Below are 56,937 nucleotides of genomic sequence, written 5' to 3'. Positions count from 1 at the left end.
ACCGCCTGCAGCGCCGTACCGACCAGCGCCAGCCCGGCGCCGACCAACGCGCCGAGCAGCACCCGTGGCGCGCGCAGTTGCCAGACGATACTGTCCTGACCGGCGCTCGGCGTCGTCTCGGGCACCATGCCGAACAGGTGTTGGCCGAGGATCGCCAGCACGCGTTCGAGCGGCACCTGCGCCGCACCGAAACCCAGCGACCAGGCGCAGGACAGCGCCAGCAGCACGGCCAGCCCAAGCAGCAACAGGCGATAGCGACTCACCGGGCGAAGGCCTCGGGGTGCAGCGCGGCGGCCAGCGTCTCGATGGCGGCGGCGTTGTCCAGGCTCGGGGTGACCGCCAGGTAGGGCAGCACCACGAAGCGCTGCTCGCGGATTGCGGTGACACCCTGCAGCGCCGGATGCTGGAGGAGGAAGTCACGCTTCTGCGCCGCCGTGCGCTCGCCGTAGTCGACGATCAGGATGACCTCGGGATCTTCCTCGACCACCGACTCCCAGCCCACCTTGATCCAGCTGCCGGCCACACCGTCCGTGACGTTGCGCCCGCCGGCCGCCTCGATCAGCGGTTGCGGCATGCCCTGCCGACCGGCACTGAAAGGCAGGTCTTCGCCGCTGTCGTAGACGAACACCCGTGGCCGCGACGGTTGCTCGCCCAGGCGCGCCTGCACCGCCGCGACCCGCGCCTGCATGCCCTGCACCAGCGCGTCGGCGCGATCCTCGACGGCGAAGATGCGGCCCAGGTTGCGCAGATCGGTATAGACATCATCGAGGCTGGCGACGCGGCCCGGCATGACATGCGCGCAGGACTCGCTCAGCTCGTACACAGGAATGCCGAAGCGCTCCAGGCTGGCCGGCGTGATCTCGCCGCCGATGCGCATGCCGTAGTTCCAGCCGGCGAAGACGAAGTCGGTACCGGCGCCCAGCAGGTTCTCCAGCGACGGGTAGCGCGCCGCCAGCTCGGGCAGACCGCCCAGCTGCTCACGCATGCTCGGATCGAGGGTCTTCCAGCCGCTGACGCCGGTGTAGCCGGCCATACGCTCTTTCAGGCCCAGCGCCAGGAGCATGGCGGTCATGTTCACGTCATGGCTGACCGCGCGCTGCGGCGGCTGCTCGACGGTCACCTGGCGGTCGCAACTGGTGACCGTCACCGCCCAGGCGGGGCTGGCCGAAAACAGCGCCGAGAGCAAAAGCATGGGTAGGAGCGGCTTCAGCCGCGAATGGCACAGGCTCATCAAAGGATCCAGGTAATACGCGGATAACCCGCCAGTGGATGGGTGTCGACCAGTGCCTGCACCCCGAACACCTGTTGCAGCAGCTCGGCAGTCAGCACTTCGGCGGGCGTACCGACGGCCACCAGGCGGCCCTGGTCGATCACGCAGAGGCGGTCGCAGAAGGCCGCCGCCAGGTTGAGGTCGTGGAAGCTGGCCAGCGTCGCCAGGCCCAGCGATTTGATCTGCCGCAGCAGTTCGATCTGGTAGCGCGGATCGAGGTGGTTGGTCGGCTCGTCGAGAATCAACAGTTGCGGCTGCTGCACCAGGGCGCGGGCGAGCAAGGCGCGCTGCTTCTCGCCACCGGACAGCTGGGCGAAGGCCTGCTGCGCGCGCTCGCTCAAGCCCACCCGCGCCAGCGCCTCAATGACCAGGCGTTGATCCTCGCCATCGTCGCCATCGAACAGGCCCTTGTGCGGCGTGCGGCCCATGGCCGCCACCTCGTGCACGCGCAGGCCGAAGTCCTGCGGGAATTCCTGCAGCACCACCGCCACGCGCTGCGCGCTCCAGCGCGGCGGGCGCTGCCACAGCGCTTCGCCGCCCAGCTCGACACTGCCACTGCAGGGGCGCTGGAAGCGATAGGCGCAGCGCAGCAGGCTGGTCTTGCCGCTGCCGTTGGGGCCGATCAAACCGAGCAGCTCGCCGTCACCGATCTCCAGGTCGATGGCGTCGAGCAAGACGCGCTGGCCATCCGGCGACCAGCCCAGGTCACGGATGCGCAGGCGCGGCTCAGGCGCCGCGCTACGGTGGCTGGGCGTCGACGACGGACTGGCTGGCCAGCCCGAGGCAAGGCTCACTGACACGGGAACACTCCATTGACCGATTGCCGCGCGCAAGTAACCCACGCGGCGCAGCTCAGATGCTTCAAAAGCGGTAATCCGCGCTGACGAACAGCGAACGCGGCGCGCCCAGGTACCACTGCTCGCCGTCGCTGCTGGCGCTGGTGGCGTACTGGCGGTCGAACAGGTTATTCAACTCCAGGCCCAGGCGCACGTCCGACAGCACCTGCCAGGCGATATTCGCATCGACCACGGTGTAACCCGGCACCTCGGCGGTGTTGGCCGTATTCACATAGCGGGCATCGACATAGCGCGCACCGATGCCAGCCTCCACGCCCCTGCCAAAATCCTTGTTCAGCCACAGGTTGGCGGTGCGTTTGGGCACATTGCTCGGACGATTGCCGCTGCGGTCACCACCGCCTTCGACGAAGTCGTCGTACTCGGCCCGGACGAAGGCGGCGTTGGCCGAGACCTGCCAGCCACGACCCAGCGCCAGCTCCAGACTGGCTTCCAGGCCATCCGAGGATTGCTGGCCGATCTGCTCGGTGGGCGCAGTTGGCGTGGCGCGACTGAGCAGCTTGTTCTTGACGATGTGATAGGCGGCCAGCGTCCACTCGCCCTGCCCGCCCCAGAACAGCTGCTTGAGGCCGATCTCGGTCTGCTTGGCTTCACTCAGGTCGAACTGCTGCTGAGTCGGGTTGAGGGTCAGCAGGTTGCTCACCCCTTCGGTGCTGGTGGCGTACTGGCCATACAGCGACAGCTCCGGGGTGAGGGCGAAGACCAGGCCGGCGCGCCAGTTGTCGCCCGTAAGGCTGCGGTCGACGCGGCTGTCATCGACCAGGTTGCTGCGGTCGATGTGCACCTGATCGCGGCGCACGCCGGTGACCAGCGACAGACGCTCGGTCAGTTGCGTGCGGTTCTCGGCGAACAGCGAGAATTGCCGGGCCAGGTTGCGTTCACGCGGACCGTAGCCGAGCGGGTCGGTACTCTGGTACTGACCGCCGCCGGAACCGGCCAGCGGCACGCTGTCGCTGAAACTGCTGGCGAAATCGTGCTGACGGGCGAAGTGGATGCGGTTGTAATCCACGCCCACCACCGTGCGGCTATCGAGACCGAACAGCGGATGCTCCAGGGTGAAGGTCTGACGGTCGCCGACCTGCTCCTGGGTGTGTTTGATCCGGTAGAACTCGCTGCGCTCGACCGTATCGCCCGGCTGCCAGCGATAGGCCTCGCTGTTGCGCCAGTAGCGCTGGGTCTTGATGTAGTAGAGCTGGTTGCTGGCGCTCAGCGCGTCGCTAATGCGCCAGTCGGTCACCAGGCGGGTGATCTGGTCGTTGTAGTGGATGTCGGCGTTGGCGACGTTGTAGTTGCGATCCCGAATGCCTTCGCGGAACTTGCCATCGACCAGCGGCGTACCGAGGTAGCGCTCCGGGCTCTGCTCGCCCTGATCATGGGACAGGGTGAAGCTCAGGTCATCGCTGGCATCCCAGCGCAGCGCGGCACTCAGCGCCAGGCTGTCGGAATCGCCACGATCGACCCAGCCGTTGCTGGCCTGCTGGTTGAGGGTGAAGCGATAGCTCAATGCGTCGCTCAGCGAACCGCCGCTGTCCAGCGCAGCCTGGCGGCGGTCGTCGCTGCCATAGCCCAGGCGCAGGTGATTCTGGATCTCGCCGGCAAACGGCTTCTTCGGCACCACGTTGATCACCGCACCGGTGGCGCCTTCGCCGTAGAGCACCGAGGCAGGACCGCGCAGCACGTCGATGCGCGCCACCGACCAGGTGTCCACCGGAAAGGTCACGGTGCCGGCACCCACGTACTGGCGAGTGCCGTCATACAGCTGCATGGTCGCCGAGTGGCCGGTGAAGCCGCGCGCCGACAATGCGGTGCCGCCGTTACCCGGCGTGCCGATGGTGCTGATGCCTGGGGTGCGGGTCACCGCGTCCTGCACGCTGCGGTTGTTGCGCTCACGCACTGTGGTGCCGCTCAGGCTGGTGCTGCTGGCCGGAGTTTGCAGGGCCGACAGATCGAGGCGCGAGCCTGCCGTGGTCGGCGTGTGCAAGGTCGTCTCGCCCTCCTCCGAGGCTTGCGCCTGGACGGTGACAGCAGGGAGATCGACAGCGGAGTCATCGGCCATGGCGGTACCGCCAGCCAACAATGCCAAAGGCAGAGAACAGAAACGCATGAGGTGCTGCACGTGAAGAATTCCGGGGCTTTGACGGGGCTCATCGAGTCGCTGCGAGGCTTTGCAATCGGGCTTTGCAGCGGTCAGTAGCGACCGTTCAGGGCCTGGGCCTGGTGCGATAATGTTATAGTTATAACATAACATTATTCTGTTTCGCAGATAGCCGGAGTCGGGCTCTGACCCTTCTTTCAGGCATGCAGAAGTGAGGTTCTTGTAGCGGAAATGGCGCGCCATATTGCTTCCATCGCAAAGAGAAAAGGCACGGCAATCCGATGGAAATGCGCAACAGCAGACAGGGGCACGAGGCACCCTACTGGAGTCAACGCCCGCCCACCGCGGGTTGCCAGACAATAACGACTCCAGGCCGGTCTCCGGGCTTGCGAGGGTCATGAACGCATCGCCTTCCCATGCGCGTGGCGCACAGTGGCGTTTCGATGCGGTCGCTCGCGTACCGTTGCGGGGGCAGCGTCGGACTTCAACCGACTTCCCGTTTCACCTCACGCGCGGCGGCGTGAGACACCTGAAGCGGGGCGGATATGACCATCCGACCCCGCTCAAGTCAAGGCGCATGGGCAATTGTGGGAGGCGCTTTAGCGGCGATTGCTCGTAGCCTGGATTTGCCACAGGCGTAATCCGAGTTGCTAACGGTTGCCCTGCTCGTCGATACGCAACTCCGGCAGCGCCTTACCCGCCACCAGGCGCTCGTCGACCAGGCGGATCACCGCCGCTTCATCCTGGATGCCATACCACTCGCCCTGTGGATAAAGGCTCGCGGTCGGCCCCAGATCGCAGGGGAACTGGCACTGGCTGCGGGTGATGTGCACGCCCCCCTCACACTCCAGCTTACCGGCGGCCTTGAGCCGCTGGCGCAGGGTTTTCCACAGGCCCAGCGCACCCTTGCGCGTGCAGCGCGGGCCGTTGCACAGCAGCAGGCGCTGCGCGTGCGGCGGAATCTGCGACCAGGCGTGGTGTTCCGGCACGGGCGGCACGTCACTGCAGGGCAGATGCGCTTTGCGATGCGCCAACAGTGCGCCCAGACCATCGAGCCAGGTGTCCTCCAGCGCCGTGCAAACCACGAACACCTGCGTCCCGTCGCCACGCTCGGCAATGCGCTCGCGCAGCCAATCACGGTGCGCAGCATCGGCACGCGGTTCCAGATCGACCACCAGCAACGGGCGCGGCGCCTCATCGATGGCCTGCCAGACACTCTCCTGCTCACTGTCATGCAGATGCGCCTCGCCCAGCAGCGTCTCGATCCGCTGCTGTAGGCGCTCAGCTGCAGCACCACGACCAAGGCCGGGGCCGATGAACAGGATGCGGGCGTAGGGGGCTTGGCTCATGACGGTCTCCAGAACGGGCCGGCAGTCTAGCCGCTTCGGCGCGATGAGCGCATTCCACGCGTCGACTCCGCTATCCGGTCTGACCGGTCATCGCAACGCTTTCGCAGGGTAACCGCGCCTCGCCATGGCCCAAGCTGCAGCACGGCCAGCGCCGCTTGAAATCCCCTGACCAGCGGTCTTTCAGCTGCACTCACACGCTCTGTTGCGGGCATTTCGCCGGATCTGGCCAACGCCAGGTCGGCGTGACGCGCCAGACGGGGGGCTTGTCGGTTGGAAAATTTGCGCTTAGCCTGAACTGGTCAGACCGGTAAGACCATAAAAACAATCTGGCGTTCGCTTCTGGGCCTCCGTGAGGGCATGGATGACGCGCCGAACGGAGACCTCGACGATGTTCAGCAAACTGCTCCCCCGCTCGCTATTCCTGCAAGTCGTGATAGGCCTGGTGCTCGGCGTGATATGCGGCCTCAGCCTGCCCGAACTATCCACCCAGCTGAAACCCCTTGGCGATGGCTTCATCAAGCTGATCAAGATGCTGATCGCACTGATCGTCTTCTGCGTGGTGGTCAGCGGCATTTCCGGCGCCGGTGACCTGAAGAAGGTGGGCCGCATCGGCCTGAAATCGGTGATCTACTTCGAGGTGCTGACCACCTTCGCCCTGCTTCTCGGCCTGGTGGTGGCCTACGGTTTGGGCCTGGGCTCGGGCGCCAACCTCCACCTCAACGAGTTGTCGACCAGCGATGCCGCGCTCTATGCCAGCCGCACCCAGGAGCTGCACGGCCCCGCGACCTTCATCATGGGGCTGATCCCCTCCTCGGTGCTTGGTGCATTCGCCGAGAACAACATCCTCCAGGTGCTGCTGTTCGCCGTGCTGTTCGGCAGCGCGCTGAACCTGGTGGGCGAGCAGGCCAGCGGCGTGGCCAAGCTGATCAACGAGTTCAGCCATGTGATCTTCCGCATCATGGGCATGATCGTGCGCCTGGCGCCGATCGGCGTGTTCGGCGCCGTGGCCTTCACCACCAGCAAGTACGGCCTCGACTCGCTCAGCCACCTCGGCGCGCTGGTGGCGGTGTTCTACGTGACCTGCATCCTCTTCGTGCTGATCGTCCTGGGCAGCGTGTTGCGCCTATCCGGGGTGCCACTGGTGCCCTTCCTGCGCTACTTCCGCGAGGAGCTGACCATCGTCATGGGCACGGCCTCGTCCGACGCCGTGCTGCCGCAGATCATGCGCAAGCTCGAGCACATGGGCATCCGCAGCTCCACCGTCGGCCTGGTGATCCCCACCGGCTACTCGTTCAACCTAGATGGTTTTTCCATTTACCTGACCCTGGCGGTGGTGTTCATCGCCCATGCCACCGGCACCGACCTGGCAATGAGCGACCTGCTCACCATCCTGCTGGTCTCGCTGATCACCTCCAAAGGCGCCCACGGCATCCCCGGTTCGGCCCTGGTCATCCTCGCCGCAACCCTCACCGCGGTGCCGGCGATCCCAGCGGCAGGCCTGGTGCTGGTGCTGGCGGTCGACTGGTTCATGGGCATCGGCCGGGCGCTGACCAACCTGATCGGCAACTGCACCGCCACCGTGGCCATCGCCCGCTGGGACAACGACATCGACCTGCAGCGCGCCCATGCGGTACTCAAGGGCGAGGCCAGCGCGCCTGGCGCTGCCCGGGACTCCAGCCTGACGCGTGTGGCGATGGCGCAGGAAAGCGAGGCGCGCGGCTGATGACAAGCCGGGGCCGGTCTGCTCTCATCGCCAGGCCACAACGAGTGGCCGGCGGTGAGCATGGCCCTGCCTGGGCGCATGCCTGCACTCATCGTTTCGCGGTTTAGGGAGGCCCCATGTTTTCGTCATCCAAGCTGGTCGATGCGGTTGTTCGCAAGTTGCTCGCGCCCATCGAGCAGGGCCTGTGGCCAGTCGGCGAAATGCTGCCGGGGCAGCGCGAACTGGCCGAGCAGATGGAAGTCAGCCGCCCCAGCCTGCGTGAGGCGATCACCATCCTGGAAACCCTGGGCGTGGTGCGCTCGCTACCCGGCAAGGGTGTCATAGTGCTGGAGCGCCAGGGCACCGCGCTGCCCGAGGTACAGGCGCCGCCCAGCGCGACCATGGCCGACGTGCTGCAACTGCGCTACGCACTGGAGCCGTTCATCGTTGGCCTGGTCGCCCAGTCGCTCGACGGTTCCGAGCTGAGCCAGCTGCGCCTGTTGCTGCTGGACATGCGCGAGTCGGTCGAGGACGGCGACATGCGCGCCCTCGCCAGCGCCTACACCAGCTTCCACCGCAAACTGGTGGCGCTCAGCTCCAACCCGATCTTCCTCAGCGTTGCCAGGCAGATCGGCGGTGCGCTGGAACAGAGCGACCAGTTGATCCGCCACAACCCGGACTATGCCGAGGACATCCTTCAGGAACACGAGGCGATCCTGCGCGCCATTCGCCGCCAGGACAGCGAGCAGGCCAGCCAGGCGATGCGCCAGCACATCCTCAACGAAGGCACCCGCCTCAACATCAACCTCCGCGTGCCCCTGGCCTGAGCCCCACGCCACCAGGCTCGCCTGGCAGCGGCCCGCAGTTCCGACCCCATCGACAGGTGTGATCATGAGTCTTGCCGATCAGCCAACCCGCCGCACGAGCGGCGGCGGTGGCAAACCCACCAGCCATTTCATCTACCAGAGCATCTACGCGGCGATCCTCGACCGACGCCTGACGCCCACCGCCAAACTGGACAAGAACACCCTCGGGCGCATCTTCGGGGTCAGCGGCTGGACGGTGCAACGGGCCCTGACCCGGCTGGCCGAGGAAGGCGCGGTGACGCTGGAGCCGCGACAGATCGCCCAGATCAGCCGGCCCAATGAGCAGCAGGCCCGGCAGGTGCTGGAGGCACGCATTCTGGTCGAGTCCGAAGTCATCCGCCTGCTCGGCACGCGTCCGGCGGACGCACGCCTGCACGAGCTGCACAGCCTGGTGGAGAACCAGCGCGCCTGCCTGGCCAGTGGCGATGGCGCCGGCCTGATCGAGCAGGCCGGCGAGTTTCACCTGAGGCTGGCGGAGCTCGCCGGCAACACGCTGCTACTGGAGTTTCTTCGCGGCTTGCTGTCGCGCGCCGCGCTGAATATCGCCCTGAGCCGCAGCCCGGTGTATTCGGCACGCACCTGCGAGGAACACCTGGCGCTGATCGCCGCTCTGCAAGCGGGTGACAGCGCCCTCGCCGGGCAGGTGCTGGTCAAGCATCTCAACGGCATATTCGACAGGCAGTGCTTCGCCCCCACGCCGACGGTCGACCTGCACGCAGCGTTCAAAGTCGGGCACCTGAGCTGATTTCACCCGGACACGTTCAGCGTCAGCACTGAAGCGCCTGGCACAGCGCCTCCAGCTCGCCAAACTCCTGCGCCACTGTCGGCAAGGCGGGACGGCGCAGCAGCAACACCGGCAATCCAAGCTCACGGGCCACCTGCAGCTTGGGCTCGGTGGAAGCGCTGCCGCTGTTCTTGCTGATCAGCACATCGCAGCGGATGCGCGCGAACAGCGCCCGCTCCTCGTCCAGCGCGAACGGCCCGCGCGCGCCGATCACCTCGGCGCGGGGCGGCGCCGCCTCGGCCTGCAGGCAACGCACCGTCCAGTGCTGGTGCGCGGGAATCTCCTGCAGGTGCGCCAGCGGTTCGCGCCCGGAGGTGAAGAACGGCCTGTTGAACGGCGCCAGCGCGCGGGTCAGTTCATCCCAGCCATCCACCTCACGCCAATCATCACCGGGGCCAGGCTGCCAGCCCGTGCGCCGCAGCGCCCAGCACGGCACGCCAGTGATCTCGGCAGCGCGGGCGGCGTTGTGGCTGATCTGCGCGGCGTAGGGGTGGGTCAGGTCCAGCAGCAACTCGATGCCTTCAGCGGCAATAAACGCCGCCATGCCCTCGGCACCACCGAAGCCACCGACGCGCACGCGGCACGGCAGATCATCCGGCACCCGCCCGAGACCAGCCAGGCTGTACACCGTCTCCGGCCCCAGGCGCCGCGCCAGGCGCAGTGCCTCGGTGGTACCGCCAAGCAGGAGGATGCGCGCCGTCATGCCTTGCGCACCGCCAGCAGGGTGATCGGCAGCGCCGCGCGCCAGGTGTCGAAGCCGCCCAGCGGCTGCGCCTGGGCCACGCTCAGACGCAACAGCTCGCCGCCCTGCTGCTCGCGGAAACTCACCAGCGCCGCCTCGCTCTGCAGGGTCACGGCATTGGCCAGCAGGCGCCCACCGGGTTTGAGCGCAGCCCAACAGGCCTCCAGCACACCCGGCACGGTGACGCCGCCGCCGATGAAGATGGCGTCCGGCGCCGGCAGCCCGGCCAGCGCCTCGGGCGCATGCCCGGCGACCAGTTGCAGGGCGGGCACGCCGAGAGCATCGCGGTTATGGCGAATATGCGCCTGGCGCCCATCGTTGGCCTCGATGGCGATGGCGCGACAAGCCGGGTGTGCGCGCATCCACTCGATGCCGATGGAGCCGCAACCGGCGCCGACATCCCACAGCAGCTCGCCGGGCAGCGGCGCCAGGCGCGCCAGGGTCACCGCGCGTACGTCGCGCTTGGTCAGTTGGCCGTCGTGGCGGTAGGCATCGTCGGGCAGGCCGCAGGTCGGCGGCAGCAGCATTGCTCCGGCGTCGGCCAGGCACTCCACGGCCAGCAGGTTGAGGTCGGCTGCGCGCGGCAGGTCCCAGTTCGCGGCCAGGCCATCGAGGCGACGCTCTTGTGGCCCGCCGAGATGCTCCAGCAGAGTCAGGCGGCTGGCGCCGAAACCACGCGCACGCAAGACTTCAGCCACCTGTGCGGGCGTATCGCCATCGGCACTCAATACCAGCAGGCGCATGCCGGGGAACAGCTTGCCGTTGAGCGTGGCCAACGGCCGACCGACCAAGGACACCACCTCCGCCTCCTGCAGCGGCCAGCCCAGGCGCGCCGCCGCCAGCGACACCGAGGACGGCGCCGGCAATACCAGCAGTTCGTCGGCCGGCACCTGGCGCGCCAGGCTGGCGCCGACGCCATAGAACATCGGGTCGCCACTGGCCAGCACGCACACCGCCTCGCCGCGCTTTGCCAGCAACGGCCCAAGGTCGAAGGGGCTGGGCCAGGTTTCCCGCTCGCCGCTGATGCACGGCGGCAGCAGCGCCAGCTGGCGCGGCGCGCCGACGATGCGCGTGGCCGCCAGCAGGGCGCGGCGCGCCGCCTTGCCCAGGCCGGGGTAACCGTCTTCGCCGATGCCGACCAGGGTCAACCAGGGTTTCATCCAATGTCCTCGCACAGGCCCGACGGAGCGCCTGTCCGCGCTCCGGGCAAAGCGGGCATAATACAGCCTTCGTCGGTGCCCCATGAATCGGGCCTAAGAGGGAATCCGGAGCGATCATCGATCGCCACCGAGCTGCCCCCGCAACTGTAAGCAGCGAGTCCAATGCCATCGGCCACTGGGTAACCGGGAAGGCGCAGCGGATCATGACCTGTCAGCCAGGAGACCTGCCGACGAACGCTGGTCGCGAGTGCCAACATCGGGCGGGGTGTACCGATGCCATGGAGTCTTCCTGCAGGTTGATTCCGCTGGTTCGGTCGCCGCGTCGTTATCCACAGGTGACCCTTTGCCCACGTCCGTTCGCCCATCCGCCTGCCCCGGCCTGCTGCGCATCGTGCCCGCGCTGGACGGCGGCATCTGCCGAGTCAAACTGCCCGGCGGCGTACTGCGTAGCGCGCAGGCGCGGGTGATTGCCGAGGCTGCGCGACGTCATACCGGCGGCGTGCTGGAGCTGACCAACCGCAGCAACCTGCAGATTCGTGGCGTCCTGCCCGGGCAGGAAAGCCCGCTGATCGACGCCCTGCTCGGCGCCGGCCTCGGCCCGCGTGTGGCCGCCGCCGATGACGTACGCAACCTGATGCTCAGCCCCGCCGCCGGCCTCGACCCGCAGGCGCGCATGGACGTGCGTGCGCTGGCCAGCCAGTTGCTCGACCTGCTGCAGGACACTCCGGCGCTGTATGCGCTGTCGCCCAAGTTCGCCCTGCAACTGGACGGCGGCGAAGCCCTGGCGATGCGCGAACACCCCCACGACCTGTGGCTGCTTGCCGAGGACGACCAGCACCTGCTGCTGGGCCTGGCCGGCTGCCCGAATGACGCCCCACTGGCGCGAATCGAGGTGACGCAGGCCGTCGAGCTGGTGCGCCAACTCCTGCTGTTGTTCCTCGAACTGGCCACGCCCGAGCAATCGCGCATGCGCCAACTGCTGGCGCAGATCCCGGCCGCCGAGCTGCTGCAACGCCTGCAGGCGCGCCTGAGCTTTGCGCTGCAAGCGGCCCCGGCCAACTGGCAGCCGGCCGAGAGCACCGCACGTGCGCCGGCGGGGGTTTATCCACAGGCGCAGCAGGGCCTGTGCATGTTGGCGGCCGGCGCTCGACTGGGCCGCCTGCACGCCGAACAGCTGTTGGCGCTGGCCGGGCTCAGCGAACACCACGGCGACGGCGAACTGCGCCTGACGCCCTGGCAAGGCGTGCTGCTGGGCAATGTGCCCGAGGCCAAATCCAGCGAATTACTGAACGCCCTAGAGGATCTAGGGCTGCTGACCCAAACCGACGAACCGCTGCTTGGCCTGGTCGCCTGCACCGGCTCGGCGGCCTGCGCGCGCGGCCTGGCCGACAGCAAACACCACGCCCTGCACCTGGCCGAGCGCCTGCGCGAGAACGGCGCGCGCCCGCAGGTGCACCTCAGCGCCTGCCCGCGCAGTTGCGCCAGCGCGCGCGTGCAGCCCTACACCCTGCTGGCCAGCACACCCGATCACTACCAGCTCTACCAACGCACGCCCGAGGCGCCCGGTTTCGGCCGTCTGCTGGCGCCCGCCATGACCATCGACGAGGCCGGCGCCTGGTTCGCCCGCCAACACCCCGCAGGAACCTCCGATGCTTGATTACATCCGCGACGGCCAGGAAATCTACCGCCGCTCCTTCGCCACCATCCGCGCCGAGGCCAACCTCGACGGCATCCCCGCCGATCTGGAAAAACTCGCCGTGCGGGTGATCCACGCCTGCGGCATGGTCGACGTGGTCGAGGACCTGCGCTTCTCCGCCGGTGCCGGCGCCGTCGGCCGCGCGGCCCTGCTGGCCGGCGCGCCGATCCTCTGCGATGCGCGCATGGTCGCCGAAGGCATCACCCGTCCGCGCCTGCCGGCAGGCAACCAGGTGATCTGCACCCTGCACGATGCCGGCGTGCCGGAGCTGGCCCGTGAGGTCGGCAACACCCGCTCGGCGGTAGCCCTGGAGCACTGGCGCGAACACCTGGAAGGCAGCGTGGTGGTGATCGGCAACGCGCCCACCGCGCTGTTCTACCTGCTGGAAATGCTCGACGCCGGCGCGCCCAAACCGGCGCTGATCATCGGCATGCCGGTGGGCTTTATCGGCGCCGCCGAGTCCAAGGACGCCCTGGCCGCAGACAGCCGTGGCGTGCCCTACGTGATCGTGCGGGGCCGTCGTGGCGGCAGCGCCATGGCGGTGGCCGCGGTCAACGCCCTGGCTTCGGAGGTGGAATGATGGCCGGTCGTCTGCTTGGCCTCGGCGTCGGTCCCGGTGACCCCGAGCTGCTCACCCTCAAGGCCCTGCGCCTGCTCAAAGGCGCCCCGGTGGTGGCCTACTTCGTGGCCAAGGCGAAACACAACGCCGGCCATGGCGGCAATGCCTTCGGCATCATCGAAGCGCACCTGAGCGATGCCCAGCAGCGCCTGCCGCTGGTCTACCCGGTGACCACCGAGAAGCTCGCCCCGCCGCTGTCCTACGAAGATGTGATCGCCGACTTCTACGACACCTGCGCGCAGCAGATCGCCCAGTTGCTCGAGGCCGGCCAGGATGTGGCGGTGATCTGCGAGGGCGACCCATTCTTCTATGGCTCCTACATGTACCTGCACGACCGCCTGGCCGACCGCTACGAAGTGGAGGTGGTGCCCGGCGTGTGCTCCATGCTCGGCTGCGCCTCGGTGCTCGGCACGCCGCTGGTGTATCGCAATCAATCCTTGAGCGTGCTCTCCGGCGTGCTGCCGGAAGACGAGCTGGAACAGCGTCTGCGCGACGCCGAAGCGGCCGTGGTGATGAAGCTCGGGCGCAACTTCGACAAGGTGCGCCGGGTGCTGCGCAAGCTCGGCCTGGACGACCGCGCCCACTACGTCGAACGCGCGACCATGGCCAGCCAGAAGATCGTGGCGCTGGACGAAGTGGAGCCGATGGATTCGCCGTACTTTTCCATGATTCTGGTGCCCGGCCAGAAGTGGCGGGGGTGATTGGTTCCTTGTGGGAGCGGCTTCAGCCGCGAAGCGCTTTCGCGGCTGAAGCGGAATACCGCCCAGCCGCTCCTACAGCTCACCGGGTGAATGAAACCCCGTCACCACGCGCCCTACGCAATCATTGCGGGGGCATCATTGGAGGCGACAGTCGCCGCTGAAGCGCCTCCCACGGATCGCGCCCCATTCCCCGGATTGCATCGGGGCTACAGGATTTACCGCATGAACATCGTCATCCTCGGCGCCAGCGCACTGGCCACTGCACAACGCCTCAAGGCGCTTTATCCACAGGCTGTGATCCACGGCCTGCGCGGGCGCGCCGATGGCGCCGAGCGTCACTACGAGGAGTTCGGCGAGCACCTGCGCGCGCTATACCGCGCAGGCCAACCGCTTGTCGTGCTGTGCGCTGCCGGCATCGTCATCCGCAGCCTCGCCGCACTGCTGGCGGAAAAAGGCGCCGAGCCACCGGTACTGGCCCTGGCCGAAGACGGCAGCGCTGTGGTGCCGCTGCTCGGCGGCCTGGCCGGGGTCAACCGCCTGGCCCGCGAAATCGCTGCACACCTGGGCGTCACACCCGCCATCACCACCAGCGGCGAGTTGCGCTTCGGTACCTGCCTGCTGGAGCCGCCGGCCGGCTACGCCCTGGCCGACCTGCAGCAGGGCAAGCGCTTCGTCAGCGACCTGCTCGGCGGCGAAACGGTACGCATCGAAGGCCAGGCACCCTGGCTGGAGAACGCGCAACTGCCTGTGGATAACGCCGCCAGCCGGGTTATCCACATCACCGCGCAGGCGCGCCCGGCGCAACCCGACGAACTGCTGATCCACCCGCGCTGCGCCGCCGCCCTGATCGAACGCCCCGGCGCCGACCTGCCTGCGCGCCTGCAACAGGCGCTGAGCGCTGCCAATCTTGCACCGCAAGCGCTGGCCTGCCTGCTCGCGGACAAAGCCTGGATGGCCAACGCGGAGTTGCACGCCGCTGCAGTTGAGCTGAAGCTGCCGCTGCGCTTTATCCACAGCAGCGCCGAGCTACCGGCCGAACTGCACAGCGGTGACGGCCTGCGCCTGCTGTTGAGCGAACAGCCTCTGGATATCGAGCGCCTCGGCCAGCGCCGTGGCCGCCTCAGCGTGGTCGGCCTCGGCCCTGGCGCCGCCGAGCACATGACCCCCGCCGTGCGCCGCGCCCTCGACGAGGCCGAGGACCTGCTCGGCTACGACACCTACGTGAAGATGGCCGGCCCGCTACGCGCCGACCAGTGCCTGCACCCCAGCGACAACCGCGAAGAGCTGCAGCGCGCTGCCCACGCCTTCGAACTGGCCGCCAGCGGACGCCGGGTGGTGATGATCTCCTCGGGCGACCCTGGCGTGTTCGCCATGGCCGCGGCGGTGATGGAGGCGCTGGAAAGCCCGCAGAACGAGGCCTGGCACGGCGTCGAGCTGGAAGTACTGCCGGGCGTTTCCGCCGCACTGGCCACAGCCGCCAAGGCTGGCGCACCGCTGGGCCACGACTTCTGCCTGATCTCCCTGTCCGACAACCTCAAGCCCTGGGCGGTGATCGAGAAGCGCCTGGAACATGCCGCCGCAGCGGATCTGGCCATGGCCTTCTACAACCCGATCTCCAAGTCCCGCCCCTGGCAACTTGGCCGCGCGCTCGACTTGCTGCGCCAGCACCGTACGCCCGAGACGCTGGTGGTGCTTGGCCGCGATATTGGCCGCCCTGCCGAAGCGCTGCGCAGCCTCACCCTGGGCGAGCTGACCCCGGAGATGGTCGACATGCGCACCCTGGTGATCATCGGCTCCAGCCAGACCCGCCGCTTCCCGCGTGCCGACGGCAGCGAGTGGGTCTACACGCCGCGTTGGTATCCCGCGCAGGCCGACTAGAGCATCGCTCGCAGCAGGATTGCCAAGCGTTTGCAGGAGCGGATTTATCCGCGAATTTCGCGGCTGAAGCCGCTCCTGCGGATCGGGGCGCTTGGTTTTATCCACAGCCCCAGCCCTCTGCACAAACGTTCTAGGCATACCCGGCAAAGGGGGTAAGCTCAGGCGTTCCACTTTCCACCGCGGGCCAGGCGATGAACGCGCAGTCATGGGTCGACCTCAAGCAGGACGCCGACACCGGCATCGAGGTGATCCGTGCGCATTTCGAGGGCCACGCCTACGATCCGCATTGGCACGACAGTTACCTGATCGGCTTCACCGAACAGGGCGTGCAACAGTTCCATTGCCGTCGCGCGCTGTTCAGCAGCGTGCCGGGGCAGACCTTCTTTCTCGAACCCGGCGACATCCATGACGGCCATGCGCCGACGCCAGGCGGCTTCACCTACTCCACCCTCTATCTCGAACCCGCCTGGCTGCAACGCGCGTTGCCGGCGCTGTTCGAGCAGGCGCCTGGCGACTGCCTGCCGGGCGTACCGCGCACTCAGCCGGACGACCCCGGCCTGCTGCCGTGCATCGCCAACGCCTTGCAGACATTGAGCGATGGCGAGCCGCGCATGGTGCGCGACGCGGCGCTGGACGCGCTGCTGGAGCGCATCTCGCGCAGCCTGCACTGGCGCCAGCAACTGCCGGGCAACCCGCAGATACCCAGCGTGGCCCTGCGTGCCCGTGACTACCTGCATGCACACTTTCACGAGAACATCGGCCTCGACGAGCTGGCGCGGGTGTGCGGCGTCGACCGTTTTCGCCTCAGCCGCGCCTTCAAGGCCGCCTTCGGCATCGCCCCGCACGGCTACCTGATCCAGCTGCGCCTGGTGCGCGCCCGGCGTTTGCTGGCCCTTGGCACGACGCCGGCGGATGTCGCCAGCGACCTCGGTTTTGCCGACCAGAGCCACCTGGGCCGCTGGTTCCGCCGCGCCAATGGCGTCACCCCGGGCGCCTACCGCAACCTCTGCACAAAGCTTCAAGACCGCTGAATCAGCCCGCCGGACAATCGCCCCATGCCCTCGATATGGAGCGATAGCCCATGCCCTTCACTGCCCACCGGGCTTTGCCATGAACCAGTGGCTGCCCTTCATCCTGTTCGCCTCGGCGGCGTCGATCACCCCCGGCCCGACCAACCTGCTGATCCTCGGCAGCGCCGCCCGTTTCGGCCTGTCCATTGCGTTGTCCATCGCCGTCGGTGCCAGCCTCGGCGCCAGTCTGATGCTGCTGGTGGTCGGCCTGGGCCTCGGTGAACTGCTGGCCCGCGCGCCGCTGCTGCAGACGGCGATGGCCTGGGCTGGCGCGGCCTGGATCAGCTGGATGGCCTGCAAGCTGCTGCGCGCCGACAGCGCCAGTGCCGACGAACGCGCCATCGACCGGCGCCAGGGCTTCGTCCAGGGCGCCGGCCTGCAACTGATCAACCCCAAGACCTGGCTGATGAGCGTCTCGGTCACCGCGATCTTCCTCGGCGGCCAGGCTTCGTTCACCGCCGTGGCGAGCTACGCGGCGCTGTTTTTGCTGGTGTCCACGCCCTGCCTGCTGGCCTGGGGCCTGCTCGGTATCGGCAGCGCTCGCCTGTTGCGGCAACCGGCCAGGTTGCGGCTATTCAACCGCTGCATGGCCCTGTTGCTACTGGCCTCGGTGTGGCTGCCGCTGCTGTCCCAGCTTCGCGGCTGAAGCCGCGGCTACGCCGTGGGTTTGGCTTGACGGCGCATCGCCCCAGGCGTGGTACCGAAACGCTGACGGAACAGCTTGCCCAGATGGCTGGTGTCGCCGACCCCGATTTCGTCGGCGATCTGCGCCAGGCTGTGGCTGGAATTGAGCAGGCGCCAACGCACGTGCTGCAGGCGCAGTTCGTTCCAGTATTCGCGTGCGCTCATGCCCTGGCTGGCGTGGAACAGGCGGTCGAGCTGACGCCGGCTGATACCGACGCTGGCCGCCAGTTGCTCGATGCCGGCGGCACTGGCCAGGCCGTGGCGCATCAGGGCGATCGCGCGGTCGACATGCCGCTCACCGCTCGGTGCAGTGTGCAACGAACGCAGCGCGTGCTGGCCGCTGCGTGTCTCGTCCACCAGCATGTCGGCCAGGCCTTTGAGCGCCCGCGCCCGGCCACTGCCTTGAGCCAGCAGCTCCACCGCCAGGTCGATGGCCGCCGTGCCGCCAGCGCAGGAAATCCGCGCACCATCCACACAGTACAGACGCTCGCGGGCCAGGCGCAGGTGCGGGAAGCTGGCGCGAAACTCCGCCTCATGGCGCCAGTGCACCGCCACCCGGTGGCCGTCGAGCAGCCCGCAGGCGGCGAGCAGAAAACTGGCGTTGTCGATCGCCACCAGTTTCACTCCAGCACGGGCGGCGCGGCGCAGCAACGACTGATACGCCGGCGCCAGCGCGGCAGTGGCCTGCGCGTTGCGCCCGCCGAACAGCACCAGGTAATCATGCTCGGCCAGTTCGAGCTGATCGACCGTGGCCTCGATGCGCAACGCCGCACCGCTACTCGACGACACATGCCCCGCCTGCAGGCCGAGGATGGTCCAGGCGCAGTAGCGCTGGCGGCTGTAATCCTCGTCATCGGCGCTGAAGCGCAGCTTGTCGAGAAAACCGCCAAACGGCAGCAAGGCGAACTCCGGCAGCGGCAGCAGCAGAAAACGCAGATCAGGGTTCTCGGTCATGCACTGTCCAGAATCAACCGTTAGATGACCAGAATCTACCTCATTACCGCACCTGCCGCTGACTAGACTGGCCGCGCCCTCTGAAGGAGACCCGCATGGCCCTCGAACTCTGGTTCGTCTACCTGATCGCCACCCTCGGCCTGGCGCTGACACCCGGCCCCAACAGCCTGCTGGCGCTGACCCACGGCGGCCTGTATGGCGCGCGCATGGCGCTGGCCACCATCCTCGGCGGCGTGGTCGGCTTCAGCGCGCTGATCGCCCTGGCCATGTTCGGCCTCGGCGCCCTACTCAAGACCGCACCCAGCGCATTGCTGGCGCTGAAGTGGATTGGCGGTGCCTACCTGATCTGGCTGGGCGTGCAGCTCTGGCACTCGCCGCCGATGAACCTGACGCTGGCCGATAGCGGCGTGCGCCCCGGCGCCGGTCACCTGTTTCGCCAGGGCCTGCTGTCGGCGCTGTCGAACCCCAAGGTGATCCTGTTCTACGGCGCCTTCCTGCCGCAGTTCGTCGACCCGCAGCGCGGCCTGGCCGTACAGTTCGTGGTAATGGCAGCGACCTTCGCCGTGGTCGAATTCCTCGTCGAACTGCTACTGGCGCTGCTGGCCTTCCGCGTGCGGCCCTGGCTGCAACGTGGTGGGCGCACCTTCAACCGCAGTTGCGGCGTGCTCTTCGTGTTGATCGGCGTGGCCTTGCCGCTGGCGCGTTGAGCCCGCGCGAAAGCACTGCCTACTCAGGCCGGTGACAGACCACGCAGAGCTTGTTGCCATCCGGGTCGCGGAAGTAGGCACCGTAGTAATCCGGGTGATACTGCGGGCGCAAGCCCGGAGCGCCTTCGCAACGCCCACCCCGCGCCAGCGCCATCCGGTGAGACTGATCGACCTGTGCCCGGGTCTGCGCCAGCAGCGCCACCATCTGCCCGTTCCCAGGCTGGTGCGCGGCGCCGTCGTAAGGCGTGCTGATAAGCAACAGTGGTCGGGGCTCTGGGCTCGACTGCCAAGCCGCCCAGGGCTTGTCCGCGTCGAGAAAACGCAACTCGACGCCCAGCAGATCCATCAACGGCTGGTAGAACCTCAGGGCGCGAGGAAAGTCGCTCACACCAATGCATATATGAGAAAACATATGGCTCCTTGCTCCGTTGAACGAAAACGCTGACCGCATCCTGGGCCAGCGCCCACCGCTATCGCAAGCACCGCTAGAGTCGCGAACCTGCGCAGTCGCATCGACCAGGCCTCCTTCTGCGACCCGTCGCGTTTACCCTGGCTTGAGGTCGCTTACGGCAACGTCACCGTCGCCTGCGTGGCGCTTGGCCATGCACGCGCTCCGTACCCTGCAGGATGCCGTCTAAATCAGGGATCAGGAGCGTCGAATGAATGCTAACCACACGGGCCATCAGGTCAGCCCGGCCACCTTGCGCAAGGTGATCGCCGCATCGGCCATCGGCAACTTCGTCGAATGGTTCGACTTCGCCGTCTACGGCTTCCTCGCCGTGACCATCGCCTCACTGTTCTTCCCACCGGGCAATCCAACCCTGGCGCTGCTGCAGACCTTCGCCGTGTTCGCCGTATCGTTCGCCCTGCGTCCGCTGGGCGGGATCTTCTTCGGCATCCTCGGCGACCGCATCGGGCGCAAACGTGTGCTGTCGATCACCGTGCTGATGATGGCCGGCGCCACCACGCTGATCGGTCTGCTGCCGACCTACGCCAGCATCGGCTTGCTCGCGCCCCTGCTGCTGGCCGTGGCGCGTTGCCTGCAAGGGTTCTCTGCCGGTGGCGAATACGCCGGCGCCTGCGCCTTCGTCATGGAGCACGCGCCCACCGAGCAGAAGGCCCGTTACGGCAGTTTCGTGCCAGTTTCGACCTTCCTCGCCTTCGCCGCCGCGGCCGGCCTGGTACTCGGCCTCGACCAGTTGATCAGCAGCGAGCAGATGCAGGCTTGGGGCTGGCGCCTGCCCTTTCTGATCGCCGCACCGCTGGGCCTGGTGGGCCTGTATATGCGCCTGCGCCTGGACGAGTCGCCAGCTTTCCAGGCCCTGGCTGCAGAACAGGCCCCCGAGCATTCGCCGCTGCGTGAAACCCTGCGCAGCCATAGCACCACCATCCTCTGCCTGAGCGCGTTCATCTCGGCCACAGCCCTGTCGTTCTACATGTTCAGCACCTACCTGAGCACCTACATGCAGGTAGTCGGCGGCGCCAGCCGTTCCACTGCGCTGCAGGCCAATCTGCTGGCACTGGTCTTCGCTGGGCTGCTGTGTCCGTTCGTGGGGCGTTACTCGGATTGGGTCGGGCGGCGACGCACCATCCTCACAGCCTGCCTGGCGCTGATCTTCGCCGTCTATCCGGCCTTCACTCTGGCCACTTCGGGACAGCTCTTGCCATCGGCGCTGGGCGCCATGCTGCTGGCCGTCGGTGCGGTGATCTGCGGCGTGGTGACGGCAGTGCTGCTGTCCGAGCAGTTTCCCACCCGAGTGCGTTATACCGCCTCGGCCTTTACCTACAACATCGCCTACACCATCTTCGGCGGCACCGCGCCGCTGGTGGCCACCTGGCTGATCGAGCAGACCGGCGACCGCATGGCACCGGCCTATTACCTCATCGTCATGGCCCTGATCGCCCTCGCGGGTGGCCTGGCGCTGCCGGAGTCGTCGAAGCGGCCGCTGAACTATCGCCATGAGTGAGTGAGCACGGCGCTGAGCGAAGTGGACCAGTCATAATCTGGGTAATTGGATCTATGTGACTGGGCCACTGCTGCGTAGATTCGTGTCTACCGGGTCAGGCCGAACATGCCTTCGGCTGTCCCATAACGCGGATACGGATGATCACCATGAGCCAGCGCCTCGACTACTTCGCACTCTCTCCCAAGGCCTCCGGCAAGTACGCCGAGTTCTCCATGCTGCTGACCCGCAGCCCGTTCCTCGCGCCGCTGGCCCACCTGGTCATGCTGCGTGCATCGCAGATCAATGGCTGCGCCTTCTGCGTCGACATGCACGTGAAGGAAGCGAAGATCCATGGTGATCGCGAACTGCGCCTGCACCATGTCGCCGTATGGCGCGAGTCGCCGCTGTTCTCGGAGCAGGAACGCGCCGCGTTGGAGTGGACGGAAGCCCTGACCCAGCTGTCACCACACGGTGTTTCCGATGCCATCTACGCCAGCGTGCGCGAGCAATTCTCCGAACAGGAACTGTCGGAGCTGAGCTTCCTGGTGGTCGCCATCAACGGCTGGAACCGCCTCAACGTGGCCTTCCGCACCGTGCCCGGTTCCGCCGACAAGGCATTCGGCCTGGACAAGGCTGGCCTGGCCTGAGGTTTATCCACAGGCGGCGGTCGGCCTGTTGCGCGACCGCCCTGCCTTGCTCCTCCCTGAGCGCCACGCTGCACGGCACGGGCACAGTCGGCATGATGTGCCCCCCGCGCCAGCACCCGGCTAGCGTGACGAATCCCCGTCGGCCTTCATCTGACACACTCGCCGCCCGCTCAACGGAGCCCTTGCATGCTGCCCCTGCCGTTTTCCCGCCAACCTGCCCGCCTCACCCTGCTCGCCCTCGCCTGCCTGAACAGCCACAGCGCCTTCGCCGAAGAGCCTGTGCAGCTCGACCCGTTGCAGGTCAGCGGAATACAGCTGAGCGAAGTGGAGGCCGCACGCGAGGACCTCGCGCGAGTGCCCGGCGGCACCAACCTGGTGGACATGAACAAGGTCGAACAGGGCCGCGTGGCCGGCGTCGCCGACGTGCTGGCCTACCAGCCCGGTGTCTACGCGCAGTCACCCGGTAATGAGGGCGTGAAGGTGAGCGTGCGCGGCTCGGGGATCAACCGTGGTACCGGCTCGCACGCCTCCGGCACCCATATCATGCTCGACGGCCTGCCGCTGACCGGCTCCGGCGGCACGCCCTATGAGCTGCTGGAGCCCTTGTGGATAAGTCGCGCCGAAGTGCTGCGCGGCGCCAACGGTTTCGACCGCGGTTCGCTGGCCCTGGGCGGTGCCATCGACTACATCACCCACACCGGCTATACCGCACCCAAGCTGCAGCTGCGCGTTGAGACGGGCAGCCGCGGCTATCAGAAACGCAGCATCGCCTCCGGCCAGGTACTGGGCGATTTCGACTACTACCTCGCCCTTACCGACAGCCGCACCGACGGCTATCAGGATCACTCATCGGGCAAGGGCAAAGGCATCGCCGCCAACTTCGGCTACCGCCTCAACGAGAATCTGGAGACGCGCGTCTACCTGCGCTACCGCGAGACCGAGCACGAAACGCCCGGCCGCCTGACCAAGGCCCAGCTCAAGGACGACCCGCGCCAGGCCGCTGCCAACAACCTGCGCATCGACGCCCACCGCGACCAGCCCGGCAGCACCTGGCTGGCGAACAAGACCACCTGGCGCATCGACGAAGACGCCACCCTGGTGGCGGGTGTGGCCTATCACCACTACCCGATGGATATCGTCGAAAACAGCTCGCCCAACGGCAACACCTACCGCGTCCGCGTGGACTACAGCGATATCAGCGGCACCCTGAACTACACCCGTCGGCATACCCTGTTCGGACTCAACAGCACCACCACCCTCGGCCTGCGCAGCACCACCAACCTGCCCAGCAGCAAGTCGAAGGAAAACGCCGCCCTGCCGATTACCGTCGGTGGCACGACCTACCCGGCCGGTACTCTGATGCGCGCCTACGAGCACCTGGGCTCGGACACCGTGCTGCATATCGGCAACGAACTGGAATTGACCCCCGACCTGTGGCTGACCAGCGGCCTGGCGCTGATCTACACCCGCCGCGAAGTACAGGTGACCTGGCCCGCGACCGACGACAAGCTCAGCGAACATAGCTGGGACTACGCGCCACGCATCGGCCTGCGCTACCAGCTCAACCCCGACGTGCAGCTGTACGGCAACATCAGCCGCTCGGTAGAGCCGCCGCATGCCTGGTCGATGATCTGGAGCTCGCCGCTGCGCTTCCCGGCTGGCAACCAGCCATACAGCACCCGCCAGAGCACGCCGATCTCGATGGATAACCAGACCGCCACCACCTTCGAAGTCGGCGCCCGTGGCGACTCGGCCATCGGTGAGTGGGACCTGGCCTACTACTACTCGCAGGTACGCCACGAGCTGCTCACCGTCGAGGTCGAGAACAACGTCTTCGCCGAATCCAACGCCAGCCCCACCGTGCACCAGGGCATCGAAGCCGGCCTGAACAGCCCGCTATGGCAAGGCGGCGCCGCTGGCGCGCTGAGCCTGCGCCAGGCCTACACCTTCAGCGACTTCCACTACCGCGATGACGACACCTTCGGCGACAACCGCCTGCCCGGCCTGCCGCGCCACTACTACCAGGCGGAACTGCGCTACGACCACCCGAGCGGCTTCTACGCCGGCCTCAACACCCAGTACGCCTCCAGGGTGGCGGTGGACTACGCCAACTCCTACTACGCCGATGCCTACACCACCTTCGGCGCCACCCTCGGCTACGCCTCGCCGAAAGACGACTGGCAAACCTGGCTCGACCTGCGCAACCTGACCGACAAGCGCTATGCCGCCACCGTGACGCCGGGCTATAACGACAACGGCACCGACGTGGCCCGCTCCACACCTGGGGAAGGGTTTGGGGTGTATACGGGGGTTTCGTGGAGTTGGTTGTAAGGCGTGACGCTTGCGACTGACTGGGGCATGGTGGAAAACGCTTTGCGGTTTTTAACCTCAATTAAAGGACAATCGACCGGACACTTATGGACACTAAGCAACAACATGCGCTCATTGCCCAACTGCATAAGCAATTGAACCGGCTCGACATCGTCCCCCGCCACTGCTGCCGCCGGAACAAGGTTCATTACACACTGGTGTGCTACATCAACAACATCATTGGGTTGCTGCTTAGCGAGAGCTATGAGCTTGTCCCAATATTCATCGAGCGTGCCAGAATTCACATGGCCGAGTTCCCCGCCACTGAGGAGTCGGCAGCCTACTACGAGATCGTCGAACACTATTTGCGAATAGTCACCGATCTGATGCAGGAGCTCGGCCATATCCTTGAATGGGGAAGCAGCCAATAAACGCATGAGGCAGACAACGCTCTGCTTGTCCCTGGGCCTGCAAATACCGCTCACCCCTTGCCTAGTAGAGAAGTGTCCATCAGAAAAATGGATAGATTTATTTTCAGTTAAAAGCTTGGCAAAAATAAAGCCTCCTAGCCGCCCTAGACAAACGTACCTTTACAGCCGCCCCTCCCTAAGCTCTTTTGGGGTCATATTAATAACCCTCGTGCTTTTCAGATTTCTAATATGAGCGATCACTAGTTCTTCGGTCGCTGAAAATAAATACTTATAAGCAACGTCCTTGTCGACATCTATAAGACGCTCAATCTTATCAATAGAATCATTGACACTTGCATTTAAACTGACATCTTCACTTAAGTACTCTTTAGCCATATCCACAGTGGTTGGAGATATCCGAAAAGCGGCAGATAGTTCAACAACCAATGCCACCCAATAGTACGTGTTATAGGTGACCCTTCCAACCATTGAATTACCGGACACTGCATCGGCTTTTGTACATGCCCCCTCATCTCCGGCCTTTTGTTTAAGACTTATGCAGCTTGGCACCCAGCTAGAGTCAGGTATGTCAAAGCTGGACTGACTTTGGAATGCACTAACGATGGATTCTCTTTGTTTCCTACGGTTGAGCCTGCGAATTTCCCGAAGGTAGATATTGTTCTGTACATCAACAAACCTATCTACCTTATGGGCTTTATCTAGCCTGAGATTAAGTTCATATTTAGAAAGCGTTGCTATTTCCTGTTCTGTGAACAACGCCGAATAATAATCATCCAGAATAGCTTTATATTCTGAATAATCAGGCTCCGCCTGTGGCAATTCAAATTTAATTGCAGCAATCTCATCAAACCCGATAATTTTCTGCAAGGCATCTGCAATTACAAGCTGAGAGAAAGCAATCAAGCTTATGAACGTCAATAATAATTTCATGTGAATACTAAAAACCATCTGACTAATATAAAACCGTAGCGCGTAGAGTGGACAATTCCCTACTTGTCCACCGCTTCTGCTCTCAGCCCTGCACCGTACCTTCCTTACGCAGCAGATAACTATCCATAATCCACCCATTGCGCTCACGCGCTTCGGCGCGGGTGGCGGCGATGCGTTCGGCCACTTCGTCCAGCGGGCCGGCAATAAGGATTTCATCAGCGGTGCCGACGTAAGCACCCCAGTAGATGGTCAGGCCCTGACCGACGAAGCGGCGGTAGGTGTCCTTGGCGTCGAGCATCACCGCCACGCTGTCCACACCTTGCGGCCAGCCTTCGGCGAGCAGGCGGCCGGTGGTGATTTCCACGGCGCGACCGATGCTGTTGAGCGGGATGCGATGGCGCGCGGTCAGCGCCTGCAGGCTGGTGATGCCGGGGATCACGTCATAGGTGAAATCGCTGCGCTGTGCGGCGATAGCTTCGATGATGCGGATGCTGCTGTCGTACAGCGACGGGTCGCCCCAGACCATGAAAGCCGCCGTCTCGCCATCGGCCATCTGCTCGTCGATCAGTTGCTCGAACACCGCCTGCTTGTCGCGATTGAGTTCGTCGACGCTGGCGCGGTAGTCCGCGACATCGCGCTCGCGCTCCGGCTGCACGCCTTCGGCGAAACGCGGCGTGTGACCATCGAGGAAGCGTGCGCAAATTTCGCGGCGTAGGGCGTTGAGCTTGTGCTTGGCTGCACCCTTGTCCATCAGGAAGATCACGTCACTGCGGCGCAGTGCCTTGATCGCCTGGTAGGTGATGTAGTCCGGGTCGCCGGCGCCGATGCCGACCAGCAGCAGGATTTTCATGAGGTTCTCCAGGTGCGCCCCGGCGCGCCAGGCGCCAAGTCGTCGATATGGTGGTAGTCGGCTTCCAACGCCTGCGCCAGTTGTCGGGCGCGGCCCAGGCGGATGGGCGCGCGCTCGGTATCGAGCAGCAGGGTTGGGCATGGCGGCGGCGTCAGTGCTGGCAGATCACGCAGGCGGCCGTCGGTGAGGACCAGCAGGCGCTGGCGTTCGTGCGGTTTCACGCGCTGGCGACACAGCAACCAGTCACCCGCCTGAGTCAGCGCATCGAGCAACGGCGTGCCACCACCAGCGCCCAGTTCCTGCAACCAGCGATGCAATTCGGCGCTGGCCTTGCGCCCCTGCCATAGCCACTGCGCCTCGCGGCCACCGGCCTGCAAAACCGCCAGCCGCGCGCGCTCGCGATAGGCGCTGTCGAACAACTCGGCAAGCACCCCCTTGGCCAGGCTCAGCGCGCCATGGCGACGGGTAGAAGCGGAGGCATCCACCAGCACCAGCCACAGCTCCTCGGCTTGCTGGCTGCGTGGTCGCATTACCAGTTGCTCACGGCGTTGCGGTCGCCCCTGACGCAGGGTCGCAGCCCAGTCGATACGCCCGTGCGCGCCCGCTCGTACGGCGCCACGCAGGCCGCCGCCAAGTTTTCCGGGCCGGTTACGGGCATCCGCGCCTGTGGCTGTGCGCGGGCGGATGCTCAGGACTTTTTTGGCCAGCGCGGCGGCACGCGCCGCTCGCCCATAACCTGTGGTTGCGCGGGCAGTTCGCCCCACTGGCCTTCGCCCTGCTGTTGCTCCTGCGCCTGGCTCTGTTCGGGCGACGTGGCAGCAGGCGGTTGTTGCTGGCGACGGCGATGACGCAGGACGAAGTCTTCCACCGCATCGATATCCACAGGCTCGATGCCCGCCGCGCCACGCCATGCGGCATGAGCACGGGCGGCGCGCAGCCAGACCAGATCGGCGCGCAGGCCGTCGACGCCAGCGGCGAAGCAACGCTGGCTGATCTCGCCCAGCGCCGCATCATCCAGCGCAATATCGGCCAGACGCTGGCGGGCATTGCGGCAACGCTGGGCGAGTGCTTCCTGCTCGCTCTGCCAGCGCTGCAGGAAGGCAGCGGGGCCGGCATCGAAGGCCAGACGACGACGGACGATCTCGGCGCGCTCGGCCGGCTGCGGCTGACCATCCAGCGCCAGGTTGAGGCCAAAACGGTCGAGCAGTTGCGGGCGCAGTTCGCCCTCCTCGGCATTCATGGTGCCAATCAGCACGAAGCGCGCGGCGTGGCGATGGGAGATGCCGTCACGCTCGACATGGTTGACCCCGCTGGCGGCGGCATCGAGCAGCAGGTCGACCAGATGATCCGGCAACAGGTTGACCTCATCGACATACAGCACGCCGCCATCGGCACGCGCCAGCAGGCCGGGAGAAAACTGCGCGCGGCCTTCGCCCAGTGCAGCGTCCAGATCCAGGGTGCCGACGATGCGCTCCTCGCTCGCTCCCAGCGGCAGGGTGACGAAGCGCCCGCCATCGAGCAGATCGGCCAGACCACGCGCCAGGGTGGACTTTGCCATGCCGCGCGGCCCCTCGATCAGCACCCCGCCAATGGCCGGATCGATGGCCGCCAGGCACAGCGCCAGCTTCAGCGAATCGGCACCGACCACAGCGGCGAGGGGGAAGTGATGTTCGGTCATGACAGTAATCCGTGGAGTGATGTGTGTGGGAGGCGCTTCAGCGGCGAAAAGCTCGCGGCTGAAGCCCCTCCCACGATGAGCGCATCACACCCGTGGGTGGGTTAGCGGCGCAGAACGTTGATCGTACAGACGCGCAGGAGCGTAGCGCGCCGCGTAACCCACCAGGCGATATACCGTATAGCGCCAATGGTGGGTTACGCCGCACCCGCTTCGGAGAGCAACCTATGCATTGCAACAGGCGGCTAACCCACCCTACGGGCTCGGCAGTGCCGGATGAACCCTCTCCCCCGGCCCCTCTCCCATAAATGGGAGAGGGGAGAAAAGCGCGCATCAACTTTCCTCACTATCGAGCAGCAGATTCTCCAGCGATTCGCGGTACTCGCCGGGATTCTGCCACAGGCCGCGCTGCTGGGCTTCGAGCAGGCGTTCGAGGATGTCGTTGAGCGCGCCGGGGTTGTGCTGCTGGATAAAGTCGCGGGTGTCCTTGTCGAGCAGGTAGGCATCGGTGAGCAGCGCGTACTGGTGGTCGTCGACCAGTTCGCTGGTGGCGTCGAAGGCGAACAGGTAGTCGATGGTCGCGGCCAGCTCGAAGGCGCCCTTGTAGCCGTGGCGCTTCATGCCTTCGATCCACTTGGGGTTGGCCGCGCGGGCACGCACCACGCGGTTCAGCTCTTCCTTGAGGCTGCGGATACGCGGCGTATCCGGCTGGCTGTTGTCGCCAAAATAGCTGGCCACCTTGAGCCCGCGCAGGGTTTCCACCGCCGCCAACATGCCGCCCTGGAACTGGTAGTAGTCATTGGAATCGAGGATGTCGTGCTCGCGGTTGTCCTGGTTGTGCAGCACCGCCTGCATCTGCTCCAGGCGCTCGGCGAACTGCTCGCGGGCCGGCGCGCCCTCGGCGCCGCTGCCGTAGGCGTAGCCGCCCCAGTTCAGATAAACCTCGGCCAGATCCGCACGGCTCTGCCACAGGCGTTCTTCGATAGCATTCTGCACGCCCGCGCCATAGGCGCCGGGCTTGGAGCCGAATACCCGCCAACCGGCCTGGCGCCGCGCTTCGGCTTCATCCAGGCCGCCATCCTTCAATGCCAACGACTCGCGCCAGACCCTCGCCGACAGCGGGTTCATGTCTTCCGGCTCGTCCAGTTCGATCACCGCCTGCACGGCCTGATCGAACAGACGAATCAGGTTGCTGAAGGCGTCGCGGAAGAAGCCCGACACGCGCAGGGTGACATCCACCCGTGGCCGGCCCAGCTGCTCCAGCGGCAGTACTTCGAAACGTTCGACGCGCTGGCTGCCAGGCTGCCAAACCGGGCGCACGCCGAGCAGCGCCAGGGCCTGGGCAATGTCGTCGCCGCCAGTGCGCATGGTCGCCGTGCCCCATACCGACAGGCCGAGCTGGCGCAGGTGATCGCCCTCATCCTGCAGATGGCGTTCGAGCAAACGGTCAGCGGCTTGCACACCGAGGCGCCAGGCAGTCGGCGTGGGCAGATGGCGCACGTCGACGGTGAAGAAGTTGCGCCCAGTGGGCAGCACATCCAGACGCCCGCGACTCGGCGCACCGCTTGGCCCTGCCGGGACGAAACGCCCTTCCAGCGCCGCCAGCAAGCCACCCATCTCGGCACCGCCACAGGCATCGAGCAAGGGCGCAACGTGCCCGGCCAGGCCGTCGAGAATCAACGCCACCTCATCACCAAAGGCTTCGCTGCGCTCGCCCGCCAGACGCTGCTCGATCAGCCTCAGCGTCAGCAGCTCCAGGCGCTCACGGGTATCGCCAACGCTGCGCCACAGGCTGTTATCCACAGCCAGCAAGGCCTGTGGACGCGGCCCAGCCCAGAGCTGGCCCATGTCGCAGTCCAGCGGGTCGAGGCCCAGCTCCAGGCCACGCGCCAGCGCACGCAGCAGGCTGGCATTGGCGCCCTGGCCGTCGCCACGGGGGATGCGCAGCAGCGCCAGCAGGGTGTCGCGACGAAGTTGTCCACTGGGCGACTCGCCGAACACATGCAGGCCATCGCGAATCTGCGATTCCTTGAGGTCGCACAGGTAGGCATCGAGCTGCGGCAGCCAGCTATCGGCATCGTCGTTCAGTTGCAGGCCCAGCTCGCGGTCGAGGCTGGCTTCGCGCACCTTGGTCAGAATCTCGCCGCGCAGCTCCACGGCGCGACGCTGGTCGAGCTGGCTGGCCTCGAAGTACTCGTCGGCCAGGCGCTCCAGATCGCGCAACGGGCCGTAGCTTTCGGCGCGGGTCAAAGGCGGCATCAGGTGGTCGATGATCACCGCCTGTGTACGCCGCTTGGCCTGCGCGCCCTCGCCCGGATCATTGACGATGAAGGGATAGACGTTGGGTAGCGGGCCAATCAGCGCCTGCGGCCAGCAGCCTTCGGACAGGCCGACGCTCTTGCCCGGCAGCCATTCCAGATTGCCGTGCTTGCCGACGTGGATCAGCGCATCAGCGGCGAAGGCCGTGCGCAGCCAGGCGTAGAAGGCGATATAGCCGTGCGGCGGCACCAGGTCGGGGTCGTGGTACACCGCTGCTGCATCAAGCTGATAGCCGCGCGCCGGCTGGATGCCGACGAAGGTCAGGCCGAAGCGCAGGCCGGCGACCATCATCCGCCCGCTGCGAAACATCGGGTCGCGCTGCGGCTCGCCCCAGCGCTCACGTATCGCCTGCTGGTTGGCCAGCGGCAGGCTGTGGAAAAACGCCAGGTAGTCATCCAGCGCCAGACTCTGCGCACAGGACCGCGTATCCAGGCCATCGAGGTCGTTGGTAACGCCGCCGAGCAAGCTGTGGACAAGTTCGGTGCCGCTGCCCGGCAGGTTATCCACCGGGTAGCCCTGCGCCTGCAGAGCACGGAGGATATTCAGCGCGGCAGCCGGCGTATCCAGCCCCACGCCGTTGCCAATGCGCCCGTCGCGGGTCGGGTAGTTGGCCAGGATCAAGCCGATTCGCTTCTGATCGTTGCTTTTGATCGCCAACTGGCACCAATTTCGCGCCAATTCCGCGACATAGGCCATACCCGACTCATGCGCCTGGTAGCACACCACGTCGCTCTGGCTGCGCTCGCTGCGCCAGGCCAGGCCCTTGAAGCTGATTGCCGGGCCGATCAGCCGGCCATCCAGCTCGGGCAGCACCACATGCATGGCCAGGTCGCGCGAACCGAGCCCCTGCGCACTGGCCTGCCACTGCGCCTGGTTGTCCAGCGAGCAGATGGCCTGCAGTACCGGGATGTCACGGCGGAACACCCGTGCCTGCGGTGCCTCGGGGTTGGACAGGGCAAACCCGGTGGTATTGATGATCAGCGCGGCATTGGTTTCATCCAGCCAGGCCTGCACTTGCTCCAGACAGGCCGTCTCCTTGAGGCTTGCCACAGCGATCGGCAGCGGGTTGAGGCCCTGAGCGAGCAGGTGTTCGCAGAAGGTATCGACGAAAGCGGTATTCGCCGACTGTACGTGGTTGCGATAGAACAGCAGCGCCACCACGGGCGCGCCGGGCTGCCACTGTGCCTGCCAGTCGCCAAGCGTGGCCGGGCTGGCATTGCGGTGATAGAGGCCGACACGCGGCAACGGCTGCGGCTCCAGCCAGGTGTCCGCACGCCCCAGCCAGCGGCTGCCGATGCAGCGGAACAGCTGACGCGCATTGTCCAGCCCGCCCTGACGCAGGTACTGCCAGAGGCGCTGGCTGTCTTCTTCGGCGACGTTGCCGAGGGCGTTCAGCTCCGGGTCGGGCTTGTCATCGCCCGGCACCATGATCACCGTGGCGCCGCGTTCGCCCAGCTCCACCAGGCGCTCGACCCCATAGCGCCAGTAGCTCACCCCGCCATGCACCGAAATCAGGATGACCCTGGCGTGCTGCAGCACCTGCTCGACGTAGTAATCCACCGAAGCGTTGTTGCTCAGCTGCGCCGGGCTGGCCAGACGCAGACTGGGGTAGTCGGCCGGCAGCTGCCGCGCCGCTTCGGCCAACAGCGACAGGTGCGAATCCCCCGTGCACAGGATCACCAGCTCGGCAGGCGTCTGGCCAAGGTCGGCGATGCTGTCGGCCGGCAGTTGGGCGCCGGGCTGGGTGCGCAATAGATGCATGGTCGTTCCGTGGAGCGGGCGAAATTGTGGGTGGGGTTTTAGCCGCGACCGGGTTCGCTGCTAGTCGCGGCTAAAGCCCCTCCCACAACCACTCAAGCCAGCGCGGCTTGCAGCTCGGCCTCGATGGCCGCGCGGTCGAGCTGCTGGCCGATCACCACCAGGCGGCTGGTGCGCGGCTCGTCGGCCTGCCAGGCGCGGTCGAAGTGACGGTCGAAGCGCTGGCCTACGCCCTGCACCAGCAGGCGCATCGGCTTACCTGGGATGGCAGCGAAGCCTTTCACCCGCAGGATGCCGTACTTGGCCACGGCGTCCTTCAGCGCAGCCAGCAGGCGCGCCTCCTCGGCTTCCGGTAGTTCCACGTGGAACGAGTCGAATTCCTCGTGATCGTGGTCTTCGTCTTCATCGTCGTGATGGGTGCGACGGCTGTCGATATGCAGCTCGGTTTCGCTGTTCAGGCCCAGCAGCACGTCCAATGGCAGTTCGCCACTGTGCGCCTCGATCACCTTCACCGCCGCCGGCAGCTCCTCGGCTACTTCGGCGCGCACGGCGGCCAGCGCCTCGGCGTCGAGCAGGTCGGCCTTGTTGAGGATGACCAGGTCGGCACTGGCCAACTGGTCGGCGAACAGTTCATGCAGCGGCGACTCATGGTCGAGGTTGGGGTCGAGCTTGCGCTGCTCGTCCACCTGATCGGGGAAGGCAGCGAAGGTGCCGGCCACTACCGCCGGGCTGTCGACCACGGTGATCACCGCGTCGACCGTGCAGGCGTTGCGGATTTCCGGCCAGTTGAAGGCCTGCACCAGCGGCTTGGGCAGCGCCAGGCCACTGGTCTCGATGAGGATATGGTCGAGGTCGCCACGACGCGCTACCAGCTCGCGCATCACCGGGAAGAACTCCTCCTGCACGGTGCAGCACAGGCAGCCGTTGGCCAGTTCGAAGACGCGACCGTTGGCTTCTTCCTCGCTGCAACCGATGGAGCATTGCTTGAGGATCTCGCCATCGATGCCCAGCTCGCCGAACTCGTTGACGATCACCGCGATACGGCGGCCGCCGGCATTGGCCAGCAGATGGCGCAGCAAGGTGGTTTTACCGGCACCGAGAAAACCGGTGACGATGGTGACAGGCAGTTTGGCGAGGGTTTTCATGAAGGGCCCCGTGGCGTCGGTAAGTTCGGCGGACGGGTATGCGCAGGCAGGCACGCAGGAGCGTGCTGGCCGCGTCGGATCACCCCGTCCGAGCAAATGGCTGATTATCGAGGCAGGTCTCCTGGCTCACGGTCTGCGCGTTGCGAACCCTTCACCTTCCCGCCTGACGGCAGTGGCATATCGAAGGGCTTAAGACCGTTCACAGTTGCGGGGGCAGCCAGGGCGTCGACCCTGTTCCCTCTTAGCCTCCCGGCGATTTGCCCGGAAGAACCTCGAAAGCGAGAAGGCTACGCAGGCCGCGGCGGCCGGTCAATCGCGGTTGACCGCTGGCAGGTGCCATGATGAGCTAGGTTCCCCTCCGACACGAATGCCGCTCATGACCAGCAGCCACCTCGATCACCCCGCCGCCGCCCTCAGGGTGGTTGCCGGCCTGGGCTGTCGCCGTGGTTGTGCACAGGAGGAGCTGCTTGACCTGCTGGCTCGCAGCCTGGCCCGCCATGAGTTGACTGTGGATAACCTGGCGGGACTGGCCAGCATCGCGCACAAGCACGACGAGCCAGGGCTGCATGAACTGGCCATGCGCCTGGACCTGGGGCTGTGGTTCTTCTCCCCCGACGACCTCGCGCCCTACCAGGCTGCGAACACCGCCAGCCTGCTCACTCAAGCTAGCACCGGCAGCCCCGCCGTCGCCGAACCCTGCGCCCTGGCACTCGCCGCTCGCCTGGGCAGCGACGCCCAGCTGCTCGGCATGAAGAACCGCAGCGCCAGCGCCACCTGTGCGCTGGCCACTTTCGATAGAGAACCTGCATGACCATCTACTTCATCGGCGCCGGCCCCGGCGACCCCGAGCTGATCACCGTCAAGGGCCAGCGCCTGATTCGTTCGTGCCCGGTGATTCTCTACGCCGGCTCGCTGGTGCCCGAAGCAGTGCTGCAGGGGCACAGTGCCGAGCAGGTAGTGAACACCGCCGAGCTGAACCTTGGCGAAATCGTCAGCCTGTTGCGCGAAGCCCACGAACGCGGCCAGAACGTGGCTCGCGTGCACTCCGGCGATCCTTCACTGTACGGTGCCATCGGCGAGCAGATTCGCGAGCTGCGCACCCTGGGTATTCCCTTCGAGATCATCCCCGGCGTCACCGCTACCGCCGCCTGCGCCGCGTTGCTGGAAAGCGAGCTGACCCTGCCAGGCATCGCCCAGACGGTGATCCTGACCCGCTACGGCACCACGTCGCCGATGCCCGAGGGTGAACAACTGCACGACCTGGCGCGGCACCGCGCGACCATGGCCATTCATCTTGGCGTACGCCAACTGCCGGCCATCGTCAGCGAACTGCTGCCGCACTATGGCGCGGACTGCCCCATCGCGGTTATCCACAGGGCGAGCTGGCCGGATCAGGATTGGGTACTGGGCACCCTGGCCGATATCGAAACGAAGGTCGCCGCCAAGGACTTTCGGCGCACGGCGCTGATACTCGTCGGACGCGTGCTCGACCCGGGGGCCTTCGCCGAGTCGGCGCTGTACGACGCCCGGCACAAACACCTCTATCGCCCCGGTCACGACTGACGCCACTGATCAACTCGCCCACCGAGCAAACTGCTGGAGAAAAAACGTACAAATCGCTACAGGCCTTTAATACAAAGGCCTGGAGATACTTATCAACAGATTGTGCGTAGCTTTGTCCAAAGCAGCAGTGAATAACTCAAAGCCTCTGGATTATTTATTGATCAAAGCGCTACAACCCCTGCCATTCAAGGGCTACAGCGCTTTACCCGCAAGATACCCACAACATGATCCACACACTTTGTTAACAACCTCAGGCCTCGCTCATTGAGCGGCATACCCGCGCGGCACCTGGAACTACTCCCGACAGTTAGCGAACAGATCCAAGCCGCGCTGATATTCCTGCGTATCGACCTGCAACAGGCCGAGCATCGAGTGAAACAGATTGTCCTGGCTATACGCCTGGCTGCTGGCCTGACGCAGGCACTGCTGATCCAGCGCGAAGTCCTGTTGATAACCCTTGGAGAACCACATCAGCATCGGCACATGGGTCTGCTCCGGTGGCGCCAGCGCATAGGGCGTACCGTGCAGGTAGAGGTTGAACTCACCCAGCGACTCGCCATGGTCGGACAGGTAGATGAACGCCGTATCGAGCGTGTCGGAGTGGGCGCGTAGCGTATCGATCATGCCGGCCAGCACGTGGTCGGTGTAAGCGATGGTGTTGTCGTAGGCGTTGATGATGTCCTGCTGCGAGCAATCGTTGAGGGCATTGCTCGCGCAGACCGGCTCGAAGCGCTGAAGCGCCTGTGGATAACGCTTGTAGTAATCCGGCCCGTGGCTGCCCATCTGGTGCAGTACCAGCACCGCATCGCCCTGCAGCTGATCCAGATAATGCTGCAGACCATCGACCAGAATCGCGTCGTGGCATTCGCCATCGTTACAGAACTGCGGGTCTTTGCTGTCGCGCAGGTTACGGTTCTCGAGACGATCACAGGTGCCCTTGCAGCCGGACTGGTTGTCCAGCCAGGTGACCTTCAGACCGCTGCGCTGGAGGATATCGAGTAGACCATCCTGATGCTCGGCGACGCTGGCCGAGTAATCGTGACGGGCCATGCGCGAGAACATGCAGGGCACCGATACGGCCGTTTCCGTGCCACAGGAGGTCACCTGCGGGTAGCTCAGCAAGTCAGCCTGGCGCGCCAGCTCCGGCGTGGTATCGCGCGAATAGCCAAGCACGCCGAAATGGTCGGCACGCGCGCTCTCGCCAATCACCAGCACGGTCAACGAGGGGCGTCGATGTTGCTTCCAGGCGGCATTGAGCTGGGCATCTTCGCCGATCTTTTGCCACGGCTGGTTGCCGCTGGCGACGCTATCGCGCAAGTAACCATAGCTCGCCGACAGGTAGTTGCTCGGCACCGCCAGCAGGCGCAGCTCGTGATGGTTGCGCAGCAGCGAGGCCAGCCCCTGGTATTGCGCCAAGGCCACGCCGAGCAGCACCGCCAGCGCCACCACGCCCATCGCCAGACGGCTCAGCAGACCGCGCCAGCGCGTGGTACGGCGCGCCAGCGGCAGCTTCCACAGCAGCAGCGAGGGCAGTACGCCAAACAACAGGAGGTAGCCGGCCAATCGCCAGGAGAGCAGGTCACGCACCTCGTTGGCATCGGTTTGGGCCACATTGCGCAGCATTTCCCGATCGAGCAGCACGCCATACTCGTTCATGAAATACAGCGTCACTGCACTGCCGATAAACAGCACCATCAACAACGGCTTGAGCACGCGGCGGAAAGAAAAGACCAGCAGGACCAAGGAGAAGATCGCCCAGAGCATGGCAGCGAAGGCCAACGCCAGCACGCCGCCATCGGTCGTGCCATGGAGCACTTGCTGCAGGTGCTGCCACAGCGGTCGGTTGTAGAACAGCACCAATATCGCCGCAGCCAGTGGGGCAAGCCATTCCGGGTGGATTCGAGCGCGGAGCGCGGACATAAATCTTCAGCCTTGTGCCAGTTGATCGACAGCTCCAGGGAGCATGCCGCGCAGACTAGTGAGGGCCTTGTCAGCAAAGAGTGAAGCACTTGTCGAAAAAACGTGAATTGCACGTCCGCTATCAAGCGTCGACCTGGGCCGGGGGCAAGGTTTGAGGCATTCAGCCTGTTCGCGGCGCCGCGTCAGACCTTGTTCGAAATACCCGGACAACAGGGAGTCGTATGCACCTGATGCGGCAAGCTTCTTGCGAACTGCTCCAGGTTCATACGCTATCCAGCCCTCACGAAGAGCCAGAAACCCCAGTGCTCAACGCCAGAACCTAGAGCGTCTACTGGGATGATTCTGCGAAGGGGAACATGGCAAATCTTATCAACAGGGTTGAAAACGACTTATCCAAACATCCTGTGGATACACCCTGAATCGGGCTCAATTATTGAACAGAACGCTGTAACCCTCAGCGGGCAAGGCCTACAGAAGAGCTTACCCAGGATATCCACAAGATGATCCACGCCAATTGTTAGCAACTGCGGATCAGAGCTGCACCTCGACCCGCTTGATGCCCAACGCCCTCAGCTCCACCATCAGCTGGTTCAGGTCGGAGAAGCTCTCCACCTGTTCGGCCTCATCCACCAGAAAGAAGCTGCGCCCGGCGTCTTTCTTGAAGAACACGATCCACTGCGCCGTATTGGCCGGATTGACCATGACCTGGGTGTCGAACAACACCCCTTCGTCCGTTCTCTGTTTCACATCTGCGCGATTCATCCTCTCTCCTCTACCAGCATGCTCCTGCGCTCCGCCGACCTGACCGGGTCAGTCAACGGATTCGCCAACCATTTTAAGGGATCGGAGCCCTCATAAGCGCTGACCACCATCAGTTCGCGATGGCGCAGGTGAAATTACCACACAAAACCTATACGCTTCATATACGAACCATATAAGAGGAGGCGCCATGGGCATCGTCAACATCGATGATCAGCTGCACAACCAGATCCGCAGGGCGAGCGGCGTGTCCGGCCGCTCGATCAATGCCCAGGCGGGTTTCTGGATTCGCATCGGCATGCTCTGCGAGATGAACCCGAACCTGAGTTTCAACGAGGTGATGGCTGCCGAGCTGCGTGCGGCCGGCGTGATGGTTCCACCGCACATGGCGGACGCTTCATGAGCAAGACACCTGAGCAGATCTCCCTGATGGCGGAAGCCGGCAGGTTGCTGGCATGCGTGTTCGGCTACCTGGATCGGCTGGATCTGCTCGGCCTGTCGACCCTGCAGGTCAACGGCCTTGTGGATAACTACATCGTGGGCGAACTGAAAGCGCGCCCGGCGAGCAAGGGCCAGTACGGTTTCGCCTACTCGATGAACACCTCGCGAAATGAGGTGGTTTGTCACGGCGTGCCCAGTGCCAGCGAGATTCTGTGCAGCGGCGACCTGGTGAACTTCGATATCACCCTGGAAAAGAACGGCTATATCGCCGATTCGAGCAAGACCTACCTGATCGGCGAGGTTTCGCAGCAGGCCCGTCAGCTCGTCCAGGTCACCTACGACGCGATGTGCAAGGGCATCGAGGCCGTGCGTCCCGGCGCTCGGCTCGGCGATATCGGCCATGCCATCGAACAGCATGCCCGCGCCCACCGCTACTCGGTGGTCCGCGAATACTGCGGCCACGGCATCGGCCGGGAAATGCACGAGCCTCCCGAGGTGCTGCACTGGGGTAAACCCGGAACCGGCCTGACCCTGCGCGAAGGCATGACTTTCACCATCGAGCCGATGCTCAACCAGGGCCAGAATGCGGTGCGCACACTGCGCGACGGCTGGACGGTGGTGACCCGAGACGGCAAGTTGTCGGCGCAGTTCGAACACACCCTGGCCGTCACCCGAGACGGCGTTCGCGTGCTTACGCTACGCCCTGAGGAACACCACTTGCGCAGCGTTTCGAGCTGACCGGGTAAGCGCTTGGAAAGCGGACGGTGCCGCGACGCTAGCCCCGGCACGCCCTGGCCTCAATCCGTACGGAAACGCACCACCAGCTGCTTCAGTTCACTGCTCAGGCCGCTCTGCTGCTCGGCAAAACTCTCGACCTCGGCCGCCTGAACCGAGATCTGCGTGACTGCATCGTTGATGGTCACGATGTTCTGGTTGATTTCCTCGGTCACCAGGTGTTGCTCCTCGGTCGCAGTGGCGATCTGCATGGTCATGTCGCGGATCATCTGCACCTTGCCTTCGATGCTTTCGAAGGCGGCCATGACATCCTTCGAGAGCACGATAGCGTTATCGGACTCGACCAGGCTCTGGTCCATGCTCACCGTCACTTCCTTGATGCGGTTGACCAGCAGGCTGAGGATGCTGTTGATCTGTTCGGTGGAGTCCTGAGTGCGCTTGGCCAGATTGCGCACCTCATCGGCCACCACCGCAAAACCCCGTCCCTGCTCGCCAGCACGAGCGGCTTCGATGGCCGCGTTCAGCGCCAGCAGATTGGTCTGCTCGGCGATCTGCTGGATGGTCGAAAGGATGTTGTTGATATTGACCGTTTCCTTCTCCAGCTCCTGAATCACCTTGCTGGATTGCTGGATACTGCTGCCCAGCTTGTTGACCCCCGAGGTGCTGCGCGCGATCACCTCTTTGCCGTTGCGCGTGGCCGCCAGCCCCTGCTCCGACACGTCGGCGGTCTGCACGCAGGTTTTCGCCACTTCATTGGCAGCCGAGGACATTTCGGTCACTGCCGTGACGATCTGCTCCACCGAACTCAACTGGCTCTGCAGCGTGGCCGACATGGCCGTAGTGCGTTTGTTGGTTTCATTGGAGACACCATCCATCCTGATGGCGTTTTCCTTGATCACCCGGATCATGCTCTGGATCGACTCGATGAACTGGTTGAACCATTTGGCCAGCTCTCCCGTTTCATCCGCGTTGAGCCGTTCCAGGCGGCGAGTCAGGTCACCCTCACCCTGAGCGATGACGCGCAGGCCATCGGTGACAAGGTTGATCGGGTTGACGATACGGCGGGCGATGATCACCCCGGCAACGCCGAACAGCGAGACCAGCACGATGCAAACCGCAAGGGTCAGCCAGGTCAACTGGCGCGCGCTGGCATAAACCTCGTCAGCCTGCTTCAGGCCAACGAATTTCCAGCCCAACTCGGGTGAGCTGTAGACGTTGGCCATATATGGAACGCCGCCGATGTCCACCTCGACCAGGCCATTATCGGTCTTGGCGATTGAGGCGAAGTACTCATCAGGCAGCTCGCTGAGCTTCTTGAAGTTGTTCTCCGGCTGATGACCATCCACCAGCAGGGTGCCACTGCCCTCCACCACCATCAGGAACCCGGTCTCGCCGAAGCGCACCTTCTGCGCCATATCCGTCAGCGCCTTGAGCGACACGTCGACTGCGACGACCCCGGCAAACGCCCCGGCATTGTCCTTGAAGCCCTTGAGCACCGAGACGTAAACCGCGTCATCAGGCTCCCAGTAGTAGCCGTCGCGACGAGCCAAGGTGAAGTTGGCGTCGCGCCCCTTGGTGTACCACTCGCGCTTGCGCGGATCCCAGTCACCGTAATCGCCGGTGCCCGGCCACTCCACGTAGCCGCCCTGGGTATCGCTCATGTAGACGTAGCCAAACGTGGGGTTGTTGTTACCGATGCTGGAAAAGTAATCGAAGATCTGCTTCTCACGTCCGCCCTTGGACGTGGCGACCTGGCCAGGCTTGCGGGCCTCGCCGAAGTAGGTAGTCAGTGCGCCGTTCTTGGCGTCTTTTACGGCGGGATATTCCGCCAGGGCTGAAACGGTGTGGCCCACCGAATCGAAAAAGGTGGTGAAACTGCTGTTCACCAGTTTCATATCCAGGCTGCTGGATACCAGAAAGTTCTCTCTGGCCTGCTCTGTAACGTTGCGAATGGTCAGCAGTGCAACGATCAGCACAGGGATCAGCGTTGCCACCATAAAACTCAACAGCAGCTTGGATCTAATCTTCATTTTTATGGCCTCGTAAGGATTCCCTTAACTTAGCAGCATGTTGAGTACTGCGCCCACTGCCAGGGCGCAGTATCAGTGAAGACAGATCAGAATTACTTCATCGTCGGCATGGAGAAGGAAACGCTCTCACGCACCCCGGCCGACGGCCAGCGCTGAGTCACGGTCTTGCGCTTGGTGTAGAAGCGCACGGCATCCGGGCCGTAGGCGTGCAGGTCACCGAACAGCGAACGCTTCCAGCCGCCGAAGCTGTGATAGGCCACCGGCACCGGCAGCGGTACGTTGATGCCGACCATGCCGACCTTGATGTTGTCGGAGAAGTAACGAGCCGCTTCGCCATCACGGGTGAAGATGCAGGTACCGTTGCCGTATTCGTGAGCATCGATCAGGTCCATCGCGGCCTGCATGCTGTCTACCCGCACCACCTGCAGTACCGGACCAAAGATCTCTTCCTTGTAGCTGAGCATCTCCGGGCTCACTCGGTCGATCAGCGTACCGCCAACGAAGAAGCCGTTTTCGTAGCCCGCGACCTGCGGCTGACGACCGTCGACCACGATGGTCGCACCCTGCTCTTCGGCACTATTGATGTAGCCAACGACCTTCTGTTGATGGGCCTTGGTAATCACCGGGCCGAAATCGTTGCTCTTGTCCGAGTAGGCACCGACTTTCAGCGACTGCATGGCGGCCTGCATCTTCTCGATCAGCGCGTCAGCCGCGGCATCGCCCACTGCAACGGCAACGGACAGCGCCATGCAGCGCTCGCCGGAGGAGCCGAAGGCCGCGCCCAGCAGCTGATTGACGGCGTTGTCCATGTCCGCATCGGGCATCACGATGGCGTGGTTCTTGGCGCCACCCAGTGCCTGGCAGCGCTTGCCGTTGGCATTGGCGGTCTTGTAGATGTACTCGGCGATCGGCGTCGAGCCGACGAAGCTGACAGCCTGGATGCGCTCGTCGCGCAGCAGCACGTCGACCGCTTCCTTGTCGCCGTTGACCACGTTCATCACACCCTTGGGCAGCCCGGCTTCGTGCAGCAATTGCGCGATGAACAGGGTGGAGCTGGGGTCACGCTCGGACGGTTTGAGGATGAAGCAGTTACCGCAGACGATGGCCATCGGGAACATCCACAGCGGTACCATCGCCGGGAAATTGAACGGGGTGATCCCGGCCACCACGCCCAGCGGCTGGAACTCGCTCCAGGAGTCGATGTTCGGGCCGACGTTCTTGCTGTGCTCGCCCTTGAGCAGCTCGGGAGCGCCGCAGGCGTACTCGACGTTCTCGATGCCGCGCTGCAGTTCACCCAGTGCGTCGTGGGCGATCTTGCCGTGTTCTTCGCCGATCATCTGAGCAATGCGCTCAGCGTTCTGCTCCAGCAGTTCCTTGAAGCGGAACATGACCCGTGCGCGCTTGATCGGTGGCGTGTTGCGCCACTCGGGGAAGGCGGCTTCGGCGGCAGCGATGGCCTGCTCGACGGTCGCGACCGAAGCCAGCGCCACTTGCTTGCTGACTTCACCGGTGGAGGGGTTGTACACGTCCTGCAGGCGAGCAGCGTCGCTGACGATCTGGCCGTTGATCAGGTGTCCTACTGTGCTCATGGGGCGACTCCTAGAAAATGGGTGGCAGGGCAAAGGGGCCGCTGCCTATCTGTTGAAAAGAACGGGTTACCAAAGGCTGCTGTAGAGCTCGACCATTTGCTCGACGGTCGGCACACGCGGGTTGTTGCCCGGCGAGCCGGAGGCGAGCGCCTGTTGCGCCATGGTCGGCATCAGCTCGAAGAAACGTGCGCGGTCGATGCCGAATTGCGCCGGTGTCGGCACCTGCAGCTCGTCATTGAGCGCCTGCAGTTCGCTGAGCAGCTTGGCGTTGGCCTGCTCGGTGCTGTCCTGTTCGCTGGCGACCCCCATGGCCCGCGCGCAGTCGGCGTAGCGTTCGGCAGCGGCAGGGATGGAGAAAGCCGTCACGCAGGGCAGCAGCATGGCGTTGGACAGGCCATGAGGCACATGGAAGAAAGCGCCGATCGGACGGCTCATGCCATGCACCAGCGCCACCGAGGCACTGGAGAAGGCGACGCCGGCGAGCGTTGAGCCCAGCATCATGGCCTCGCGCGCTTCCTTATCGGAACCGTCGTGGTAGACCCGGCGCAGATTCGGGCCGATCAGGCGCATGGCGGCCAGGGCCTGGCTGTCGCTATAGAGGTTGGCCTTCTGGCTGACGTACGCCTCGATGGCGTGAGTCAGGGCATCGAGACCGGTGTCGGCCGTCACACGCGCCGGCAGGCTGAGGGTCAGGCTGTAGTCGACCAGCGCCGCGACGGGCATGAAGCCGATGCCGACGCAGAGCATTTTCTCGTCGTTCTGCTCGTCGGTGATGATGGTGAAGCGGGTCACCTCCGAGCCGGTTCCGGCGGTGGTCGGCACCGCGATGATCGGCAGACCGGTCTCGGTGACGTTACGCGGGAACTTGTAGTCGCGCATTTGCCCGCCCAGCTTGGCCAGGATGCCAATGGCCTTGGCGCTGTCGATTGGGCTGCCACCACCCAGGGCGATGATGCTGTCGTAATCGCCGGCGCGTGCCATGTCCACGCCGGCCTGGATCGACGCGACCGTCGGCTCGGGAACGGTGTCAGCGAAGATGTCCGCCTTGAGCCCGCTGGTGGCCAGGGTGTCCTGGATACGCGTTGCGTAGCCGAGCTGAACCATCATCTTGTCGGTAATCAGCAGCGGGCGTGAACAGCCAAGACTGCTCAGCACGTTCGGGATGGCCTCGCTGGCACCGGCACCTAGCTGCATGATGCGGGGCAGTATCACTTGATTGGTCATGTGCACTCCACGTTGGGTGGGCATGAGAGGACCTCGAGGAAGCCGCGAGGCCATCCCATGCGTTGTCGAAGAAATGGTTGGCGCTGCCCGGGTATCGAAGCCGCCCGGCAGGTAGCTATTGGTTGGAATTCATCGGTGCCGCTGGGTTGGGAGCTGCACCATAGGCATAGCCAGGACTTTCAACGGCCGCCCCCGGCTGGCTGGAAGGCGCCGCACCATCTACGGTGAGCATCGGCGAACCCAGACGTTTGCCAAAGTCCTGCTCGAGCATGCGCAACAGCGACCAGGCGAGGATGCCCAGCACCGGAATCAATGGCAGCGCCACGATAATGGTGGAGGTCTGCACCGCCTTGAGCCCGCCCACCTTGATCAGGCCGATGCCAACGACGGCCAGCAGCAGCGCCCAGGTGATGCGAATCCAGCGACGTGGCTCCTCATAACCGGACAGCTCACGCGAAGTGACCGAAGCCAGCACGTACGCAGCCGAGTCCAGGGTGGTGGCGAGGAAGATGAAGCACAGCAGGACGAAGGTGATGATGACCAGATTCGCCATCGGCATGGTCTTCAGGATCGCCAGCACGGTCGCCGGAATACCTTGCTGATTGAGAATGGCGCTAACGTCCAGAACCCCAGAGAGCTGCAGGTCGAGGGCATAGCCACCCCACACGGCGAAGAACACCCAGCAACCCAGGCTGCCCCAGATCAGCTCGGCGAACACCAGCTCGCGGATGGTACGACCCCGGGAAATACGCGCGACGAACAGCCCCATCATCGGTGCATAGGCGATCCACCAGGCCCAGTAGAAGATGGTCCAGTCCTGGGGAAAGCTGCCTTTGGCGATCGGATCGGTCCACAGGCTCATCTGCACGAAGTTGTTGATCATCAGGCCGACGCTGTTGGACCAGCCGTTGATGATGAACAGGGTCGGACCAATGGCCAGGACAAACAGCAGCAGCAATACCGCCAGATAGACGTTGATGTCGCTGAGGATCTTGATGCCTTTGCTCAGGCCGAACCACACGCTCATGCCGAACAGCGCGGTCCACAGACCAAGAATCAGCATGTCGAAGGCGAACGAGGGTTGCAGGCCGAGTACGTCCGAAGACATGGTCGAAACCAGCGGTACGGCCAGGCCCAGCGAGGTACCGACGCCACCGACGATGCCGAACACCACCACGGTATCGAGCAGGATCCCCAGCCAGCCGTTGGCCTTGTCACCCAGCAGTCCGCGCGCGGCGACCGAAAGGCGAACACCCGGCTGACGACGCACGTACATCGAGTAGGCGATCGGAATCGCCGGCAGGCAGTAGAAGGCCCAGGGCGTCAGGCCCCAGTGGAACTGCCCGTAGGCCAGCGCCCACTCGGCAGCCTCCTTGCCGTGCGCGGCGAGACCGCGGGGCGGGCCATCGTAGTAGTAGATCGGCTCGACCCAGGCCCAGTTGGCGATGGCGATACCGATGCCGCCGCAGAAAATCATGGCGACCCAACTGAAGTAGGAAAACTCCGGGAGATCCTCGGCACGACCGAGGCGAACATTGCCGTAGCGCCCCAGGGCAAGCCACAGCAGAAAAACCACGGTGCCAAGACCCGCGAACAGATAGAGCCAACCGAAATTGCCGGTGGCGAAGTTGAACAGCTGCTTGATGATCAGGTTGCCGGACTCAGGAAACAGAGCCAGGGGAATGGTGACGCCGAGAATGACCGCTATAGAGGGCCAGAACACTCGCCCGTCCAGGGCAGAGCCGTGATTGATGTTGCTCATCGCTAAATCCTCTTATGGGCTGGCTACAGCGGCTGGCTTGGAAAGCCGCGTGAGCCGTAATGCGCGGAAACGTGTGGCGGGTTATCCGTCGTATCACTCAGCGCGAAAGCGCTGCCGGTTAAAGAGCTGGCGATGAACATCGGGTGTGGCTTTTTTGTATTTGTTATTCATGGTGCGTCTCATAAGGTCGCTTCAGGGGGAATCGCCCCGCAATGCCTGGCAGAGGCATGTCGGGGCGACGGCTGACACCGGGCGGTTAGCTCGGCAGATACTCCTCACTCCAGCTTTCGCTGATGCTGTTGCCCTCGATCAGCGCCTCGATCTGAGCTTGGCTGTAGCCGAACTCCTGCAGTACGCGGCGGGTCGAGGCGCCGAACTTCTCGGCCGGCGGCAGGGCACGAATCGGGGCACAGCGCGGACGAATCGCGTAGGGATCCAGCTGCGTGACGCAATGACCACTCGGGTGATCGGCGTAGACGCTGAACGAATAGCTGCCGTTGTCGGTGCCGGGACGGCCGTCAGCCGGACGGCTGTAGCGCTGACGCAGGCTGTCGAGATTGTCCGGTGCAACTGCGGCGACCCCGGCAGCGTGCAGGCGCTGCTGCCAGGTGGCAGCCGTTTCCGAGGCCAATGCCTGGCTGAGGAAGGCAGCTTGGTCGGCAGCGGCGCTGATGCCAGCCAGACCAGATACATGCTCCAGACTCGCCAATTCCTGCTCACTGCTGTCCAGATACAACCAGTGGTCAGCGGTCCGGTAGAAACGCGACAGGTCGCTGTAGCCGACGGCATCGCGGCCGGAGGGCTCATTGAAGGGGCCCCTGCCGGCATAGTCGAAGCAGAACGGAATCTGCACCAGGTTGCCCAGCGACGCCAGGGAGGTGCGGGCGCGGCTGACCTCACCGGTTGCCGCTTTGCGGTACAGCGCGGCAGCGACCCCCAGGGCGGCGGCAAAGCCGCACATGACGTCGATGGTGCCAACGTGGGCGTGCTCTTCCGGCGTTTCCATACCGCCGCCGAAACGCAGCATGATGCCGGTGGTGGCCTGGATCAGGTCGTCATAGCCCAGATAGTCGGTGCGAGGGCCACGACGCGGGCCGCCGAAGCAGTCCAGCTGGCAGAAGATCACGCCCGGATTCACTGCCTGCAGGCTGGCCTCGTCGAGGCCCAGAGGCGCCAGTTGGCGATCCGGCGCGTTCATCACGATGACGTCTACCGAGCGCACCAGGGTGTTGAACACCTCGCGGCCATCGGCCTTGTTCAGGTCGACCAGAATGCTCTTCTTGCCGCGCGCCGAGGACATGCCGAAAACCACAGTGTTCCACGGGTCGTAGTTGGGGTTGGCCGGGTCGAGTTTGATCACATCCGCGCCGAAACGGCCGAGGAACGAAGCCGAGTGCGGCCCCGCGATCACGTTGGTCAGATCGAGAACACGCACGCCTTCTAGCCAGCCAGCGGCTTTTGCGGACGGAGCCGGCAGCGCTGGCGAGGCGCACTCGGCCAGCGTGGCGAGGGCTTCTTTGACACTCACCGTACGCCGCGGGCTGGGTGTCAGCATCAGGGCGGCGCTGTCTTCCAGCCAGGTGATCGCACCCGGCTGCTTCATCTTGCCGTATTGCGGATCATCGACTTCGACCACCAGGCCGGCGGTGTTGGCATGCTCATCATGCAGCCATTCCTGCGTGGAGCGATGCGGCGCACCAGGGAACTGGCCTTCGCCGAAAATCTTCTCCCATTCGACGGCGGTCTTGGTGAGGAACACCTCTTTCATCCGCTCAGAAATACGATGGGCCCAATGCGCCGGCAGCGGATAGACGCCCAGCGACGCGTCGCCCTCCCACTGCTCCAGCGGCAGATAGGGGTCATCGACCTTGGGCAGGCCGGCCGCCAGCATTTCCTCATACAGCCCCATGGCCTGCAGGCAACGCTTGGCGTGGGAACGGTGCGAGGGGCAAACCGCGTAGAACTTGCGGCCATCGGCGCATTCGTAGGTGCGGTAGAACGGGTCGAGATATTCCTGCAGATCCTCGTAGCTGAGGTTCATCGGCAGGTTCTCGGCACGACGGCGCTCGATTTCCTTCTCGCGCAGCGTCTTGTAGCGCAGCGGATAACCGTCGATCTTGATCGAGTTGTACGACAGCCCCTCCATCACGGCGGAAGCCAGCGGCACCTCGATTTCATCGCCCAGACCACTGCGCTGCCGCGCTTGCAGGGCCAGCACCACGGCCGACACGGCCAGCATGGTGCCGTAGGACGAAGCCAGCGGCAGCGGCGAGAAGCTCGGGTTAATGCCCATCAGCACGCGGTTCTGGCCCATGTCGGTGAACACCCCGGACGCCGAGGCGATGATCGACTCGAAGGCGCGCCAGTCGCGGCGCAACTCATCGTTGCTGGCAAAGCCGGGAATGGACAGGGTGATCAGCTCGGGGCGCTGACGACGCAGTTCGGCGAAATCCAGGCCCAGGCGCGGCATGACGCCCGGACGGAAGTTCTCGATCACGATGTCGGCACTGGCGATCAGCGCCTTGGCATCTTGCAGACCTTGGGCAGATTTGAGGTCAAGTTGCAGGCAGTGCTTGTTGCGGTTGAGCACGGCGTTGGCCGGGCTGTCCCACAATGGACCGCTGGGGGGATCGATATGGATGACCGTGGCGCCGAGGTCCGCGAGGATCATGGCCACGGCTGGCCCGGCGATGTACTGACCGAAGTCGATAACCTTGACGCCGTTGAGGGGTAGTTGACTGAGCTGTCCCATGATTCACCATCGCTTACAAGACCCGCTGCAATACGGGCTTTTGTTGTTGTGAGTAATCGTCGGTACACCTGGCCCCTGCCTTGCCTCGGGGTTTGGAGACGACTTGGGGCGCTACTTTGGGAAAAATGGGGGAAGGCGAAAAGCAATAAAAAAAAACCCTATGACATGGTTTTTCTTATGGCTGAATAAGTCTGCTTATGGATAAACAGGCTTCGACGTCCGGCTCCCTGGCAGGAACCGGCGCGAGTACGGCAAGGAATGAAACTGGGGCAGGCCCAACCGGCAGGGCCTCTGAGACCAAAGCTGACACTCAGTTCTCGGGCTGCCCGGCCTGAGCCTGGGCAACCAGCCAGGTGATAAAGGCCAGGGCCTGAGGGTTGGCCGTGGCAAGAGGGGAATACACCAGGTAGAAGGCCTCCTGGGTGGTGAAGCGCTGCTCGAAGGGCGCGATCAGGGCCCCCTGATAGAGCATATGTTCGACCAGGGAAGAGCGCGCCAGGGCCACTCCCTGACCCAGCTCCGCCATCCTCAACGCCGAGATCAAGGTATCGAACTGCAGCCCCTGGGATGAATCCACGCGGTCTGCGCCGGCCTTTTTCAACCAGTAGCCCCAACCCTCTTCATACCCCAGCACATGCAGCAGTTGGTGGTGGGCGAGATCGGCAGGCGTGTTAAGCGGCTTTGCCTCGGTTGCCAACGAGGGCGAACACACCGGCACCAGAGAGTCCCAGGTCAATCGATCGGCTTTCAGGCCTGCCCACTTGCCCTGGCCATGGCGAATCTCCAGATCGGCCTCGACATCGGTGTCGCCGACCCAGATATTGCTGGTGACATGCAGGTTGATATCCGGGTGCTGCTTGCGAAAGTCGGGCAAGCGTATCGCCAGCCAGTGAATGAAGAACACCAGATTGACGCGCACAGTCAGCACCTTGCGGTGCCCCTGGCCAAATATCTCGTCGGTGGCAGCGGCCAGACGCTCGATGGCTTCGTGCACCGCCGGCAGGTAGGCCTGCCCTGCCTCGCTGAGTTCCAGGCCTCTGGGCAGACGCTTGAACAGCGCCGCTCCCAGCCTCATCTCCAGCCCCTTGACCTGCTGACTCACGGCAGCCTGTGTCAGGCTGAGTTCTTCTGCGGCATGGGTGAAGTTGAGGTGGCGAGCCGCCGATTCGAAGGCCCGCAACCAATTGAGCGGCGGCAAGCTTTGTTTCATGAGGGGCGATCTCCGGGGATCATGAATCAACCACTGCGAATCTCGTCGTGGAGCTTGGGTCGTGGGATCGACAAGTAGAGCACAACACCTGCGTCGCCCTGGATACGAAGCATCAGGCTGCAGCCCCGGACCAGGTGCACGACAATCAAAAGCCCGCCGATGCGCAGCCAGCTGCTTCGGCAGCAGAGGTTGACACTATAGACGATCGGTCTAATATATTTCCATGACTACTTCCAAGCCCCAGGCCCGTCGTGGCCGTCCGCCCAAAGTCGCGAGAAGCTTCGATGACACTCGCGAGGCGTTGCTGCATTGCGGCATGGAAGTACTGACCGAGCAGGGCTTTGCCGCCACGGGGATCGATGCAGTACTGAAGCGTGTACGCGTGCCCAAGGGCTCGTTCTATCACTACTTCGACAGCAAGGAAGCCTTCGTCCAGGAGGTGCTGAAACGCTATGCCGGCTACTTCGCGCGCAAACTGGATCGCTGGCTGCTGGACGAAAGCGTTCTGCCCCTGCAGCGCCTGAGCAATTTCGTCGAAGACGCCAAAGCAGGCATGGCCAGACATCAGTTTCGCCGCGGTTGCCTGGTCGGCAATCTGGGTCAGGAGATCACGGCACTACCCGCCAGTTTTCGCCAAACGCTGGAGGACGTCCTCCTCGACTGGCAGGTACGGCTGGCCAACTGCCTGTCCGAGGCAGTCCGCCTCGGACAGCTGCGGCAAGGCAGCGATTGCGATGCGCTTGCCGCCTACTTCTGGATCGGCTGGGAAGGTGCCGTGTTACGCGCCAAGCTGGTTCAGGATGCCCAACCACTGGACACCTTCGCCACCGGTTTTCTGAACGGCATGGCGAGGTAGTATTTTTTTCACCATTTATAGACGATCAGTCTAAATAAGGAGAGACCATGTTCAAGGCATTACTCATCGAAAAAAATGACGACCGTTACCAGACCCGTCTGACCGAGCTGGATGACTCGCAACTGCCGGAAGGCGACGTCACCGTGCGCGTCGAGTGCAGCACGCTCAACTACAAGGACGGTCTCGCCATCAGCGGCCGCAGCCCGGTAGTGCGCCGCTTTCCCATGGTTCCGGGCATTGATCTGGCCGGCGTCGTCGAAGCCAGCGATCATGCCCAGTACAAGGTTGGCGACCGGGTATTGCTCAATGGCTGGGGCGTAGGCGAGACGCACTGGGGTGGTTTGGCCCAGAAGGCCAGACTGAAAGGCGACTGGCTGATCCCCCTGCCCGATCAACTGAGCGCACGCCAGGCCATGGCCATCGGCACGGCCGGTTATACCGCCATGCTTAGCCTGATCGCCCTAGAACGTCACGGCTTGTCACCCGAAAGTGGCGAAGTGCTGGTCACTGGCGCCAATGGCGGGGTCGGCAGCTTTGCCATCGCATTGCTGGCCAAACTGGGCTACTCGGTAACCGCCTCGACTGGCCGCCCGGCGGAGGCTGATTACCTGAAACGCCTGGGCGCAAAGACGATCATCGACCGGGCCGAGCTAAGCAACCCTGGACGCCCTCTGGCCGCCGAACGCTGGGCAGCGGCAATCGACTCGGTGGGCAGTCACACCCTGGCCAACGTCTGCGCCGGCACCCGTGCCGACGGCGCCATTGCAGCCTGCGGCCTGGCCCAGGGCATGGACTTCCCGGCCACTGTCGCCCCGTTCATCCTGCGCGGCGTCAGTTTGCTGGGGATCAACAGCGTAACCCGCCCTTACGCGGAACGGGTAACGGCCTGGCAACGTCTGGCCTCGGAGCTGGACCTGGCGCTACTGGATGAAATGACCCGGGAAATTGCCCTCAGCGAGGCCATCGGCGCTGCCAATGACCTGCTGGACGGCAAGGTGCGAGGACGGATCGTGGTGGACGTCAATCGATAAACCAAGGCTGCCGCTGCCGGGAAGACGGCCAGCCCTCACATGGCTGTCTCCCATCAGCGGCCCCGGGTATCGACCGAGACCTCAACGCACCTGCCTTAGCCCGCTGCCTTATTCGACCGTGACACTTTTCGCGAGATTACGCGGCTGGTCGACGTCAGTGCCCTTGAGCACAGCGACGTAGTACGACAGCAGTTGCAGCGGCACGGTGTAAAGGATCGGCGCAAGCAGGTCGTGGATGTGCGGCATGGCCACCACATGGGTGCCTTCGCCATTGCGCATGCCTGCCTGCTGGTCAGCGAAGACGATCAGCTCACCGCCACGGGCGCGCACTTCCTGTAGGTTGGACTTGAGCTTTTCCAGCAGCTCGTTGTTCGGCGCCACGGTGACCACCGGCATGTCGGCGTCGACCAGGGCCAGCGGGCCATGTTTGAGCTCGCCTGCCGGGTAGGCCTCGGCATGGATGTAGGAAATTTCCTTGAGCTTGAGCGCCCCCTCCATGGCCACCGGGTATTGCGCGCCACGGCCGAGGAACAGGCTGTGGTGCTTCTCGGCGAACAATTCGGAGATCTTCTCCACGGTCTTGTCCATGGCCAGCGCTTCGCCCAGGCGGGTCGGCAGGCGGCGCAGCTCGTCGACCAGTTGCACTTCCAGCGCCTTGTCCAGAGAACCATGCACCTGGCCGAGAGCCAGGGTCAGCAGCATCAGACCGACCAACTGGGTGGTGAAGGCCTTGGTCGAAGCCACGCCGATTTCCGGACCGGCCTGGGTCAGCAGACACAGGTCGGATTCGCGCACCAGCGAGCTGGTGCCGACGTTGCAGATCACCAGGCTGGCCAGGTAGCCGCCCTGCCCCGGCGCCTTCTCCTTGGCATTGCGTAGCGCGGCCAGGGTGTCGGCGGTTTCGCCGGACTGCGAGACGCTGACGAACAGGGTGTCCGGCTGCACCACCACCTTGCGATAGCGGAACTCGCTGGCCACTTCGACCTGGCAGGGAATACCGGCCAGCTCTTCCAGCCAGTAACGGGCGACCATGCCGGCGTGGTAGCTGGTGCCGCAGGCGACGATCTGTATGTTCTTCACCTTGGCGAACAGTTCGGCGGCCTGCGGGCCAAAGGCCTGCACCAGCACGTGATCACTACCCAGACGGCCTTCCAGGGTGCGCTGTACGACCTTGGGCTGCTCGTGGATTTCCTTGAGCATGAAGTGGCGGTACTCGCCCTTGTCGGCGGCCTCGGCACCTTCGTGGTACTGCACGGCTTCACGCTGCACCGATTGCCCGGCCGCGTCCCAGATCTGCACGCCGTCACGACGAATTTCGGCGATATCGCCTTCTTCCAGGTACATGAAACGGTCGGTGACCTGACGCAGGGCGAGCTGGTCGGAGGCGAGGAAGTTCTCGCCGAGCCCCAAACCAATCACCAGCGGGCTGCCACTGCGGGCGGCCAGCAGGCGATCCGGCTGCTTGGCGCTGATCACCGCCAGGCCGTAGGCACCGTGGAGTTCCGGGATGGCAGCCTTGAGCGCGGCGCTAAGATCACCGAACTGCTGCAGCTTGTGCTCGAGCAGGTGGACGATGGTTTCAGTGTCGGTATCGGAGCTGAAGACGTAGCCCAGGCCCTTGAGACGCTCACGCAGTTCTTCGTGGTTCTCGATGATGCCGTTGTGCACCACGGCCAGTTCTTGCCCGGAGAAGTGCGGGTGCGCATTGCGTTCGCTCGGCGCGCCGTGGGTGGCCCAGCGGGTGTGGGCGATGCCCAGGCGGCCGGCCAACGGTTCGGCTTGCAGGGCGGCCTGCAGCTCGCTGACCTTGCCGACGCGGCGGCGCCGATCCAGTTCGCCCTGCTCGGTCAGCAGCGCCACACCGGCGCTGTCGTAGCCACGGTATTCCAGGCGCTTGAGGCCTTCGACCAATACCGGGGTGATGTTGCGTTCAGCGATGGCGCCTACGATTCCACACATGTCTAAGTCCTCAGTCTTGCTGCGGCGCGATGATCAGCTGGATGCCACGCGCGCTCAGGTGTTCACGGGCCTCGCTGGCGAGGCGCTCGTCGGTGATCAGGGTATGGACGCTGCCCCAGGGCAGTTCCAGGTTGGGAATACGGCGGCCGATCTTGTCGCTCTCGACCATCACGATGACTTCGCGAGCAACTTCCGCCATCACCCGCGACAGACCAAGTAGCTCGTTGAAGGTGGTGGTGCCACGCTCCAGGTCGATGCCATCGGCACCGATGAACAGTTGATCGAAGTCGTAGGAACGCAGCACCTGCTCGGCCACCTGGCCCTGGAAGGATTCCGAGTGCGGATCCCAGGTGCCGCCGGTCATCAACAGCACCGGCTCATGCTCGATATCGCGCAGCGCATTGGCCACGTTGAGCGAGTTGGTCATCACCACCAGACCAGGCTTGTAGCCAAGCTGCGGAATCATCGCCGCCGTGGTGGTGCCGCTGTCGATGATGATCCGCGCGTGCTCGCGGATGCGCGCTACACCGGCACGGGCGATGGCCTGTTTGTAGGGGGAGATGGGCTGAGTCGGCTCGCTGATCAGCTCCTGCGGCACCGGCACCGCACCGCCATAACGGCGCAGCAGCAGGCCGTTCTTTTCCAGGGCGGCGAGGTCCTTGCGAATGGTCACTTCGCTGGTGGCGAAGTGCTGCGCCAAGGCATCCACGGACACTTCGCCCTGCTCGGCGAGCAAGGCGAGAATGGTGTGGCGACGCTGTGGCGTATTGCGCTTGGACATCTCTAAGTTTCGATTCGAAAGATAATGGCGCGAATCAAAACATATGATCGAAACGCCCGCAAGCATCCGCTGATCAGTTCAGCGTCAACTTGACCCCGAAACCAACCAGGCAAAACCCGCCCAGTTTCTCCAGACCTCGCGCGATACGTGGGTTGGCGCGCATGCGCTCGGCAAGAAAGTGAGTCAGCAGCACGATCAGCAGCCCGTAGAGGAAGGTCAGCGCCATGATGGTCACGGCCATGAAAGCGAAAGTAATCAGGCCCTGATGCCGCTGCGGATCGATGAACAGCGGGAAGAAGGCCATGTAGAAGATGATGGCCTTGGGATTGAAAACGGTGATCACCAGGGTTTGCCACAGGTAACGGCGCGGCTTGATTTCCAGCGTCGGTGCCGCACCGGGCTTGGCCAGGATCATGCGCAGGCCGAGGTAGACCAGGTAGGCCGCACCGAGCCACTGCACCATATGGAAGGCGGCCGGGTAGGCCTTGAGCAGCGCGGCGACACCGGCCACTGCCAGCCACAGCAGCACCTGGTCGCCCAAGATGATGCCGAAGGTCGAGGCCAGTCCACCGCGAATGCCGCCCTTGCCGGTGGACAGGATCAACGCCAGGTTACCTGGCCCGGGAATGGCCAGCAGGATGATGAAGGCCACCACGAAGGCGGCGTAATCCGTCACACCGAACATGCATAAACTCCGTACTGGGTAAGTTATCCACAACCCCGTGGTATCACCGCCCTGCTCAGCTCGCAGCGCTATTAACGGGCAGGCAGAATCGAGTTGGGATCAAGGTAGAACATCTTCTTCCAGCCCTGGGTCGAGTCGTCTGCACGCCAGGGCAACGGTAGCAGGCTGACGATCGAGTAGTGCAAATGTGCCGGTTTCCCGCGCGCGTTGCCCGTGTCGCCAACTGAACCGAGCCGGCTACCGGTCAACAGCAGCTGGCCTGGGTAGACATCGATGGTGTGCAAGTGGGCGTAGTAGTGAAGACGCCACTTCGGGCCCAGCACCAGGACGACCTTGCCACCTTGCTGGATTTCGCCACGAAACAGCACCACGCCATAGCTGGTAGAACGCACGGGTGTACCCAGCCTGGCGAAGATATCAATCCCCTTGTGCACGCCGGAACGGCCCCAGGGTTCGAACCAGAAGGTTTGCGGATTCCAGTCTCGCTTGCTCGCACCGTCGACCGGAATGCACGGCCATTCCGGTAGCACCACCCAGATCAGCAGCAACAGGAGCAGGATCCAGCGTTTACGCAGTGGCATCCTTGCCGGCTCCTTCAGACCTTCTTGGTCGGGCGCTTCCAGCCTTCGATATTGCGCTGCTTGGCGCGACCGACTGCCAGCGTGTCCGCCGGTACATCGCTGGTCACTACCGAGCCCGCGCCTGTGGTCACACGGTCGCCCAGGTTCACCGGCGCGACCAGTGCACTGTTGGAGCCGATGAACACATCCTCGCCCATCACCGTACGGAATTTGTTGGCGCCATCGTAGTTGCAGGTAATGGTGCCGGCACCGATGTTGGTACGGGCACCGATCTCGGCATCGCCCAGGTAGCTCAGGTGGCCGGCCTTGGCGCCTTCGCCCAGCACGGCGTTCTTCAGTTCGACGAAGTTACCCACATGAGCCTTGGCACCCAGTTTGGTCCCCGGACGCAGGCGGGCGAACGGGCCGCAATCGGCGCCCTCGCCCATCTCGGCGCCATCCAGGTGGCTGTTGGCCTTGACGATTGCGCCCTTGCGCAGCACCGAGTCCTTGATCACGCAGTTGGGGCCGATCTGCACATCATCCTCGATGACCACACGGCCTTCGAGGATCACGTTGATATCGATGGTCACGTCGCGACCCACACTGACCTCGCCGCGCACATCGAAGCGCGCAGGATCGATCAGGGTCACGCCCTGGGCCATCAGTTGGCGCCCTGCACGGTACTGATAGTGGCGCTCGAGCTGCGCCAGCTGGATGCGATCATTGGCACCCAGCACTTCCATCTCGTCGCTCGCACGTTCAGTGGCCACCACCAGGCCGTCGGCCACCGCCATGGCGATCACATCGGTGAGGTAGTACTCGCCCTGCGCGTTACTGTTGGACAGACGCCCCAGCCAGTCGGCCAGGCGCTTGCCCGGCACGGCGAGGATGCCAGTGTTGCCTTCGCCGATCTGCCGCTGCGCTGCGCTGGCGTCCTTGTGCTCGACGATGGCCTGCACCACGCCCTGCTCGTCACGCACGATGCGGCCGTAGCCGGCGGGGTCGGCCAGCTCGACAGTGAGCAGGCCCAGCTGGTTGTCGTTGACCAGCCCCAGCAGGCGCTGCAGGGTCGCCGGCTCGATCAGCGGCACGTCGCCGTAGAGGATCAGCACGGTATCAGCGCTGAGCTGCGGCAAGGCCTGGGCCACGGCGTGGCCGGTACCCAGTTGCTCGGCCTGGATGACAAAGTTCAGATCAGTGGCTGCCAGACGCTCGCGCACCTTGTCGGCGCCATGCCCGATCACCACCTGGATGCTCTGCGGTTGCAGGCTGCGGGCGGTGTCGATGACATGGCCGAGCATGGGCTTGTCGGCGACCGGATGCAGCACCTTGGGCAGAGCGGAACGCATGCGGGTGCCTTGCCCAGCAGCGAGGATGACGATATCGAGCGACATGAACGGCGATTCCTTGGCAGCCTCCGGCACAGGGCGCCAGAGTACGAAACGGCAGAAATGAAAAAGGGTAGCCTAGGCTACCCTTTCTCGAACAACGGTTGAAGCCGGCGAGATTAACCGCCGAACTTCTTGCGCAGCTGCTGGACGGTACGCAGCTGGGCTGCGACTTCGGCCAGGTGAGCGGCGGCGGAACTGTAGTTGAACTCAGAACCCTGCTCGCTCAGCGCTTTCTCGGCGGCCTTGAGGGCCTCCTGAGCAGCAGCTTCGTCGATGTCGGCGGCGCGTTGCACGGTGTCGGCGAGAACCTTGACCATGTTCGGCTGCACTTCGAGGAAACCACCGGAGATGTAGAACACCTCGGCTTCGCCACCCTGCTTGATCAGGCGGATCGGACCCGGTTTCAGGTCAGTGATCAGCGGCGCGTGGCCCGGAGCGATACCCAGATCACCCAGGTTGCCGTGCGCAATCACCATCTCGACCAGGCCGGAGAAGATCTCCGCTTCCGCGCTGACGATATCGCAATGGACTGTCATAGCCATAC

49 protein-coding genes, 1 pseudogene and 3 riboswitches (1 of these 53 running past the window's edge) are annotated in these 56,937 nt (G+C 64.5%); of the genes and pseudogenes, 20 read left to right on the top strand and 30 right to left on the bottom strand.

Going from position 1 to position 56,937, the window contains the following annotated elements; all coding sequences use genetic code 11:
• From ACN8M7_RS06705 to ACN8M7_RS06685, 5 genes are all read right to left on the bottom strand, one after another.
• On the bottom strand, positions 1-263 hold the start of the coding sequence (locus tag ACN8M7_RS06705; RefSeq protein WP_490260203.1) for a FecCD family ABC transporter permease. It extends 745 nt beyond the left edge of the window; 263 of the gene's 1,008 nt are visible here — the first part of the coding sequence; its start codon is at positions 261-263; the stop codon falls past the left edge of the window.
• Positions 260-1,231 carry an ABC transporter substrate-binding protein gene (locus ACN8M7_RS06700; protein WP_490260202.1) on the bottom strand — a complete coding sequence of 324 codons (972 nt, stop codon included), beginning with the start codon at positions 1,229-1,231 and terminating at the stop codon, positions 260-262. Before ACN8M7_RS06700 ends, ACN8M7_RS06705 begins: the two co-directional genes overlap by 4 nt.
• Positions 1,231-1,989, bottom strand: coding sequence for an ABC transporter ATP-binding protein (locus tag ACN8M7_RS06695; RefSeq protein ID WP_061238992.1), 759 nt, complete (start codon positions 1,987-1,989; stop codon positions 1,231-1,233). The genes ACN8M7_RS06700 and ACN8M7_RS06695 overlap by 1 nt, the downstream gene beginning before the upstream one ends.
• A 142-nt stretch (positions 1,990-2,131) precedes the next feature.
• Complete coding sequence (locus ACN8M7_RS06690; RefSeq protein WP_490260201.1) at positions 2,132-4,228, bottom strand: TonB-dependent receptor; 2,097 nt, start codon at positions 4,226-4,228, stop codon at positions 2,132-2,134.
• Between the two features lie 345 nt (positions 4,229-4,573).
• A riboswitch (cobalamin riboswitch) is annotated at positions 4,574-4,767 on the bottom strand.
• Between the two features lie 102 nt (positions 4,768-4,869).
• Positions 4,870-5,568, bottom strand: coding sequence for a (2Fe-2S) ferredoxin domain-containing protein (locus tag ACN8M7_RS06685; protein WP_490260200.1), 699 nt, complete (start codon positions 5,566-5,568; stop codon positions 4,870-4,872).
• Between the two features lie 361 nt (positions 5,569-5,929).
• Here ACN8M7_RS06685 and ACN8M7_RS06680 point away from each other — a divergent pair, with 361 nt between their 5' ends.
• The 3 genes from ACN8M7_RS06680 to ACN8M7_RS06670 all read left to right on the top strand — a co-directional run bounded on the left by ACN8M7_RS06680 (position 5,930) and on the right by ACN8M7_RS06670 (position 8,881).
• Positions 5,930-7,291 carry a C4-dicarboxylate transporter DctA gene (locus ACN8M7_RS06680; RefSeq protein WP_394326849.1) on the top strand — a complete coding sequence of 454 codons (1,362 nt, stop codon included), beginning with the start codon at positions 5,930-5,932 and terminating at the stop codon, positions 7,289-7,291.
• A 116-nt stretch (positions 7,292-7,407) separates the two neighbouring features.
• Positions 7,408-8,097 carry a FadR/GntR family transcriptional regulator gene (locus ACN8M7_RS06675; RefSeq protein ID WP_490260199.1) on the top strand — a complete coding sequence of 230 codons (690 nt, stop codon included), beginning with the start codon at positions 7,408-7,410 and terminating at the stop codon, positions 8,095-8,097.
• Between the two features lie 64 nt (positions 8,098-8,161).
• Complete coding sequence (locus tag ACN8M7_RS06670) at positions 8,162-8,881, top strand: GntR family transcriptional regulator (protein WP_490260198.1); 720 nt, start codon at positions 8,162-8,164, stop codon at positions 8,879-8,881.
• Between the two features lie 22 nt (positions 8,882-8,903).
• Here ACN8M7_RS06670 and ACN8M7_RS06665 read toward each other — a convergent pair whose 3' ends face one another.
• A complete protein-coding gene (locus ACN8M7_RS06665) occupies positions 8,904-9,623 on the bottom strand; it encodes a cobalt-precorrin-6A reductase (protein WP_490260197.1) in 720 nt (239 codons plus the stop codon).
• Positions 9,620-10,822, bottom strand: a complete 1,203-nt coding sequence (cbiE, locus tag ACN8M7_RS06660; RefSeq protein WP_490260196.1) for a precorrin-6y C5,15-methyltransferase (decarboxylating) subunit CbiE — start codon at positions 10,820-10,822, stop codon at positions 9,620-9,622. Before cbiE ends, ACN8M7_RS06665 begins: the two co-directional genes overlap by 4 nt.
• 56 nt (positions 10,823-10,878) lie before the next feature.
• Positions 10,879-11,068: riboswitch (cobalamin riboswitch) on the top strand.
• Positions 11,069-11,165: 97 nt separating this feature from the next.
• Between cbiE and cobG the strand changes: the two genes are divergently transcribed.
• From cobG to ACN8M7_RS06630, 6 genes are all read left to right on the top strand, one after another.
• Positions 11,166-12,479: a precorrin-3B synthase gene (gene cobG / locus ACN8M7_RS06655; protein WP_490260195.1), complete on the top strand. Its 1,314-nt coding sequence runs from the start codon at positions 11,166-11,168 to the stop codon at positions 12,477-12,479.
• Positions 12,472-13,098 (top strand): precorrin-8X methylmutase, encoded by a 627-nt coding sequence (locus ACN8M7_RS06650; RefSeq protein ID WP_490260194.1) that lies wholly within the window; start codon positions 12,472-12,474, stop codon positions 13,096-13,098. The genes cobG and ACN8M7_RS06650 overlap by 8 nt, the downstream gene beginning before the upstream one ends.
• Positions 13,095-13,838, top strand: coding sequence for a precorrin-2 C(20)-methyltransferase (locus ACN8M7_RS06645; RefSeq protein WP_490260193.1), 744 nt, complete (start codon positions 13,095-13,097; stop codon positions 13,836-13,838). Before ACN8M7_RS06650 ends, ACN8M7_RS06645 begins: the two co-directional genes overlap by 4 nt.
• A gap of 222 nt (positions 13,839-14,060) precedes the next feature.
• Positions 14,061-15,716, top strand: a complete 1,656-nt coding sequence (cobJ, locus tag ACN8M7_RS06640; RefSeq protein WP_490260192.1) for a precorrin-3B C(17)-methyltransferase — start codon at positions 14,061-14,063, stop codon at positions 15,714-15,716.
• A gap of 191 nt (positions 15,717-15,907) precedes the next feature.
• Positions 15,908-16,747 carry an AraC family transcriptional regulator gene (locus ACN8M7_RS06635; RefSeq protein ID WP_061238768.1) on the top strand — a complete coding sequence of 280 codons (840 nt, stop codon included), beginning with the start codon at positions 15,908-15,910 and terminating at the stop codon, positions 16,745-16,747.
• Between the two features lie 79 nt (positions 16,748-16,826).
• Positions 16,827-17,432, top strand: a complete 606-nt coding sequence (locus ACN8M7_RS06630) for a LysE family translocator (protein ID WP_490260191.1) — start codon at positions 16,827-16,829, stop codon at positions 17,430-17,432.
• 8 nt (positions 17,433-17,440) lie between these two features.
• Here the strand turns inward: ACN8M7_RS06630 and ACN8M7_RS06625 are convergent, their stop codons facing one another.
• Positions 17,441-18,424 carry a GlxA family transcriptional regulator gene (locus tag ACN8M7_RS06625; RefSeq protein WP_490260190.1) on the bottom strand — a complete coding sequence of 328 codons (984 nt, stop codon included), beginning with the start codon at positions 18,422-18,424 and terminating at the stop codon, positions 17,441-17,443.
• Between the two features lie 95 nt (positions 18,425-18,519).
• Between ACN8M7_RS06625 and ACN8M7_RS06620 the strand changes: the two genes are divergently transcribed.
• Entirely contained in the window at positions 18,520-19,131 is a 612-nt protein-coding gene (locus ACN8M7_RS06620; RefSeq protein ID WP_490260189.1) for a LysE family translocator, read from the top strand.
• A 19-nt stretch (positions 19,132-19,150) separates the two neighbouring features.
• On the opposite strand, the gene ACN8M7_RS06615 is transcribed toward ACN8M7_RS06620, so the two are convergent.
• Positions 19,151-19,543, bottom strand: a complete 393-nt coding sequence (locus ACN8M7_RS06615) for a VOC family protein (protein ID WP_490260188.1) — start codon at positions 19,541-19,543, stop codon at positions 19,151-19,153.
• A 247-nt stretch (positions 19,544-19,790) separates the two neighbouring features.
• Between ACN8M7_RS06615 and ACN8M7_RS06610 the strand changes: the two genes are divergently transcribed.
• The 4 genes from ACN8M7_RS06610 to ACN8M7_RS06595 all read left to right on the top strand — a co-directional run bounded on the left by ACN8M7_RS06610 (position 19,791) and on the right by ACN8M7_RS06595 (position 24,465).
• Positions 19,791-21,098, top strand: coding sequence for an MFS transporter (locus tag ACN8M7_RS06610; protein WP_490260187.1), 1,308 nt, complete (start codon positions 19,791-19,793; stop codon positions 21,096-21,098).
• Positions 21,099-21,235: 137 nt separating this feature from the next.
• Positions 21,236-21,724 carry a carboxymuconolactone decarboxylase family protein gene (locus ACN8M7_RS06605; RefSeq protein ID WP_490260186.1) on the top strand — a complete coding sequence of 163 codons (489 nt, stop codon included), beginning with the start codon at positions 21,236-21,238 and terminating at the stop codon, positions 21,722-21,724.
• Positions 21,725-21,910: 186 nt separating this feature from the next.
• A complete protein-coding gene (locus ACN8M7_RS06600; protein ID WP_490260185.1) occupies positions 21,911-24,055 on the top strand; it encodes a TonB-dependent receptor family protein in 2,145 nt (714 codons plus the stop codon).
• Between the two features lie 86 nt (positions 24,056-24,141).
• The gene (locus ACN8M7_RS06595; RefSeq protein WP_490260184.1) at positions 24,142-24,465 is read left to right on the top strand and encodes a hypothetical protein; all 324 of its coding nucleotides are present in this window, start codon (positions 24,142-24,144) and stop codon (positions 24,463-24,465) included.
• A gap of 159 nt (positions 24,466-24,624) precedes the next feature.
• Here ACN8M7_RS06595 and ACN8M7_RS06590 read toward each other — a convergent pair whose 3' ends face one another.
• The 6 genes from ACN8M7_RS06590 to cobW all read right to left on the bottom strand — a co-directional run bounded on the left by ACN8M7_RS06590 (position 24,625) and on the right by cobW (position 33,142).
• Positions 24,625-25,395, bottom strand: a complete 771-nt coding sequence (locus ACN8M7_RS06590; RefSeq protein ID WP_490260183.1) for a hypothetical protein — start codon at positions 25,393-25,395, stop codon at positions 24,625-24,627.
• Between the two features lie 82 nt (positions 25,396-25,477).
• On the bottom strand, positions 25,478-26,245 hold the full coding sequence (gene cobF, locus ACN8M7_RS06585) for a precorrin-6A synthase (deacetylating) (protein WP_490260182.1): 768 nt from the start codon (positions 26,243-26,245) through the stop codon (positions 25,478-25,480).
• Positions 26,242-26,952, bottom strand: coding sequence for a vWA domain-containing protein (locus ACN8M7_RS06580; RefSeq protein WP_490260300.1), 711 nt, complete (start codon positions 26,950-26,952; stop codon positions 26,242-26,244). The genes cobF and ACN8M7_RS06580 overlap by 4 nt, the downstream gene beginning before the upstream one ends.
• Positions 26,934-27,923 carry a magnesium chelatase ATPase subunit I gene (locus ACN8M7_RS06575; protein ID WP_490260181.1) on the bottom strand — a complete coding sequence of 330 codons (990 nt, stop codon included), beginning with the start codon at positions 27,921-27,923 and terminating at the stop codon, positions 26,934-26,936. Before ACN8M7_RS06575 ends, ACN8M7_RS06580 begins: the two co-directional genes overlap by 19 nt.
• A 330-nt stretch (positions 27,924-28,253) precedes the next feature.
• Positions 28,254-32,000 (bottom strand): cobaltochelatase subunit CobN, encoded by a 3,747-nt coding sequence (gene cobN / locus ACN8M7_RS06570; RefSeq protein ID WP_490260180.1) that lies wholly within the window; start codon positions 31,998-32,000, stop codon positions 28,254-28,256.
• A 92-nt stretch (positions 32,001-32,092) separates the two neighbouring features.
• Positions 32,093-33,142, bottom strand: coding sequence for a cobalamin biosynthesis protein CobW (gene cobW / locus ACN8M7_RS06565; protein ID WP_490260179.1), 1,050 nt, complete (start codon positions 33,140-33,142; stop codon positions 32,093-32,095).
• A gap of 94 nt (positions 33,143-33,236) precedes the next feature.
• Positions 33,237-33,432: riboswitch (cobalamin riboswitch) on the bottom strand.
• 86 nt (positions 33,433-33,518) lie between these two features.
• Here cobW and ACN8M7_RS06560 point away from each other — a divergent pair.
• Positions 33,519-33,953, top strand: a complete 435-nt coding sequence (locus ACN8M7_RS06560) for a cobalamin biosynthesis protein (RefSeq protein WP_490260178.1) — start codon at positions 33,519-33,521, stop codon at positions 33,951-33,953.
• Entirely contained in the window at positions 33,950-34,705 is a 756-nt protein-coding gene (cobM, locus tag ACN8M7_RS06555) for a precorrin-4 C(11)-methyltransferase (protein ID WP_490260177.1), read from the top strand. The genes ACN8M7_RS06560 and cobM overlap by 4 nt, the downstream gene beginning before the upstream one ends.
• A gap of 294 nt (positions 34,706-34,999) precedes the next feature.
• Here cobM and ACN8M7_RS06550 read toward each other — a convergent pair whose 3' ends face one another.
• Entirely contained in the window at positions 35,000-36,625 is a 1,626-nt protein-coding gene (locus tag ACN8M7_RS06550; RefSeq protein ID WP_490260176.1) for a phosphoethanolamine transferase, read from the bottom strand.
• A gap of 531 nt (positions 36,626-37,156) precedes the next feature.
• Positions 37,157-37,387, bottom strand: a complete 231-nt coding sequence (locus ACN8M7_RS06545; RefSeq protein ID WP_061238783.1) for a hypothetical protein — start codon at positions 37,385-37,387, stop codon at positions 37,157-37,159.
• A 187-nt stretch (positions 37,388-37,574) separates the two neighbouring features.
• Between ACN8M7_RS06545 and ACN8M7_RS06540 the strand changes: the two genes are divergently transcribed.
• The gene (locus ACN8M7_RS06540) at positions 37,575-37,787 is read left to right on the top strand and encodes a ParD-like family protein (RefSeq protein ID WP_490260175.1); all 213 of its coding nucleotides are present in this window, start codon (positions 37,575-37,577) and stop codon (positions 37,785-37,787) included.
• Positions 37,784-38,563 carry a type I methionyl aminopeptidase gene (gene map, locus ACN8M7_RS06535; protein WP_490260174.1) on the top strand — a complete coding sequence of 260 codons (780 nt, stop codon included), beginning with the start codon at positions 37,784-37,786 and terminating at the stop codon, positions 38,561-38,563. Before ACN8M7_RS06540 ends, map begins: the two co-directional genes overlap by 4 nt.
• Before the next feature lie 59 nt (positions 38,564-38,622).
• On the opposite strand, the gene ACN8M7_RS06530 is transcribed toward map, so the two are convergent.
• The 7 genes and pseudogenes from ACN8M7_RS06530 to gcvA form a co-directional block, all read right to left on the bottom strand.
• Positions 38,623-39,330: a methyl-accepting chemotaxis protein gene (locus ACN8M7_RS06530; RefSeq protein WP_490260299.1), complete on the bottom strand. Its 708-nt coding sequence runs from the start codon at positions 39,328-39,330 to the stop codon at positions 38,623-38,625.
• A gap of 201 nt (positions 39,331-39,531) precedes the next feature.
• Positions 39,532-40,557, bottom strand: a pseudogene (locus ACN8M7_RS06525) (cache domain-containing protein); the annotation flags it as partial.
• Positions 40,558-40,682: 125 nt separating this feature from the next.
• Positions 40,683-42,179 (bottom strand): CoA-acylating methylmalonate-semialdehyde dehydrogenase, encoded by a 1,497-nt coding sequence (locus ACN8M7_RS06520; RefSeq protein ID WP_490260173.1) that lies wholly within the window; start codon positions 42,177-42,179, stop codon positions 40,683-40,685.
• A gap of 66 nt (positions 42,180-42,245) precedes the next feature.
• Positions 42,246-43,403, bottom strand: coding sequence for an iron-containing alcohol dehydrogenase (locus ACN8M7_RS06515; protein ID WP_490260172.1), 1,158 nt, complete (start codon positions 43,401-43,403; stop codon positions 42,246-42,248).
• 115 nt (positions 43,404-43,518) lie between these two features.
• The gene (locus ACN8M7_RS06510) at positions 43,519-45,165 is read right to left on the bottom strand and encodes a BCCT family transporter (protein WP_082768041.1); all 1,647 of its coding nucleotides are present in this window, start codon (positions 45,163-45,165) and stop codon (positions 43,519-43,521) included.
• A 256-nt stretch (positions 45,166-45,421) separates the two neighbouring features.
• Positions 45,422-47,917, bottom strand: coding sequence for a CoA transferase (locus ACN8M7_RS06505; RefSeq protein ID WP_490260171.1), 2,496 nt, complete (start codon positions 47,915-47,917; stop codon positions 45,422-45,424).
• Positions 47,918-48,227: 310 nt separating this feature from the next.
• Positions 48,228-49,127, bottom strand: coding sequence for a transcriptional regulator GcvA (gcvA, locus tag ACN8M7_RS06500; RefSeq protein ID WP_490260170.1), 900 nt, complete (start codon positions 49,125-49,127; stop codon positions 48,228-48,230).
• A 223-nt stretch (positions 49,128-49,350) separates the two neighbouring features.
• On the opposite strand from gcvA, the gene acuR reads away from it, so the two are divergent.
• Positions 49,351-49,983 (top strand): acrylate utilization transcriptional regulator AcuR, encoded by a 633-nt coding sequence (gene acuR, locus ACN8M7_RS06495; protein ID WP_490260169.1) that lies wholly within the window; start codon positions 49,351-49,353, stop codon positions 49,981-49,983.
• Between the two features lie 47 nt (positions 49,984-50,030).
• On the top strand, positions 50,031-51,014 hold the full coding sequence (gene acuI, locus ACN8M7_RS06490) for an acrylyl-CoA reductase (NADPH) (RefSeq protein ID WP_490260168.1): 984 nt from the start codon (positions 50,031-50,033) through the stop codon (positions 51,012-51,014).
• A gap of 108 nt (positions 51,015-51,122) precedes the next feature.
• Here the strand turns inward: acuI and glmS are convergent, their stop codons facing one another.
• The 6 genes from glmS to ACN8M7_RS06460 all read right to left on the bottom strand — a co-directional run bounded on the left by glmS (position 51,123) and on the right by ACN8M7_RS06460 (position 56,935).
• Positions 51,123-52,973 (bottom strand): glutamine--fructose-6-phosphate transaminase (isomerizing), encoded by a 1,851-nt coding sequence (gene glmS / locus ACN8M7_RS06485; protein ID WP_490260167.1) that lies wholly within the window; start codon positions 52,971-52,973, stop codon positions 51,123-51,125.
• A 10-nt stretch (positions 52,974-52,983) separates the two neighbouring features.
• Complete coding sequence (locus tag ACN8M7_RS06480) at positions 52,984-53,754, bottom strand: DeoR/GlpR family DNA-binding transcription regulator (protein ID WP_061238794.1); 771 nt, start codon at positions 53,752-53,754, stop codon at positions 52,984-52,986.
• A 73-nt stretch (positions 53,755-53,827) separates the two neighbouring features.
• Positions 53,828-54,439: a LysE family transporter gene (locus ACN8M7_RS06475; protein WP_490260166.1), complete on the bottom strand. Its 612-nt coding sequence runs from the start codon at positions 54,437-54,439 to the stop codon at positions 53,828-53,830.
• Between the two features lie 71 nt (positions 54,440-54,510).
• Positions 54,511-55,020, bottom strand: a complete 510-nt coding sequence (locus tag ACN8M7_RS06470; RefSeq protein ID WP_490260165.1) for a M23 family metallopeptidase — start codon at positions 55,018-55,020, stop codon at positions 54,511-54,513.
• 14 nt (positions 55,021-55,034) lie between these two features.
• Positions 55,035-56,396, bottom strand: a complete 1,362-nt coding sequence (gene glmU, locus ACN8M7_RS06465) for a bifunctional UDP-N-acetylglucosamine diphosphorylase/glucosamine-1-phosphate N-acetyltransferase GlmU (RefSeq protein ID WP_490260164.1) — start codon at positions 56,394-56,396, stop codon at positions 55,035-55,037.
• A 113-nt stretch (positions 56,397-56,509) separates the two neighbouring features.
• Entirely contained in the window at positions 56,510-56,935 is a 426-nt protein-coding gene (locus ACN8M7_RS06460; protein ID WP_037000971.1) for a F0F1 ATP synthase subunit epsilon, read from the bottom strand.
• Positions 56,936-56,937: the final 2 nt, after the last annotated feature.

It is taken from the genome of Pseudomonas spartinae (assembly GCF_965197125.1).
Lineage (GTDB): Bacteria > Pseudomonadota > Gammaproteobacteria > Pseudomonadales > Pseudomonadaceae > Aquipseudomonas > Aquipseudomonas composti_A.
Note: the sequence above shows the minus strand (reverse complement) of the source record. Positions and strands in the feature narration are given on the sequence as shown.

Coding starts and splice junctions, on each gene's coding strand:
- ACN8M7_RS06700 (WP_490260202.1), bottom strand. CDS start 1,231: ATGAGCCTGTGCCATTCGCGGCTGAAGCCGCTCCTACCCATGCTTTTG.
- ACN8M7_RS06690 (WP_490260201.1), bottom strand. CDS start 4,228: ATGCGTTTCTGTTCTCTGCCTTTGGCATTGTTGGCTGGCGGTACCGCC.
- ACN8M7_RS06685 (WP_490260200.1), bottom strand. CDS start 5,568: ATGAGCCAAGCCCCCTACGCCCGCATCCTGTTCATCGGCCCCGGCCTT.
- ACN8M7_RS06680 (WP_394326849.1), top strand. CDS start 5,930: ATGACGCGCCGAACGGAGACCTCGACGATGTTCAGCAAACTGCTCCCC.
- ACN8M7_RS06675 (WP_490260199.1), top strand. CDS start 7,408: ATGTTTTCGTCATCCAAGCTGGTCGATGCGGTTGTTCGCAAGTTGCTC.
- ACN8M7_RS06670 (WP_490260198.1), top strand. CDS start 8,162: ATGAGTCTTGCCGATCAGCCAACCCGCCGCACGAGCGGCGGCGGTGGC.
- ACN8M7_RS06665 (WP_490260197.1), bottom strand. CDS start 9,623: ATGACGGCGCGCATCCTCCTGCTTGGCGGTACCACCGAGGCACTGCGC.
- cbiE (WP_490260196.1), bottom strand. CDS start 10,822: ATGAAACCCTGGTTGACCCTGGTCGGCATCGGCGAAGACGGTTACCCC.
- ACN8M7_RS06650 (WP_490260194.1), top strand. CDS start 12,472: ATGCTTGATTACATCCGCGACGGCCAGGAAATCTACCGCCGCTCCTTC.
- ACN8M7_RS06645 (WP_490260193.1), top strand. CDS start 13,095: ATGATGGCCGGTCGTCTGCTTGGCCTCGGCGTCGGTCCCGGTGACCCC.
- cobJ (WP_490260192.1), top strand. CDS start 14,061: ATGAACATCGTCATCCTCGGCGCCAGCGCACTGGCCACTGCACAACGC.
- ACN8M7_RS06635 (WP_061238768.1), top strand. CDS start 15,908: ATGAACGCGCAGTCATGGGTCGACCTCAAGCAGGACGCCGACACCGGC.
- ACN8M7_RS06630 (WP_490260191.1), top strand. CDS start 16,827: ATGAACCAGTGGCTGCCCTTCATCCTGTTCGCCTCGGCGGCGTCGATC.
- ACN8M7_RS06625 (WP_490260190.1), bottom strand. CDS start 18,424: ATGACCGAGAACCCTGATCTGCGTTTTCTGCTGCTGCCGCTGCCGGAG.
- ACN8M7_RS06620 (WP_490260189.1), top strand. CDS start 18,520: ATGGCCCTCGAACTCTGGTTCGTCTACCTGATCGCCACCCTCGGCCTG.
- ACN8M7_RS06615 (WP_490260188.1), bottom strand. CDS start 19,543: ATGTTTTCTCATATATGCATTGGTGTGAGCGACTTTCCTCGCGCCCTG.
- ACN8M7_RS06610 (WP_490260187.1), top strand. CDS start 19,791: ATGAATGCTAACCACACGGGCCATCAGGTCAGCCCGGCCACCTTGCGC.
- ACN8M7_RS06605 (WP_490260186.1), top strand. CDS start 21,236: ATGATCACCATGAGCCAGCGCCTCGACTACTTCGCACTCTCTCCCAAG.
- ACN8M7_RS06600 (WP_490260185.1), top strand. CDS start 21,911: ATGCTGCCCCTGCCGTTTTCCCGCCAACCTGCCCGCCTCACCCTGCTC.
- ACN8M7_RS06595 (WP_490260184.1), top strand. CDS start 24,142: ATGGACACTAAGCAACAACATGCGCTCATTGCCCAACTGCATAAGCAA.
- ACN8M7_RS06590 (WP_490260183.1), bottom strand. CDS start 25,395: ATGAAATTATTATTGACGTTCATAAGCTTGATTGCTTTCTCTCAGCTT.
- cobF (WP_490260182.1), bottom strand. CDS start 26,245: ATGAAAATCCTGCTGCTGGTCGGCATCGGCGCCGGCGACCCGGACTAC.
- ACN8M7_RS06575 (WP_490260181.1), bottom strand. CDS start 27,923: ATGACCGAACATCACTTCCCCCTCGCCGCTGTGGTCGGTGCCGATTCG.
- cobN (WP_490260180.1), bottom strand. CDS start 32,000: ATGCATCTATTGCGCACCCAGCCCGGCGCCCAACTGCCGGCCGACAGC.
- cobW (WP_490260179.1), bottom strand. CDS start 33,142: ATGAAAACCCTCGCCAAACTGCCTGTCACCATCGTCACCGGTTTTCTC.
- ACN8M7_RS06560 (WP_490260178.1), top strand. CDS start 33,519: ATGACCAGCAGCCACCTCGATCACCCCGCCGCCGCCCTCAGGGTGGTT.
- cobM (WP_490260177.1), top strand. CDS start 33,950: ATGACCATCTACTTCATCGGCGCCGGCCCCGGCGACCCCGAGCTGATC.
- ACN8M7_RS06550 (WP_490260176.1), bottom strand. CDS start 36,625: ATGTCCGCGCTCCGCGCTCGAATCCACCCGGAATGGCTTGCCCCACTG.
- ACN8M7_RS06545 (WP_061238783.1), bottom strand. CDS start 37,387: ATGAATCGCGCAGATGTGAAACAGAGAACGGACGAAGGGGTGTTGTTC.
- ACN8M7_RS06540 (WP_490260175.1), top strand. CDS start 37,575: ATGGGCATCGTCAACATCGATGATCAGCTGCACAACCAGATCCGCAGG.
- map (WP_490260174.1), top strand. CDS start 37,784: ATGAGCAAGACACCTGAGCAGATCTCCCTGATGGCGGAAGCCGGCAGG.
- ACN8M7_RS06530 (WP_490260299.1), bottom strand. CDS start 39,330: ATGTCCTCGGCTGCCAATGAAGTGGCGAAAACCTGCGTGCAGACCGCC.
- ACN8M7_RS06520 (WP_490260173.1), bottom strand. CDS start 42,179: ATGAGCACAGTAGGACACCTGATCAACGGCCAGATCGTCAGCGACGCT.
- ACN8M7_RS06515 (WP_490260172.1), bottom strand. CDS start 43,403: ATGACCAATCAAGTGATACTGCCCCGCATCATGCAGCTAGGTGCCGGT.
- ACN8M7_RS06510 (WP_082768041.1), bottom strand. CDS start 45,165: ATGAGCAACATCAATCACGGCTCTGCCCTGGACGGGCGAGTGTTCTGG.
- ACN8M7_RS06505 (WP_490260171.1), bottom strand. CDS start 47,917: ATGGGACAGCTCAGTCAACTACCCCTCAACGGCGTCAAGGTTATCGAC.
- gcvA (WP_490260170.1), bottom strand. CDS start 49,127: ATGAAACAAAGCTTGCCGCCGCTCAATTGGTTGCGGGCCTTCGAATCG.
- acuR (WP_490260169.1), top strand. CDS start 49,351: ATGACTACTTCCAAGCCCCAGGCCCGTCGTGGCCGTCCGCCCAAAGTC.
- acuI (WP_490260168.1), top strand. CDS start 50,031: ATGTTCAAGGCATTACTCATCGAAAAAAATGACGACCGTTACCAGACC.
- glmS (WP_490260167.1), bottom strand. CDS start 52,973: ATGTGTGGAATCGTAGGCGCCATCGCTGAACGCAACATCACCCCGGTA.
- ACN8M7_RS06480 (WP_061238794.1), bottom strand. CDS start 53,754: ATGTCCAAGCGCAATACGCCACAGCGTCGCCACACCATTCTCGCCTTG.
- ACN8M7_RS06475 (WP_490260166.1), bottom strand. CDS start 54,439: ATGTTCGGTGTGACGGATTACGCCGCCTTCGTGGTGGCCTTCATCATC.
- ACN8M7_RS06470 (WP_490260165.1), bottom strand. CDS start 55,020: ATGCCACTGCGTAAACGCTGGATCCTGCTCCTGTTGCTGCTGATCTGG.
- glmU (WP_490260164.1), bottom strand. CDS start 56,396: ATGTCGCTCGATATCGTCATCCTCGCTGCTGGGCAAGGCACCCGCATG.
- ACN8M7_RS06460 (WP_037000971.1), bottom strand. CDS start 56,935: ATGGCTATGACAGTCCATTGCGATATCGTCAGCGCGGAAGCGGAGATC.